Origin of the sequence: Duganella radicis (genome assembly GCF_009720825.1) — a bacterium.
In the GTDB taxonomy this organism is placed as follows: Bacteria; Pseudomonadota; Gammaproteobacteria; order Burkholderiales; family Burkholderiaceae_D; genus Rugamonas; species Rugamonas radicis.
The window spans coordinates 55,918-111,658 of the sequence record NZ_WNKY01000013.1 but is presented as its reverse complement, the minus strand read 5'-3'; the positions used below and the strand labels follow the sequence as shown (position 1 = coordinate 111,658).

The window sequence follows — 55,741 nt, the reverse complement described above, 5'->3', positions numbered from 1 at the left end:
GACAGGTTCATGCTCTTGCCCAGCTGGATGATCGCAATCGCGATCGCCTCGTCATTGGCGTCGGTCGAAATATCCTTGATGAAGGAACGGTCGATCTTCAAGGTCTCCACCGGCAGCTGCTTCAGATACGCCAGCGAGGAATAGCCGGTGCCGAAATCGTCAATCGCCAGCGCCACGCCGATGGAGTGCAGGTCGTTGATGAAGACCATGGCGTCGCCGGTGTTCATGATCACCGACTCGGTCACTTCCAGCTGCAAGCGCTGCGGCTCCAGTCCCGTATCGCGCAGGATGTCCGCCACCATGTTGACGATGGAGCCGCGCTCGAATTGTTTGGCCGAGAGGTTGACCGCGATCTTCGGCACGTGCAGGCCGGCCTCCTGCCAGCGCACCATCTGGCGGCAGGCCTCGTGCAGCACCCACTTGCCCAGTTGGTTGATGAAGCCCGTGTCCTCGGCCAGCGGGATGAAGCGGATCGGCGGAATCAGGCCCAGTTCCGGATGGTTCCAGCGCACCAGCGCTTCCACGCCGATCAGGCGACCGGTATCGATTTCGACTTGCGGCTGGTAGTTGAGGAAGATCTCCTCTTTTTCGATCGAGCGGCGCAGGAAGGTTTCCAGCCGCAGGCGCTCGACGCCCTCGCCCGTCATCGACGGCGCGTAGAAGCTGAAGCCATTGCGGCCGCGCGCCTTGGCCTGGTACATGGCCACGTCGGCGTTACGGATCAGCATATTCAGGTCGGAGGCGTCGTCCGGGAACAGCGAGATGCCGACGCTGCACGTGACGAACAATTCGTGGCCGGCCACCATGAACGGTTCTTCAAACATCTGCACCAGTTTTTCCGCGACCTGGCTGGCGCCGTACTGGTTCTCGATATCTTCCAGCAGCACGATGAATTCGTCGCCGCCCAGACGCGCCAGCGTGTCGCCCTCGCGCAGGCGGTCTTGCAGCGCCTTGGCCACTTGCTTGAGCAGCTCGTCGCCGATGTGATGGCCCAGCGTGTCGTTGACGTTCTTGAAGCGATCCAGGTCGATGAACAGCAGCGCCAATTGTTCGCCATCGCGCGAGGCGCGCTGCAAGGCGTGCTGCAAGCGGTCGTGGAACAGCAGGCGGTTCGGCAGCGCGGTCAGCGGGTCGTGGTGGGCCAGGTGATCCAGCTTTTCCTGCGACTCCTTGGCCTTGGTGATGTCGCTGAACACGCCGACGTAATGCGTGGCCTCGCCGCCCGGATCGCGCACCGCGCTCACGGTCAGGAATTCCAGATACAGCTCGCCGTTCTTGCGCTTGTTCCACAACTCGCCGCGCCAGAAGCCTTTTTCCAGCTGTTCCTGCCACATCTCTTCGTAGAAAGCGGCGTCGTGACGGCCGGAGCGCGTCAGCGTGCGGTCCTTGCCGATGGCTTCCGCCTCGGTGTAGCCGGTGATCAGGGTGAAAGCCGGATTGACGGCCACGATGATGCCCTGCGCATCCAGCACCACCACGCCGTCGGCGATGTGCTCGATCACGGTGGCCGACAGGCGTAGCTTCTCTTCCGCCTCCTTGCGCGCGGTGATGTCGGCAAACACCCAGATGCTGCCTTCGTTGGCGCGGTTGCTGTCCAGCGCATAGCCGCTGACCATGCACCAGAACAGGCGGCCGTCCTTGCGGCGGTACTGGCGCTCTTCACTGAAGTAGTCGCCCTGCGACAGCGACGGATACTGGCGCGCGCCCGACGATTCATAGTCGAAAGCGTTCAGGAACATCATCGAGGTCGACGCGCCGGTCATCTCGCCCGGCTCGTAGCCGAACAATTCCTCGCAGCGGCGGTTGACCGAGACGATCGCGCGGTGGCGCACGAACATCACGCCGAACATCACGTTATCCAGGATCGCGCTTTGCTCGGCCAGCAGCGCCTCGATGCGCATTTCATTATGCTTGCGCTGACTGATGTCGGAGATGATGCCGTCCACCCACGGCGCATCGCGGTCGCCGTCCGGCAGTTGCGGCTGGCCGTTCTCCTGCACCCAGCGCTCGGCGCCGGAAGCATCGAGGATGCGGTATTCGATTTCGTAAGGCTGGCCGTCGCGGATGGACTGGCCGATCACGCGGCGCTGCTTCTTGCGGTCTTCCGGCGCGATCAGGTTGGTCCAGGAATGCGTGGTGCTGCGCATGAATTGTGCGGCCGAGTAGCCGGAGATATCTTCGATCGCGTCGGACACGAAGTCAATCGGGCCATCGGGACGGAAGCGGAACACCGCGCCCGGCACCTGCGTGACGATGGTGCGGAAGCGCTCCTCGCGCTGGCCGATGTCCTCGAACAGGCGCTTGATCGCCACCCGCATCTGCTCCAGTTGCTGCGCCAGACGGCCCAGTTCATCGCTGCCGGTGACGTCGAGGCGGGTTTCGAAGTCGCCGTGCGACAGGCGGTCGGAGAAGCGCATCAGCTTGCGCAGCGGCTTGATCAGGCGCGAATTCAGGAACAGCACGATCAGCAGCAAGGACACCATCAGCTGCGCCGCCAGCACGAACACATAGGACAGCTGCTTTTCGCGCAGCTCCTGCTGGCTGCGGGCGTCGTCCATCTCGACCATGATGCGGCCGATGCGCTCGCCGCGCACCAGGATCTCGCGCTCGGCGCGATACACATTGCCGCTGGCCACGCGCGGCGAGCGCACGTGCATGAACTGGGTGTCGGCCTGGCCGACCACCTGCACTTGCAGCACCGAGCGGTCGCGCATCACCGATTCCACCAGCGAATGGGCCGATTCGGCATTCATATTCCACAGGGACTCCTGCATGCCCAGCGCCAGGATGTCGGCATTGCGCTGCAAGGATTCGTTCAGGGCCACGCGCGCCGATTGCTGCTCGTGCACGCCGATCAGCAGATAACTGCCGATGATGGCCGGGATCACCAGGCCGCCAAACACCACCACCAGCAAGGCGCCATAAATGGATAGACCGTACAGCGCGCTCAGGCGGGCGCGCATTCGCTTATAAAGAGCACTAGTCATGCACCAGCAGCGTAATAGTAAATTGGCATCATCGGTCTAAATTGTTACTTTCTAGGAATTATGCCCGGAAAAACTACTGGCGTAAGCAAAAATCCGCCAGCCGCGCTATGATCGCGACTCTTTTTCCCACACATAGGAATTCGCCATGACCACCTTCTCCATGTACTCCGCCTCCATTCCTGTGTTCAAGCAGATTCTGAACAGTCTGCACGCCATCCTGGAAAAGGCTGAAGCCCACGCCGCCGACAAGAAAATCGACCCGGCCGCGCTGCTGCAATGCCGCCTGTTCCCGGACATGCTGCCGTTCACGCGCCAGATCCAGATCGCCTGCGATTTCGCCAAGGGCGCGGCCGCACGCCTGGGCGGCCAGGAAGTGCCGTCGTATGAAGACAAGGAAGTGACTTTCGCCGAGCTGAAAGCGCGCATCGTCAAGACGCTGGACTACATCAACAGCGTGCCGCAGGCGCAGATCGAAGGCAGCGAAGGCCGCGCCATCACCACCGGCAGCGGCGAGAAGACCAAGCACTTCGTCGGCCAGACCTATCTGTTCCACTACGCGCTGCCGCACTTCTACTTCCACGCCACCACCGCTTACGACATCCTGCGCCATAACGGCCTGGAAATCGGCAAGAAGGACTTTATCGGTTCGTACTGATCAAGTATTCCGGCGCGGGTAGCCCTGCGCCAGGATGCGCTGCCAGACGACTTCCTTCTGTTCGGCAGTCATCGCCACCCAGTGCGCCACCTCGACGACGGTCCTGCCGCAGCCGCGGCAAATCTCGTCGAAGGTGGTCGAGCACACCGCCACGCAGGGCGTGTCGGGACGGATGGGCAGGTCGCTCATGGCTTCTCCATGAGTTTGTCCCAGCCGTCGTGGCCAAGCTGTTCCAGCTTTTCGATATTCTTGTCAAAAATTTCAGATGCGTCCGGGAATGCCTCGACCGCGCGGTCGATGCTGTCCTCGCGCAGCAGATGCAGGGTCGGATACGGCGAACGGTTGGTGTAGTTGCCGATGTCGTTCTTGTCCGTATCCGCGAACTGGTAGTCCGGGTGGAAACTGGCCACTTGCAGGAAGCCGTCCAGGCCCAGATCTTCCAGCGCGGCGTCGGCGACGTCGAGGAACTCGTTGTAGTCGAAGAAATCGGTCAGCACGTTGGGATGGATCAGCAGCGTGGTGTCGACCTTTTCCGGATCGGCATCGGCCAGATACTGTAGCTCTTCCATCAATTTTTCCAGCAGCTGTTCCGGCGTTTCCGCCTCGCTGACCACGTAACGCACCTGCTTCTTCACGTGCACCGCCTTGGCGAAGGGGCACAGGTTCAGGCCAATGACGGCCTTTTCCATCCAGTGAACGGTGTCGGCGATGACCACGTCGCGATCGATGGGACTACTCATATTGCAATTCCTCGGTAACAGCGCAAAGACAGGATTGTACGCAAATTTGCAGCGATCTCGCTCTTAATTACTGGGAACTGTTGCATATAAGAATTTGTCATAAGGGTGACATATTTCTTGACTCGGCCGGATGACCTTCGTACACTCCACGTTTAATTCATAGTCCACGCGATGTTTCTTGTCGCCAACCATGGAAAACTATGCAAGCACGAATTCCAAAATCTGCCGCATTGGCTGCCCTGTTAGCGCTACTAGCGCCGGTGCTGGCCCAGGCGCATGACGAGGCGCCGGGCCTGCCGACGGTCACCACCGCGCTGTCTCCCCTGCCGAAATCCCCCACCCTTGATGTCTCCTCCCTGAAAATCAACAAGCCGGCCAAACTGGTCGACGAAGAGGCTTTCCGCGAAAAAGACGTCTGGGGCCGCATTCGCAGCGGCTATGCCATTCCCGATGTGAATAACGACCTGGTCGCCAAGCACATCAACTGGTACGCCACCCGCCCGGACTACATCGCCCGCACCACCGCGCGCGCCTCGCTGTACCTGTTCCACGTGGTGTCCGAGCTGGAAAAGCGCGGCATGCCGACCGAACTGGCGCTGCTGCCTTTCATTGAATCCGCCTTCAACCCGAACGCCCTGTCCAGCGCCAACGCCGCTGGCATGTGGCAGTTCGTGCCGGGCACCGGCCGCGATTTCAACCTGAAGCAGGACGCCTTCAAGGACGAGCGCCGCGGCATCCTGGCCTCGACCGACGCCGCCCTGACCTATCTCCAGCGCCTGTACGATATGTTCGGCGACTGGCAGCTGGCCCTGGCCGCTTACAACTGGGGCGAAGGCTCGGTGCAGAAAGCCATCAAGCGCAATCAGGCCGCCGGCAAGCCGACCGACTTTGAAAGCCTGGCCGACCTGATGCCGGCCGAAACCCGCAATTACGTGCCCAAGCTGCAAGCGGTGAAGAATATCGTCGCCAATCCGCAGCAGTACAACCTGAGCCTGCCGGCCATCGACAATTCGCCGTACTTCACGGCGGTCGACAAGACCAGCGATATCGACCTGACCGTGGCCGCCCATCTGGCCGAGCTGTCGGTGGACGAGTTCAAGGCGCTGAATCCGCAATTCAAGCGCCCGGTGATCGTCGGCGGCGAGGACACCAAGATCCTGCTGCCGAAGGAAAACGCCGAGAAGTTCCACATCAATCTGGCCCAGTGGAGCAAGGAACTGTCGACCTGGAGCACGCACAAGATCACCAGTGCGCGCGAATCGATCCGCTCGCTGGCCTCGCGCTTCCACACCTCGCCCGAGGTGATCCGCCAGGCCAACAACATCCCGCAGAATTCGGTGCTGAAAGCCGGCTCCACCATTCTGGTGCCCAAGCTGTCGGCCTCGGTCAACACCAATATTGGCGCCGAGGTGGCCGACAACGCCACCGTAGCCTTCGAGGACGAACGCGCTGGCAAGTCGGCCGCCAAGGGCTACAAGCAGGCCAAGGCCGGCAAGTCGGAGAAATCCAGCCCGGTCGCTCTGGTCAAGGCGCGCGTGCCGCGTGACGCCGCCAAATCCAAAAACCACCGCAAGACCAATCACTGACAAAGGTTGCAGTCGCGGCGTAGTCGCCCTACAATCTTGGTCTTAAAAAAACACAACCCAACTGCCGTGCCAGCCAGCTCCCGGGAGCAAGCGAGTGCACGGCAGTCGCACTCGGAGTCCCTATGGCGTTCTTGCAAGGCAAAAAAATCCTCATCACTGGTTTGCTGTCGAACCGTTCCATCGCTTACGGCATCGCCCAAGCCTGCAAACGCGAAGGCGCCGAGCTGGCGTTCACCTACGTCGGCGACCGCTTCAAGGACCGCATCACCGAATTCGCCGCCGAATTCGGCAGCAACCTGGTGTTCGACTGCGACGTGTCGAGCGATGAGCAGATCGAGGCGCTGTTCGCCGACCTGGGCAAGAGCTGGTCGCAGCTGGACGGCCTGGTGCACGCGATCGGCTTTGCGCCGCGCGAAGCCATCGCCGGCGAATTCCTGGACGGCCTGACCCGCGAAAACTTCCGCGTGGCGCACGACATCTCGGCCTACAGCTTCCCGGCCCTGACCAAGGCCGCCCTGCCGCTGCTGAAGGAAGGCTCGTCGGTGCTGACCCTGTCCTACCTGGGCGCGGTCCGCGCCATCCCTTACTACAACACCATGGGCCTGGCCAAGGCCTCGCTGGAGGCGTCGGTGCGCTACCTGGCGGAAAACCTGGGCAAGAAAGGCATCCGCTCGAACGGCATCTCGGCCGGCCCGATCAAGACCCTGGCCGCGTCCGGCATCAAGGATTTCGGCAAGCTGCTGGGCTTTGCCGCCTCGCACGCGCCGCTGCGCCGCAACGTCACCATCGAAGAGGTCGGCAACACCGCCGCCTTCCTGCTGTCCGACCTGGCCTCGGGCATCACCGGTGAAATCACTTACGTCGACGGCGGTTTCTCGCACGTGATGGGCCTGAACGCGGAAGACTACCAGTAAGCCGCTGTCGCCCCGCAGCCCGCCAAAAGCCCTGCTTGCAGGGCTTTTTTCTTGTCCGGAGGACTTGAAAAAGCTTATACTTTAGAGAACTAAAAATAACATCAAACTAGGGCAGCAAGTGAACAGAACCTCCTCCGTCGATCAACTGATCGCGCCGGACCCGGCACGCATGCGCAAAGTGCTTTTCATCCTCAGCGAGCTGGAGGATGAGGACGTGGAATGGATCGCCAACAACGGCGACCGCCTGCGCTATCCGGTGGGCGCGGAAATCATCGCCTTCAACAGCCACGTCGACAGCGTGTATTTCGTGCTGGACGGCACCTTCTCCGTGTTGAGCGGCAACGACGAACAGATCGTCGAGCTGAGCAATGGTGAAATCATCGGCGAAATGTCGCTGGTCGATCCGGCCCGCACCACCGCCTCGGTGCGCGCCAACGAGGGCGCGGCCGCGCTGCGCCTGTCGCACGCCCGCCTGCGCGAGAAACTGGACGCCGACGCGCCGTTCGCGGCCCGCTTCTACCGCGCGCTGTCGGTCTTCATGTCGGCGCGCATGCGCCAGACCACGCGCCGCTTCGGCTACGGCGCGCTGAGCGAGCCGGTCGAGCCGCAGGCCGAGGAAATCAGCGAGGAAATGTTGGCCAAGGCACATCGCGCCAGCCTGCGTTTCGAGCGCCTGTTGAAACGAATGGCCAGCTGATCTGTACAAGAGTGTTAAATTAGGGCATAATACCGGCCTTGCGCTGAAATCCCTGTGTCAGTCGATAGCAAATCGCTACCAAAGATTCAGCCAGTTGATAGTTAAGCAGCTACGCAAGCCTCACAGCGCATCGTTCGGATGCCCTTATAAAGCCCTCCCGCCTCTGGTGTCGTTGATCTGACACCGTCCCGGCGCAAAGCTTTTGTGCCGAAATTTCTTTCGATTCTGATTGAATCATTTCGTTTTGGTAGGCGTTGCTATTTCGCGTTCCGCTCCGGCGTGGACGCTGCATTTTTACGAAAGAAAAGCATGACATTTGAAGCACTAGGTCTCAACACGTCCATCCTCAAAGCCCTGACCGACGCCGGCTACACCAAGCCGACCCCGGTGCAGGAGCAGGCAGTGCCGGCCGCCATCGCCGGCAAGGACTTGTTGGTATCCTCGCAAACCGGTTCCGGCAAGACCGCGGCCTTTATGCTGCCGTCGCTGCACCGCCTGGCGGCCATCGAGCCTGCCGCCGCCGGCAAGACCCCGAATCAAGAAATGCAAGCCGCCCGCGCGCGCGGCGAACGTCCACGTTTCAAGCCTGCCCAGCCGAAAATGCTGGTGCTGACCCCGACCCGCGAGCTGGCCCTGCAAGTCACCACCAACACCGACAAGTACAGCGTCAACCTGCGCCGCATCAAGGCCGTGTCGATCCTGGGCGGCATGCCGTATCCAAAGCAGATGCAACTGCTGACCAAGAATCCTGAAATCCTGGTCGCCACCCCGGGCCGCCTGATCGACCACATGGAATCGGGCAAGATCGACTTCTCGCAACTGGAAATCCTGGTGCTGGACGAAGCCGACCGCATGCTGGACATGGGCTTCATCGACGACATCGAAAAGATCGTTGCCGCGACCCCGGAAGGCCGCCAGACCATGCTGTTCTCGGCCACGCTGGACGGCGTGGTGGGCAACATGGCGCGCCGCATCACCAAGGAGCCGCAGATCATCCAGATCATGAGCGCGGCCAACAAGCACGAGAACATCACCCAGCGCGTGCACTTCGTCGACGACCTGTCGCACAAGAACCGCCTGCTGGACCACCTGCTGCGCGACGAGACCATGGCCCAGGCCGTGGTGTTCACCGCCACCAAGCGTGACGCCGACACCATCGCCGACCGCCTGAACATCGCCGGCTTCTCGGCCGCCGCGCTGCACGGCGACATGCACCAGGGCGCCCGCAACCGCACCTTGGAAAGCCTGCGCCGCGGCCACGTCAAAGTGCTGGTGGCAACCGACGTCGCCGCCCGCGGCATCGATGTGCCGACCATCACCCACGTGTTCAACTACGACCTGCCGAAGTTCCCAGAGGACTACGTGCACCGCATCGGCCGCACCGGCCGCGCCGGCCGCAACGGCCTGGCGATCTCGCTGGTGAACCACGCCGAAGGCATGCACGTGAAACGCATCGAGCGCTTCACCAAGCAAATGATTCCGGTGAACGTGATTGAAGGTTTCGAGCCGAAGAAAACCAGCTTCCCGCCACGCTCCTCGCGTCCGGGCGGCTGGAAGCCGGGCGACAACCGCAGCGGCGGCAAGCCAGGCCAGCGCTCGTTCAGCAAGCCGGGCGCCCCGCGCCGCGACGGCGTCACCGGCTCGAACGAAGGCTACAAAGGCCCGGGCTTCAAAGCCAATAATCCGTACAATAGCGACCGTCCACGTCGCAGCTACGGCGACCGTTAATCCGGTCAGCGCATGAGCAAACGGCCGCCAGAGCAATCTGGCGGCCGTTTTGCTTTGGGCCTAGCGCTGCGCGCGGGTGGACAGCGCCACGATGGCCGCGCCGGCGGCGACGATCAGCGCGTCTTCGATCAAGCCGCTGCGGGTCTGGCCCATGCTGGCCATGGCGCGCTTGCGGCCGGCCAGGGTGAGATAGGCCAGCGGCACGGCGGTAGCCACCGCAACCGCGGCGCCGGCCGGTTCGCGGCCCTGCGGCGCCAGCGCCGCACCGGCGATGCCGGCGCTCATCACGCGCGCCAGCAGGCCAAGGAAGACGGTGCGGTCGGGCGCGCTCTTCATCTTGTCGCCGACCAGCTCGCCGGCGCCCATCGCCATGGCGCCGAGCTTGAACAGCGGCTTGTCCAGCAGGACCAGCTTGCCGCTGGTCTCGCGGCCGGCCGTGCGCGCCATCGCGATGGTGGCCATCGGCGTCATCGAACGCGCGCTGGCCACGGCGCCGATCAGAGCGGAAGACAGCAGAGTCATTTTTATCTCCGGTGAGCAAATGGATGACCTGACTTTACGGCCTATCGCTTATTGCCTCTGTTAGCCAAGCAACGTGCGCAAGTTTTACTTGCACTTGAATTGCGCTCGCAAGCCGTCCAGTTCGCCGGGCTTGAGCTTGGCGGCCGTGTCCTTGTCGACCACATTTTGCTCTTCGCGTAAGATCAGGAAGGCTCCATCAGGCTGCTCGACCAACACCAGATAACCGCAATACAGGCTGGTGTTCGCATATTCGCCGGAAAAATCCACAGCCGCATAGACGCCCGCCGGCGCCTGGGGCGGATTGCGGTACCAGGTAATTTTCTTGAAATCCCGCTGTATCAGCTTCCCCGCTTGAGCGTTGAAGTCCTGCGCCAGGAAGCTCCAGCGCGCGAAAGGCGTCTGCTGGTGCTGGGACGGCGTCAGTACCGCATACGCTTCCTGATAGCGGGCATCATCCTTGGCGGCGAAATATAGACGGCTCAAAGACTCCACGCGCTCGATCTGTGCACTGCTGGCACGCCACTGGCTGGAGACATCCTGCCCCATCCGGGCATTCAAGACCTTGAACTCCTCCATCAACTTATCGCAAGCCTGCTTGCTGGCCTGACATAGCGCTGTCATCTGGACAGAAACGCCGCCGCCCTGCTCCACCATCTCACGCCGCACCGCAGCGGGATGGGCTGCATGATCGGCTGGTGTGAACGACCAGATAGCATGCGCCGCCTTATCCTCGACAATGGTCCAGCCGCCTTGCACTGAAATCGCGACATCACTGCGCGCCTTGAGCGCCTCCAGCGCTGCGGATACTGTTGGATAACCTATGCCACCACCCTCTGCATGGGCGGCCATCGGCAACGCCATCAAGGCCAGAAATAAAATCCGCATCGCCCTGCCCTTATCAAATCGGAAACTAGCAGATTACTTGAGTATCTCTGCCGTGTCGACAATATCCACGCCTTGCAGCTGGCCCAGCCAGGCGTCGAACCACGGTTTGTGGGTGACGCCGACGATGGACAGCACGCGGGCGCCGGGGCGCTCGCGGAAAGTTTCGCGGATGTTGGCGACCATGCGCAGGTTGCGGATTTCCCAGCCGGCCACCCACATCTGCGGATAGCCTTGCGGCGACGCAGCGCGCAGGGCGGCACGCACGTTGCCGTCAGCGCGCATCAGCAGGTTGGCTGGCAGGTTGATATCGCGGTATAGCGGCAGCAGGTCGGCTTCCAGCGCCATCGCATCGCAGCGCTTGTCATGAGCTTGCAGCGCCGCACCGCCGGCTTTCCATGCCGCTTCGACCGAGGCGCCAAATGCCTTCTCGTCCGCCACAGCAATATTGTCGCCAGTATGATTGTCGACCTGGTGCACGCGTTGCAGGCCTAGCCGCGCGGCCAAGCGGGCCGCGATCAGGTAATTTTCATTATTGTTGTCGGCCATTTTAGCCAGCTTGCCGGCCGAGACGGCATCCAGCCCATCGCCCGCACGGCGCTCGGCCTCCGGCAGCTGCAACCATTGCACATAGGCCGAGGCCCGGTCGTTCGCCGCCAGCAGCAGCGCGGCAAGATGGCGGCGCTGTGCTGGCGCAGGCTGCGACGGCCAGCTTTTGAAGGTCTGGTGGACTTGGGCGATGGCGGCGCTGAGATCCAGCCCGGTGGCGGCCCTGGCTTCATCGGTTGGCGCGCAATAGTCGGCGCCATACTTGGCCGGCTGACGTGCGGCGAGATCGCACTCCTCCCCCGGCAGTGACTCGATGGTGATGATATCCGGCTTGAAGGTCTCCAGCCGCCTCAGCACCCCATCCAGCGCAGCGGGATTGAACGTCTTCGGCAACTCGCTCAAATGCACCGTACCCAACACCAGCACTTTCGACCGCGCCCCAGCCATATCCCGATCCAGCGCCGACAGATCGCCCTGCGCCTGCGCCACCAGCGGCAACGTCAATCCAAAAATCAAACGCCACTTACCCATTTCGCCTCCCCACATTGAAAGAACCACCAGTGTAAGAAAGCGCACGCCGCGCCTGAGCCAGTTTTAGACAGAATGCTAATTCAATGCTATAGAACGCAAAAAGTGAACCTTAACAGTTCGACATACAATATTGCGGTATGCCGAACGTCCTCCAGTCTATGACTGCACCAATAACAACATCTGAGCAAGATCAGGACATCACCGCGACGGTGCTGCGCGAGCGCTCGCGCTTGTGGAACTTTATCCGCCGCCGCGTGGCCGATCAGACCGACGCCGACGATATTCTGCAAGACGTGTTCTACGAGTTCACCCAGGCTTACCGCCTGCCCGATCCGATCGAGCAGGCCAGCGCCTGGCTGTTCCGCGTCGCCCGCAACCGCATCATCGACCGCTTCCGCAAGAAGAAGGAAGTGGCGCTGGAAGACCTCGCCCCAAACAACGACGAGGACGACGACTGCCGCCTCGATCTGATGCTGCCCTCGCCCGACGCCGGCCCCGAAGCCGCCTACACCCGCGCCATGCTGCTGGAAGAACTTCAGTGCGCGCTGGACGAACTCCCCGCCAACCAGCGCGAGGTCTTTATCGCCCACGAACTGGACGGCGTCAGCTTCAAGGAGATGGCCGAACAAACCGCCACCTCCATTAACACTTTATTGGCCCGCAAGCGCTACGCCGTGCTGTACCTGCGCCAGCGCCTGCAAGCCCTGTACGACGAATGAAAGGAGTACCCGCAAAATGCGTCACCACGATATGAGTTACAAGAAATTCAAGCTGATGAAGGGCATCTTCATCCTGGCCGCCGCCGGCGTGTTGGGCCTGGTTGTCATGGCCCTGTGGAACTGCCTGATCCCGGAAATCTTCCCCGGCGCCAATGCCGTGAATTATTGGCAAGCCCTCGGATTGCTGCTACTCTGCCGCATCCTGTTCGGCGGTTTCCGCGGCCATCACCGCGACTGGCACGAGAAGCGCGAGCACTGGCAGCGCTGGCAGGCCATGACACCCGAAGAGCGCCAGGCTTTCTTCAAGCACCGCGCCAACTTCTGCCGCCCCGCCGCACCACCTGAAACGAAAGAATAACGCATGCAAAAAACACCTGCGCCGCCATTCAGCGGCTATCAAAAACAAGTGGTGGCCATGCTGGCCTTCCTGCAATTTGCCGTGATCCTCGACTTCATGATCATGTCGCCGCTGGGCGCCGTCATCATGCCGGACCTGAAAATCGCGCCATCGCAGTTCGGCCTGGTGGTGTCGGCCTACGCCTTCAGCGCCGGCGTGTCCGGCCTGCTGACCGCCGGCTTCGCCGACCGCTACGACCGCAAGAAGTTGCTGCTGTTCTTTTACACCGGCTTCATCGTCGGCACCGTCTGGTGCGGCCTGGCGCAAAGCTTTGAATCGCTGCTGGCCGCGCGCGTGTTCACCGGCCTGTTCGGCGGCGTGATCGGCTCCATCGTGCTGGCCATTTCCACCGACCTGTTCCCGCCACAAATGCGCGGCCGCGTGATGGGCCTGATCCAGACCGCGTTTGCCGCCAGCCAGGTGCTGGGCATCCCGGCCGGCATCTATCTGTCCAACCAGTGGAACTGGCATGTGCCGTTCATGGCCATGGCCGCCTTCGGCTTGATTGGCGGCCTGCTGGTGGCGTGGAAACTGCAACCGGTCGACGCCCACCTCGGCCAGCCGCAGGAGCACAGCCCCTTCATGCACCTGTTCCACACGGTGACCGAGAAGCGCTACCTGCTGGCCTTCTGCGTGACCGCCCTGCTGACCACCGGCGGCTTCATGCTGATGCCGTTCAGCAGCGCCTACATCGTCAACAACATGGGCATCGACCTGCACCACCTGCCGACCGTGTACCTGGTCACCGGCATTTGCACCATCTTCATCGGCCCGCTGATCGGCCGCGCGGCCGACGCCATCGGCAAGTTCCGCGTGTTCCTGTTCGGCACCGGACTGTCGATCGCCATGGTACTGATCTACACCCACCTCGGCCATATTCCGCTGTGGATGCTGGTGCTGGTCAATTCGGTGATGTTCGTCGGCATCTTCTCGCGCATGATCCCGTTCCAGGCGATTTCCTCGACCGTGCCGAGCATGACCCAGCGCGGCTCGTACAACGCCATCAGCGCCTCGATCCAGCAACTGGCCGGCGGCGTGTCCTCGGTGGTGTCCGGCCACATCGTCACCCAGGCCGCCGATGGCCGCCTGTTGCACTTCGATACGGTCGGCTATGTGGTGGTGGGCACCTCGCTGGTGGCGACCGCCCTGCTGTGGCGCCTGCAACGCGGCCTCCCAAGCGCAGCGGCCCCGCGCCCGGCTTAAGGTAGAATCAATTTTATTGCCGTACGGCACTATTTCGAATTATAATAATTTCAGTAAGTCGTAACCCACCACCAACTTATCTGATTCGAAAAGGGAGAAGTGCATGAATTCCAGAAATATGGATGCCGCCTGCCTGCGCGCGCTGCGCCGCCGCGGCCATTCCGACACCAGTATCGCCGCCATGACGCCTGAGGAAGCGTTTTGCGAGTACTGTGCCTATCACGGGATCATGAACCTGTCGCCGTCCACGCTGGAAATGCTGGACAAGCTGCGCGGCGAAGCCGGCAAGTAAAAAAAAGCCATGTGGCTATGCGGCGGTCTTGACCGTCGCAGCGCACATGGCTTTTTTCATTGGATCAACGGTAGAACGGCTCGACCGTGCCTTTCAGCTTGATCAACATCGGATTGCCCTTGCGATCCAGCGCCTTGCCGGCCGGGACTTTGATCCAGCCTTCGCTGATGCAGTATTCATCCACATCGTTGCGCTCTTTGCCGTTGAACTTGATGCCGATGTCGTGTTCAAACACGGCCGCGACGTGGAATTTGCTGCGCGGATCGATCGACAGACGGTCCGGCAGTGGTGGGAGTTGAGTAGTATCGTTCATTCCGCCATTATAGCCCAGACCACACCTTGATACGATAATTGTTGCGCAATACTTGTTTACTCAAGTATTATTCAAGCATTACTCAACCAAGGATAGATCATGGACGACGCAACCCCCATCAGCCCCAGCCTCGAATTCACCCTGCGTCTGGCGCGCGCCCAAGCCACGCTGGTGCGCCGGCTCGACCAGGTGCTGGGCGGCTACCACGGCATCAGCTTCAGCGACTTCATGCTGCTGCACTACCTGAACCGCGCGCCGGGCGGCCGCCTGCGCCGCGTCGACCTGGCCGAACGCCAGGGCCTGACCGCGTCCGGCGTCACCCGCACCCTGCTGCCGCTGGAGAAAATCGGCCTGGTCGAGCGCCAGCAGGACCCGCGCGACGCCCGCGTGGCCTACGCCGCCATCACCGCCACCGGGCGCGAGATGCTGACCAACGCCACCACGGTGGCGGACCAGATCAGCAAGGACCTGCTGCGCAGCTGTCCGCCGGCGCAGTTCGATGATGTCAGCAAGGCGCTGGCGCTCATCGCCGGCATGAATGCTTCCAACTCTTAAAGCGAGGGCCACATGGCCGATCAACCGACGCCTGGCGCGGCGCTAAAGCGCGATCCCAATTTCCAGTGGCTGATGCGCGGCGGCGCCATCTCCGCGCTGGGCGATCAGCTGACCATGATCGCCCTGCCCTGGCTGGTGCTCAAGCTCACCGGTGATACGCTGGCCCTCGGGCTGGTGATCGCGCTGATGAGCATTCCACGCGCCGTGTTCATCCTGGTCGGCGGTGCGCTGGTGGACCGCTACTCGCCCAAGCGCGTGCTGATGCTCACCAAGCATGTCAACGCCGCGCTGCTTGCGCTGCTGACGCTGCTGGTGCTGAACGTGTCCACCACGCCGACCGTGGCGCTGAGCGAGACGCTGTCGCTGACCGTCGCCATCACGCCGCAACTGGCGCTGCATGTGATCTACGTGCTGGCGTTTGGCCTTGGATTGGCGCAGGCGTTCGCCATGCCGTCCGGGATGTCCATCATGCCGCTGGCCATCGCGCCTGAACACCTGCAAACGGCCAACGGCATGATGATGGGACTGCGCCAGGTCACCATGCTGGTCGGGCCGCTGCTGGCGGCGGGCCTGCTGGCGGTGAGCGGCGATGGCCACGACCTGCGCGGCCTCGCACTGGCCTTCGGCTTCGATGGCCTGAGCTATGTGTTCTCCGCGTGGACGCTGGCCAAAGTAGCGCTGCGCACCGCGCCCGCCACACACGGCGCAAGCGCGCCGCAATCGGTGCTGCGCTCCGTCGGTACCGGCCTGCGCATGGTATGGGACGACATGCCGATGCGCTTGTGCTTCATTTACTGGGGCACCGTGTCGCTGTTCATCGGCGGCGCGATGCAGGTGGCGATTCCGGTGCTGGCCAGCGAACTGCACGGCGCCTCCACGCTCGGCATCATCATGGGCGCACACGGCGCCGGCACGCTGCTCGGCATGGGCGTGGCCGCGAAAATGAGCCACCGTCTGCGCTTCGCCAGCTTCGGCGCGATGATTCTGTCGGCGGATGCCATCGCCGGCGTGCTGCTCGCCCCCCTGGGCATGGTGCACGCGGCGTGGCAGGCCTGCGCGCTGATGCTGGCACTCGGCCTGCTCACCGGCTACATCCAGATCAAAGTCTTCACCTGGATACAGCAGCGCGTGCCGCCGCACATGATGGGCCGCGCCATGAGCATCTTCATGTTCATCTTCATGGGACTGGCGCCGTTGTCGGCGGCGGCCACCGGATGGATACTGACGCAAATCCCGCTATCGCAATTGTTCCTTGGCGGTGGCATCATACTGGTGCTGTTCGCGGCGGGCGCCTATCTGTTCACGCCGATCCGCGGCATCGCCGCCAACGCATCATAAGGAAAACGCATGGAAACCAAGTGGCTGGAGGATTTTATCTCGCTGGTGGAGACCAATAATTTCAGCCGCTCTGCGGCGCTGCGCCACGTGACGCAGCCCGCCTTTTCGCGCCGCATCCAGTCGCTGGAAAACTGGCTGGGAACAGACCTGATCGATCGCACCTCCTACCCAACGCGCCTTACGCCAGCAGGGATTGTGTTCTACGAGCAGGCGCTGGAGATGCTCTCCAAAATCAATGGCGCGCGCGAGATGCTGCGCTCCAAGCGCGCCGCCGCGCAGACCAGCATCGACCTCGCCGTGCCGCACACCTTGTCGCTGACCTTTGTGCCGAAGTGGCTGACCAAACTGGAAGAGGATTTCGCGCCCATCCGCAGCCGCCTGATGGCGCTCAACGTGCACGACGCCGTGCTGCAACTGGTGGAAGGCGGCTGCGACCTGCTGCTGTGCTATCACCATCCGCGCCAGCCGGTGCAGCTGGACCCGGGACGTTACGACATGCTGGTGCTGGGCCACGAATCGCTGCGCGCGTATGCGCGCTGCGATAAAAACAAAGTGCCCGAGTTCACCCTGCCCGGGACCAAGCGCTCGCCGCTGCCCTTCCTCTCCTACACCAACAACGCCTATCTCGGACGCATGGTGGAGCTGATCCTCAGCGATGCGAAAACAGCGCTGCATCTGGAACCGCACTACGAAACCGACATGGCGGAAGGCTTGAAGATGATGGCGCTGGAAGGACGCGGCGTCGCCTTCCTGCCCGAATCCGCCGTCACGCGCGAACTCAAACAAAAGCAGCTTGCGCGCGCCGACAACGATAGCGCCGACTGGGAAATCGAAATGGAAATCCGCTTGTACCGCGAGCGTCCATCATCGCACCGGCGCGGAAAACCGATCGTTGAACGGCTGTGGGAATTCCTCGAATCGCAGCAGCAACACAGCGGCCGCAAACGCCGCGCCCCGGTATCGGAGAGATAACTATGCATTTTTTGCATAGCCGAATGCGCATACAGCATTGGCCGCTCTGAAGGCTCCAGGCCTATGATTCGTCCCACTTGAGCGCTGCCACGAGCAGCGTTCAGCCAACGAATATAAGGGAGCCTTGAGCATGACCACCGTACCAGCACAACACGCACTGCCCTCCTACCTTAACGCCGAAGATCTCGGTCCGTGGGGCGTCTACTTGCAGCAAATCGATCGCGTCACCCCGCACCTCGGTAGCCTGTCGCGCTGGGTCGAAACCCTCAAGCGCCCCAAGCGCATCCTGACCGTTGACGTGCCTATCGAGCGCGATGACGGCAGCATCGCTCACTACGAAGGCTATCGCGTACAGCACAACATGTCGCGCGGCCCGGGCAAAGGCGGCGTGCGCTTCCACCAGGACGTGACCTTGTCCGAAGTGATGGCACTGTCGGCATGGATGACCGTGAAGAACGCGGCCGTCAACGTGCCATACGGCGGCGCCAAAGGCGGCATCCGTGTCGATCCGAAGACCCTGTCACGTGGCGAGCTGCAACGCCTGACCCGCCGCTACACCAGCGAAATCAGCCTGATTATCGGCCCTAACAAAGACATCCCTGCACCGGACGTCAACACCAACGAACAAGTGATGGCGTGGATGATGGACTCCTACGCCATGATCGAAGGTAACCTGTCGACCGGCGTGGTGACCGGCAAGCCAATCTCGCTGGGCGGCTCGCTGGGCCGTCGTGAAGCGACCGGCCGCGGCGTGTTCGTGGTCGGCCGCGAAGCAGCGGCAAAGCGCGGCGTGGCGATTGCCGGCGCCCGCGTTACGGTGCAAGGCTTCGGCAACGTCGGCGGCGTGGCTGCGACCATGTTCGCGGAGGCCGGTTCGAAAGTGGTGGCCGTGCAGGATCACACCGCGACCGTGGTGCACCAGGGTGGCCTGGATATCGCCCGTCTGCACAAGCACGTGGCGGAAACCGGCGGTGTCGCAGGTTTCCCTGGCGCCGAAGCGGTGCTGGATCGCGACGCATTCTGGGACGTGGAATCCGACATCCTGATCCCGGCAGCACTGGAACAGCAGATTACTGCTGCTAACGCGCAGCGTATTCGCACCAAAATCATCCTGGAAGGCGCCAACGGCCCAACCACGCCGGAAGCGGACGACATCCTGACCGACAAGGATGTGCTGATCGTTCCTGACGTATTGGCCAACGCGGGCGGCGTAACCGTGTCATACTTCGAGTGGGTACAAGATTTCTCCAGCTTCTTCTGGACCGAGGATGAAATTAATGCTCGCTTAACTCGCATCATGCAGGATGCATTCAATGCTGTATGGACCGTTGCGCAGGACAAGAAAGTCACGCTGCGCACCGCGACCTTCATCCTTGCTTGCACCCGTGTGCTGCAAGCGCGTGAAGTGCGTGGCCTGTATCCATGATTCACTGAATCCCCAGCAGTTTGCGCCTGTACCTGCCCTTGGCTCGTACAGGCGTTTTTCGCATTTGTAAGGAACAGAATATGACCACAATAGAACAAAAAGCATTGGCCTATCATCGCGCTGGCAGCGCAGGCAAAATCGCCATTGAAATCACCAAAAGCGTCAGCACCCAGGAAGACCTGGCGCTGGCTTATTCGCCGGGCGTCGCCGCGCCGTGCGTGGAAATCAAGCGTGAGCCGGCCAAGGCTTACGAATACACCGCCAAGGGCAACCTGGTTGGCGTCATCACCAACGGCAGCGCGGTGCTCGGACTGGGCAACATCGGCGCACTGGCCGGCAAGCCTGTGATGGAAGGTAAAGTGGTGCTGTTCAAAAAATTCGCCGGCATCGACGCGTTTGACATCGAGATCGACGAGAGCGATCCGGACAAACTGGTGGACATCATCGCCGCCCTGCATCCGACCTTCGGCGGCATCAACCTGGAAGACATCAAGGCGCCCGAGTGCTTCTACATCGAGCGCAAGCTGCGCGAACGCCTGTCGATTCCGGTCTTCCACGACGACCAGCACGGCACCGCCATCGTGGTGGGCTCGGGCATGCTGAATGCAATCGAGATGACCGGCCGCGATATCGCCACCGTCAAAATCGTCTGCTCCGGCGCGGGTGCGGCGGCCATGGCCTGCCTGGAGCTGCTGGTGGATCTGGGGGCACAGCGCAAGAACATCTACGTCTGCGACAGCAAAGGCGTGCTGACCACCGCGCGCAATCTGGACGGCGAAAAAGCCGCGTGGGCGCAGGATACCGTGGCCACCACGCTGTCGGAAGTGATGGAAGGCGCGGACGTGTTCCTCGGCGTGTCCGGTCCGGGCGTGCTGTCGCAGATGGACATCCAGCGCATGAAAGCGCAGCCGATCGTGTTCACGCTGGCCAATCCTGAGCCGGAACTGCGTCCGGAACTGGTGCGCGAAGTGGCGCCGGACGCCATCATCGCCACCGGCCGTTCGGACTATCCGAACCAGATCAACAATGCGCTGTGCTTCCCTTATCTGTTCCGCGCGGCGCTGGACTCGGGTGCTGTGACGATCAACCAGGAAATGAAGCGCGCATGCGTGGTGGCTCTGGCTGACATGGCGCGCAGCGATGTACGCTTCAGCAAAGACTACATCGTACCGGGCCTGCTGGACCCGCGCCTGCTGAGCGGCGTGACGCCGAAGATCGCCACCGCAGCATGGCGCAGCGGCGTGGCGCGCAAACAGCTGGTGGAACTGGAATACGCCGACGATCTGAAAGACCTGGCGGAGTCGCTGCTGTAATCAAGCCTGCCGGTGCAAGCGTAGCAGCGCGAAGAAATCGGCAAAGTTCAGTGCCACATCCATCGAGTGGCACACATGAATTTCACGCGCGGCGATCTCTTCGCCGTAGCGTGAATCGTCACGGATGCGCCTCGCGCGGCGTTTGACGACAGGGCAAAACTCCATACCGAAAGCGGTCAGCGACACCATGGGGCTGTCGCCGAAAGTCAATGAGCCGCCAAGCTGCACGAACGGCGGCAGATGCTGGTACTGCTCATAAAGCCATTGCGCCGCCGGCGAAATCTCGCGGAACTCACTGGTCAACGCCGAGACGGAAATCTGGAACCGCTTGTACTCCGGCTCAGGAATCTGCCCACCGGCACTCCGGACTCCTCCAGCACATAGCGCGCCGCGGCGAGGTCGGTCGACAAATTGTACTCGTAGCCGCCTGCATCGGCCGCACCACCTATCCATACCAGCTTCATTTTCTCGGCAATGGCAGGATTGAGCCGCAAAGCCGCGGCGACATTCGTCAGCGGTCCACCACAGGTCACGATCAGCGGCAAAGGATCATCACGCATCGCCTCCGCAACAATCGAGCGCGCCGCCGCCGACTCGCCGCCCGCAAAACCTTCGGCGCCTACAACAACCGGCGGTGCGCTCGTCATCCCAGGGCGCCCGATCAACTCCTGCGCCAAGCGACAGCCAGCACCAGCCGTCTGCGCGGCATCAACACCAGCCATGCCGGCCAACTTCGCGTCCAGCGGCGACCCAGTCACCAACACCGTGCGCGCCTTCGGCGACAGCAGCTGATGCGCCAGCGCCACCAGTCCATCCGGATCACCGGCAAAATCATTATCGACAATCACCCGCACCGAAGCCCGCTGCGCAATCGCCGCTAACGGCCCGGCAAGTGCCACGGAAGCAGGAACCACAGCGGCAGTCAGGAAGGCACGTCGTCTCATATCGGCTCCGGATCGGGATAAATCAGCCCATTCTATCGGCCCAACCCGCGATCCAATTCCCGTATTTTGCGATACGTGGTATCAGTGCTCCGAAGACGCTAGTTCATCCTTCGCGGATATCAACCACCTCGCCATTGAGACGGCTGCAACGCGATCACCGCCATGCCAACCAGCGCCAGCACGGCACCAATGGCGTCGAAGCGGGTCAGCGCCACGCCATCGATGAAACGCAGCCATAACAGCGCGACGCAAATATAGGCGCCGCCATAAGCTGCGTAGGTGCGCCCGGCGGCGCTTGGATGTAGTGTCAGGAGCCAGGCAAACAGCGCCAGCGATGCCGCAGCCGGCAAAAGCAGCCACGCCGGCTTGCTCTGTTTGAGCACTAGCCAGGGCAGATAGCAGCCTACGATTTCCGCCAGCGCGGTCACAAAAAACAACGCCGCAATTCTAAAAAGTCTGTCATATAGTTTCTTGAGCTCTCGCCGAAATCAGGCGCACCGCTGTCGCTACGCCGTTTTCATGCACCATGGCCTCGGCTACCGCACCCGCTTTGGCCGACAACGCCGGCCGGTCAAGCACATAGCGGATGTGCGCCGCCAGCTGCTTCGCGGTGACGCTGCGGCGGCGCGTCAGTTTTCCGGCGATGCCGATGCGCCGCAGTTCATTCGCCCAGTGTTCCTGCTCGCTGATGTTGGCAACGACAATGGACGGCTTGCCCGCCAGCGTGGCCGATTGTGTGGTGCCGGCGCCACCATGATGCACCACTGCCGCGCAGCGCGGGAAAATAAGATGATGCGGCGCGGCCGCCACGTACATGATGCGATCGTCCGATTGCACGCCGCACTCTGCCCACCGCGATGCCTGTATCACCGCGCGGCAACCGGTAAGGCGTGCGGCTTCGGTCAGCAGGCGCAATGCGTCTCGCTGGTCCGCCACATCCGGCGGCATCCAGCTACCCATCGTCATGTAGACCGGCGCCTCGCCTGCGGACAGGAAGGACAGCAAGGCATCGGTCAGCTGTCCCTCCAGCTGCATGTTCGGCATGTCCAGGAAACCGCACACCTGCCAGGCATCCGGCCAATCCGGCTGGCGCTCGCAAATCTGCGGACTCACACCAACCAGCGTCAGGTACGGCGACAACCACACCTCGCTCATCACATCCTTCGCCGGCGTCATGCCCACCCGCGCACGCAGGCGATTGACGTAGGGGCTTAGCGTCCGATGCATCAGCCGGCGCGTCAGCCACCACAAAAAGCCATTGAACATACGCGGCCATCCAAGCGGATGACTGTATGCACTCGGTATCCCGGCATGCGACAGCAGCACGCTCACATACGGCTTGCCCGCATGTTCCGCCGCGATCTGCGTTGGATACATGAAGTAATGGCCGATCACCAGATCCGACTCCGCCGCCAGCTCGCGGGCAGCATCAAACATCGCCTCCTCCACCGGCCCAAAACAGCGACGCATGATCAGCGACATCTGCTTCAAAGGATCGCGCGCGTTGACGATGGCCCAGCCTATCTCCGCGCCCTGCTCCGGGGTAATCACCGGCGAAGCGACAATACGAATATTCACGCCGGAGGCCGACGTCACGCCGGCATAGGCATCGCTGTCGACGCAGGTGATCAGCAGCGTCACATCATGCCCGGCCAGTTGCAGGCCTTCGGCCAGCGCCAGGAACGGGCGGATATCGCCATGGCTGCCCCACGTTTGCATCCCTATCTTCATGCCTGCTTCCGCTTCGCGATCCAGTCGTTAATCACCCGCTCCAGCACCGACAACGGCAAGGCGCCGTGCGTCAGCACTTCGTTATGGAACTGCTTCAGATCGAACTTATCGCCCAGTTCCTGCCTCGCATGCTCGCGCAAGGCCAGGATCTTCAACATGCCGACCTTGTACGCCAACGCCTGTCCCGGCGCGACGAAATAGCGTTCAATCTCCGCCGTCACATCGCCTTCGGCCATGCCGGTATTGTCCATCATGTAGCTGATGGCTTGCTCACGCGTCCAGTGCTTGTAGTGGATGCCGGAATCGACCACCAGCCGCGTGGCGCGCATCATTTCATCGCGCAGACGGCCCAGATTATCCAGCGGGTCTTTCTCGAAGCCCAGCTCATACGCCAGCCGTTCCGCGTACAACGCCCAGCCCTCCTGATAAGCGGTGAACGGCACCACGCGGCGGAAGAACGGCACGCCTTCCAGCTCCTGCGCCAGTGTGATCTGGAAGTGATGGCCCGGTATGCCCTCGTGATAAGCCAGCGTGCGCATGGCGAATTTCGGCGTGTCGCCCGGATTGCGCATATTCGCGTAGAACACCCCCGGACGCGTGCCGTCAAATGCGCCCATCATGTAATAAGCGCCCGGCGCGGTCGCCTCCGAAGACGGCGGCACCTGCTCCACCTTCACCCCCAGCCTGGGACGCACATCGAACGCGCCGCCCAGCCCTTTGTTCACCTCATCCAATATGGCCTGATACTGCGCCAGCATGGCCCGCTTGCCTTCCGGCGTATTCGGATACTGCTGCTCCGGCGAGCGCGCCAGCAGCTGCACGCGGGCGCCGATGGTGCCGTCGTTGAGGCCCTGCGATTTGAGGATGGCATCCATCTCCGCGCTCACGCGCGCCACTTCGGCCAGCCCCAGTTCATGCACCTGCTGCGGCGTCATGTTGGTGGTGGTATGCATGCGCACCGCCCATGCATAGAAGGCGTCGCCATTCGGCAGGCTCCATGCGCCATTGTTTTCCTTGGCCTTGGGCGCCAGCGCGGTGAAATAGCTGATCAAGCCGCGATAGGCCGGATACACCTGATCCTTCACCGCTGCGGCAACGCCAGCCAGCAGTCGCGTGCGCGTTTCGGCATCCATCTCCGTCACAGGAATTTTGTCCAGCTTTGTCTTGAAGCTGACATACAAGGGATGCTGCTCTGGCGCCATGGCGATCATGCCGTCCATCTGCTTGAGTACCTTCTCCACCGTGAAGCGCGGCGGTATGACGCCGCGCGATTCGCGCAGGCGCAGGGCTTCGGTCAGTTGGGTGAACTTGACCGGAAACAGTTTAAGGCGCGCGATATAACTCTCCGCCTCGGCCTTGCTGGTCACCTGGTGCACTTGTACCATGAAGTCCGGCAGCGCGCTTTGCACGCCCTGCATCTGATTGACCGGGAAATCGTGATGGATATACGGCTCGCCCTCGGCCTGTATGCGCAGGAAGTACTCCAGCGTGTCGTAGGAAAGCTGGCCTTCGCGGTCCAGCTTCTCGCGGTCATACTGCTTGAGGGTGGCGAGGCTGTCCTTCATCAGGTTCAGCATCTTCTGCTCGTGCGCCGGCGAAGCGTCATCCAGCCTGGCGCTGTAGAAGTCCGCCCAGCCGGGCAGGATGCGCATCGACGACAGCATCTCAGGACTGTCGATCGCGAACAGCGCGAATACCCGGGTGTAGAACCAGTCCAGTTTCAGTGGCTTGAAATAAATCGAATGCGCGAATAACGCAGCCACCACCAGCACCACCGAAGCCAGCGCAATCGCCAGCCACTTGAACACTCGCTTCATGCCGCACTCCCCATCATCATAATTATTTTTCAATTATGTAATGAGCAACGTGCTGCTTGCAAGTGATTTAACGGCCGCGATTGACGTTGAAGGCCTGCAGACGGTTGTCGTCGCCGGACAGCAGCACGGCGTGGTCGGCGAACAGCATCTGCCGGAACACCGGCGCGGGGCCGAGCGCCGCGCGGCCGGGCAAAGTAAAGCGCAGCAGCGTTGGCGACTGCGCCGACAGCGGCTCCGAACCAACCGCATAATCGGCCAGCACCAGCACATCGCCCACCGGGTCGCCGGTCTTGAAGGCGCCGACCACGCTGCCGGCGATGGCGATGCCACCGCTGAAGGCATGTGCATCGATCTCGGAAGCGCGCGCATTGCCATTCCAGGCCGTGGACAAGGTCTCCTGCGTCAGGTCGGTACGGCCGCTGGGCAGCACCGGCGCGCCATTGCTGTCGACCGCCACGCCCATCACGCCACCGCTGCTGGTGGTCGTGGCTTTGCCGTTCCACAGCACGCCCATCTTGCCCGAGGTATTCAGCGCCACCGGATACGGCTGCGAACCACCAGTATTGATCGAACGGATGGTCGGCGCGCCTGCGCCCTTGGCCCACATGGCCAGCGCGGCGCCGCCGCCTTCCATCCAGCCTGCCAGCACCGCACCGCCGGCAGCCGCCACATGCGGATGCAGGGCCGAAGTGGAAATCATGAACGGCGGCGTAAGCTGCCTGCCGCTGAAATCGAATTTGCACAGCTTGAGCACATACTGCGTCTTGTCGGTGACCGGCAACAGCGAGAAGGTAGTGGCCAGCCAGAAGCCATTGCCGTCCACCGCGCCGCCGTTTTCGGCCGCCGCATATTCGGTGGTGGACGTCGCCGCCACCGGTGGGTACAGATCGGTGGCGCTGCCCAGCGGCCTGGCTTGCGCATCGAAGTGCAGCAGCGCCGTGCCCTTGGTGGCTTGCACCATGATGAAGCCATCCGGCGACAGCATCATCAGCCACTCGCCGGTATAGCCGGCGGCCAGCGAGAAGCCGTAGTCGGTGGAAGACAGCAGCTTGCCTTGCTTATCCAGTACGCTAAGCCGCGTGCCGGCATACGCCGGCTGGCCATTGACGGTCACAAAGGAATCGGAGCGAGAGCGCACCACGATGTGGTCGCCGACCACCAGCGCGTCAGTCATCCCGGCCAGCGAGCCAACGGTGACGGGATCGGAAACGGTGATGGAGGCGGCGGCCGTAGAGCCCGCGGCGGTTCCAGAGGAGGAGTTGGAACCGCCACCGCAAGCGCTCAGCACCAAAAGTACAAAGAGAAGAAAAACACGCATGCGACCAGTATAAGAATAAAAACAACTTCTCCCTACACTGCCCGCATGGCTTGGCGAGCCAGCGTGATGACCCGCCGGGCCTTTACTGCTGGCGGATCACCGCGCCGCCCTTCATCACGAACGACACCTTGGTCAATTCGGTGGCGTCGTCGGCGGCATTGCCCTTGACGGCGATGATATCGGCGTACTTGCCCACGCTGATCGAACCCACACGGTCCTTCCAGCCCAGCAGATCGGCCGCGCCAATGGTGGCCGACTGGATCGCCTGCATCGACGTCATGCCGTATTTGACCATGTAGTAAAACTGCTTGGCGTTGTCGCCATGCGGATAAACGCCGGCGTCGGTGCCGAAGGCCATCTTCACGCCACTACCGAACGCCTTGCGGAAGTTATCGCGTTGCAGTTGGCCGACCTTGCGCTCCTTCTCCAGCGATTCCGGCAGGATGCCGGCCTTCTCGCCTTCTTGCAGGATGAAGTCGTCGTCGTAGATATCCATCACCAGATAGGTGCCACGCTCCTTGGCCAGTTTGATGCCCTCGTCGTCAATCAGGCTGGCATGCTCGATCGAGTCGACACCGGCCACGATGGCGTCGCGGATCGCGCTGGCGCCGTGCGCGTGCGCGGCCACCTTGCGGCCCAGCTTATGCGCCTCGCCGACGATGGCCTGCATCTCTTCCAGCGTGTATTCCTGGGCGCCGGCTTCGTCGCCCTTGGACAGCACGCCGCCCGACGCGCAGATCTTGATCACATCGGCGCCATACTTGGCCATCTCGCGCACCTTGGCGCGCGCGGCCCACGGGCCGTCCGCCACGCCACGTGCGGCGAAGTTGGCGTCCGGCGGCAGCAGGTTGTCGTCGCAGTGGCCGCCCTTCATGCCGATCAGGTGACCGGCGGAGCGCATGCGCGGGCCGATGAAATCGCCGTCGTTGATCGCATCGCGCAGCGCCACATCGCCAAAACCGGTGCCGCTGGAGCCGACATCGCGCACGGTGGTGAAGCCCGCCTCCAGCGTCTTGCGCGCGGCGCGCACGCCATACAGCGCGGCGCGCACATCGGACACGCCCAGCGCGTTGTAGCCCGCCAGGTAAGGATCGGAAGTCAGGTGGGTGTGCATGTCGATCAGGCCAGGCAGCACGGTTTGCGACGACAGGTCGATCACTTGGGCGCCGGCCGGCACCTTGGTGCTGGCGTTCGGGCCGACGGCGCTAATGCGCTCGCCGGTGATGACGATGGCCTGATCCTTGAGCACCGTGCCGGCGACCACGTCGACCAGCTTGCCGGCGCGGATCACGGTGACTTGATCGGCGGCGTTGGCTTGCGCAACCACGCCCAGTACAGCTGCGGAGATCAGGAGGTGCTTCAGTTTCATGGACGGCGCCTTGCTTGAGGTTTAAAACAAAAAGCATAGCAGAGGCCCCGCCAAATGCGAAGCTACCCGGGCCAGGCGCAGGTGCGGAAACCTGCAAAGATATCGTCGCGTTCCGGCAGGTAGAAATTACGGAATCTGGCCGAGCCAAAACGCGACGGCGTGGCGAACGAAGCCCCGCGCAGCACCTGATGGGTATGGAACCACGGCTCGGAATATTCAAGATAACGGTCCGCCTTGAAGTCCGGGTAAGGCTCGAACGGCGACGCCGTCCACTCCCACAATTGCCCCCAGCGGAATGCCGGATGTCCCGACAAAGCCGCATACTCCCACTCGGCTTCGGTCGGCAGGCGGCGTCCGGCCCACGCGCAATAGGCCTGCGCTTCATACAAATTCACATGCCGTACCGGTTCCGCGCCGGCCAGGGTGCAAAGCCTCCCGAATCGCATGGTGCGCCATTGGCCGCCGTCGCGCTGCCAGTAGCGCGGCGCCGAGCGCTCCTGACGCATCAGCCAATCGGCGCCGGCCTGGCTCCAGAACTGGCGGTTTTCATAGCCGCCATCGGTGACGAAATCTGCATACTGGGCATTGGTCACCAGGGTGCTGTCCATGCGGAACGGCGCCACATGGAAGCCGTGCGACTGGCGCTCGTTGTCGAACGTGAAGCCGGCGCCGGCCTTGCTGCCCAGTTGCAGCGTGCCGCCGGGGAAGCCGATCTCGGACGGCGCAAATGCCCCCTGCACTTCGGCCGCCTGCGGCAACGGCGACGGCAAGCCGAGTGTCTGCAAGGTGTAGAGGAAGGCCTCGCCGTGCATGTCCTCGTGCGCCAGCGCCAGACGATAGGGATAGAGCGCCTCGTCGGTGTTGGCCTCGCGCGACAGTTTGTCGAGCACACGGTCCAGCACTTCGTGACAGTAAGTCTTCACGCCGCCGGGACTGGGCAGGTCCAGCGTCCAGCGGCTGCGGTGCGGCACGCGGGCCGAATCGAACCAGTCGTCGCCCTTGGTCAACAGGCAGTGGCCGTTGGCGTCGGCCGGATGGCTGGACGTCGCTTCGCGCAGGATGAACCATTCGGCGAACCACGCCGTATGCCCCAGCTCCCACAGCGGCGGATTGATGATGCGCAGTTGCGGCACGCGCGAAGACACGTCCATGCCAGCGGCGGCAAAACTTTCGAACAGCGACAACGTATAATCCCTCGCATGTCGAAGGGCCTCCGCCATCTGCTGCGAAGTGGCGTTCCTGAATGATGAAGTCATGCGAAGATTGTAACCACTTTCAAGCAAAACACCAGTGAGCAAAACACATATCTGGATCGTGAGTCCCGCCTCCGCGCGCAACAACAACGGCAACTGGCAGAGCGCCAGCCGCTGGGCGCGATTCCTGCGCACGCGCTATCGCGTCACCGTCAGCCAGCAATGGCCGGCCGAAGCGCATGTCCAAGCCGGTTCGGCGCCGCCCGACCTGCTGATCGCCCTGCATGCCCGCCGCTCGGCGCCTTCGCTCGATGCGTGGACGCGCGCGCATCCTGAACGCTCCTCCATCCTGCTGCTGACCGGCACCGACCTGTATCGCGACATCGACACCGACGCCAGCGCCCAGCGCTCGCTGCAACAGGCGAGCGCGCTGGTGGTGCTGCAAACCCACGGCCTGCAAGCCCTGCCCGCGCCGCTGCGTGCCAAGGCCCGCGTGATCTACCAGTCCGCCGCCACGCTGCGGCCTGCCACCGGGCCGCAGCGCCACGCGGACATTTGCATGATCGGCCATCTGCGGCCAGAGAAAGATCCGCTCACCTTCATGCGCGCGGCGGCGCTGGTGCAAGCGCCGTCGGCACGGCTGATCCACATCGGCGGTGCGCTGGAACCGGCGCTGGAGGCCGCCGCACAAGCCACCGCCGCACAGCAGCCGCGTTACCGGTGGCTGGGCGCCATGCCGCATGCGGCCACACGGCAGCGCCTCAAGCGCTGCCGCGCCATGGCGCTGACCTCGCACATGGAAGGCGGCGCCAACGTCATCATCGAAGCCGTGTGCGCCGGCGTGCCGGTGCTGGCCAGCGACATCGGCGGCAATCGCGGTATGCTGGGGGAAGACTACCAGGGCTACTTCCCTCCCGGCGACGCCGCCGCGCTGGCGCGGCTGATCGACCGCATCGCCGAAGACCAGGACTTCCACGCCACCCTGCGCGCCCAGTGCGACGCCCGCGCGCCGCTGTTCGCGCCGGCCGCCGAACAAGCGGCTTTGCTGGAGTTGGTGGATAATCTGCTGCATAAGACTTAACCAAGGATGCAAAACATGAGCAACGACGCAATCAAACTCACCTCGTTTTCCCACGGCGGCGGCTGCGGCTGCAAAATCGCCCCCGGCGTGCTGTCCGAGATTCTGAAAAACTCCAACGGCTTCCCGGTGCCGAAAGAACTGCTGGTCGGGATCGAGACCGCCGACGACGCTGCCGTCTACAAGCTGAATGACGAACAGGCGCTGATCGCCACCACCGATTTCTTCATGCCGATTGTGGACGATCCGTTCGACTTCGGCCGCATCGCCGCCACCAACGCCATCTCCGACGTGTATGCCATGGGCGGCACGCCCATCATGGCGCTGGCACTGGTCGGCATGCCGATCAACAAACTGCCGATTGAAACCATCGGCCAGATCATCAAGGGCGGCGAATCGATTTGCGCCGAAGCGGGCATCCCGATCGCTGGCGGCCACACCATCGATTCGGTGGAGCCTATCTACGGTCTGGTGGTGATGGGCCTTGTGCATCCATCGAAAGTGAAGCGCAACGCCGACGCCAGGGCCGGCGACGTGCTGGTGCTGGGCAAGCCGCTGGGCGTGGGCGTGCTATCGGCCGCGCTGAAGAAAGACAAGCTGGATGCGACAGGCTACCAGGCCATGATCGCCAACACCACCAAACTGAATAAACCAGGCAAGGCGTTGTCCGAGCTGGCGGGCGTGCACGCGCTGACCGACGTCACCGGCTTCGGCCTGCTGGGCCACTTGCTGGAACTGGCGCGCGGCGCCAAACTGGAAGCGCATCTGGACATGAGCAAAATCCCGCTGCTGCCGGGCGTCGAACAGCTGGCGCACGACGGCTACTTCACCGGCGCCTCCGGCCGCAACTGGGCCGCCTACGGCGCCGACGTCACGCTGGCGGAATCGATCACCCCGGCCCAGCACTCCCTGCTGACCGACCCGCAGACCTCCGGCGGACTGCTGGTCTCCTGCGACGCCAACAGCGTCGACGAAGTCCTGGCCCTGTTCCGCCGCGAAGGCTTCGGCGACGCCGCCGTCATCGGCCACATGGCCACCGGCCCGGCACGCGTCAATGTAGCCTAATGGCTCCGCGGCCCGACTCCTTGCCCACCTGAACTGCCGGAGGCCTGGTAAAACTGGTAAATAATGCTTAGGTAAATGGATTTTCAAGCCTGACACCTGTCGATAAAAAATCTGATACGTTACGGGTAACAACCGTGAGGTCATAAACAAGCGCAATCGCGGCGATTTGCTTGTCGATAGGATGATGTGGCTGAGGGGCCATCAGCAAGCCCCACACTTGCGCGCAGTCGGTATCAAAGCTGAGTTGACGGTCTGCGTACTCCATCATGGTAAATTTCAGCCAGAACTCAAGTTGGGCCGCTTGCCTGTGGCGCCTCTTTTGGCGCAAATTTTCAATACCGCGTCGAATTTCACCAATGGTCTGGACCGCGATATACATTTCACGCCGCGCCGTCAGGGCATAAAACTGTCTTACGCCGGGATTGCCTTGAGTCCCCTTGCGTAACTCGCTGAGAACGTTGGTATCGACCAGATACATGAACAACCTTATGGCCTGGGTACATTAAAGTCATCGTCGTGCCCAACGTTAGGCATGCTGGCCAATACCTCCTCAAATGATCGCCGCTCGGGACGCTTTAACGCTTCGCTCAGGATGTCGATTGCCTGCTCCTCAATGCTCCGTCCGTGCTCCTTGGCGCGTTTTGCCAAGCCACGCATGACAATATCATGCACATCTTTCAACAATAGATCGCTTGCCATGACTCTCTCCTTGATAGATTCAATCAGTCTAGCAGCGGTCCTCGCACGTTCAATTGAGATTTCACAGCAAGGCGGCACCATGCAAAAACGATAACCCCGCCAATTTCGCTTGACGGCTGCGGCGGGGATCGCTTACATTCTAGGAATGATCTCGCATCTGCACCTATCCGCTTTCCTGCTATCGCCTGCCAGCGCCCTATCGCTAGCAGCGCGTCTACTAGCACGCGTTTAATCCGCGTCTCTGTTGTACCCCTCGTGCCGGCCACAAGCCGCACCAGTCTTCAAAATCCAGGAAAGTTGTACCGATGCTCACCATGACTACGGCCATCCATGCTCCATCCCGCACCGGCGATTCGTTCGCGCTGCCGGCTGGCGCACGTGTGCTGTCGACGCTACTGCTAAAACTACCGATCGGTTGCCGCGCCTAGCGCCCCGTGGTAGCACGGCAGCCCCTCCGCCACAGTAGCGCCAGCACACCCACGCCGGCATCTAAAAATTCAGAATCCAGGAGCATTACCATGATGTTGCAGAACCCTTCGACCAAATACCGCGCCTTCCCCGCCGTCCAACTCACCGACCGTACCTGGCCGAACGCCGTCATCGCCAAACCGCCGATCTGGATGAGCACCGACCTGCGCGACGGTAACCAGGCGCTGATCGAGCCGATGAGCATCGAGAAAAAGCTGCGCATGTTCGACCTGCTCATCAAGATCGGCCTGAAGGAAATCGAAGTGGGCTTCCCATCGGCCTCGCAAACCGACTTCGATTTCGTGCGCAAGCTGATTGAAGAGAAGCGCATTCCGGACGACGTCACCATCATCGTGCTGACCCAGTCGCGCGATGAGCTGATCCGCCGCACCGTGGAATCCTGTGTCGGCGCCAAGCGCGCCATCGTCCACCTGTATAACTCGGTGGCGCCGGTGTTCCGCAAAGTGGTGTTCGGCATGTCGCGTGAAGAGATCACCAACATCGCCACCACCGGCGCCAGGCTGGTGAAGGAACTGACCAAGCAGCATCCGGACACCGACTGGGGCTACGAGTACACCCCGGAATCCTTCTCCACCACGGAGCTGGACTTCTCCAAGCATATCTGCGACGCCGTCATCGCCATCTTTGAGCCGACCCCGAACAAGAAGATGATCATCAATCTGCCATCGACCGTGGAATGCAGCACTCCTAACGTCTACGCCGACCAGATCGAATGGATGTCGCGCAAGCTGACCCGCCGCGATTCGCTGATCATCTCGGTCCACCCGCACAACGATCGCGGCACCGCCGTCGCCTCGGCCGAACTGGCCGTGATGGCCGGCGCCGACCGTGTGGAAGGCTGCTTGTTCGGCAATGGCGAACGCACCGGCAACGTCGATCTGGTGACCCTCGCACTGAACCTGTACACGCAAGGCGTACACCCAGGCCTGGACTTCTCCGACATCGACGAAGTGCGCAAAGTGGTTGAAGAATGCAATCAGCTGCCAGTGCATCCACGTCACCCATACGTGGGCGACCTGGTATTCACCGCCTTCTCCGGCTCGCACCAGGACGCGATCAAGAAAGGCTTCGCCAAGCAGGAAGCCGGCGCGATCTGGGAGATCCCTTACCTGCCGATCGATCCGCAAGACCTGGGCCGCAGCTACGACGCCGTCATCCGCGTCAACAGCCAGTCGGGCAAGGGCGGCATGTCCTACCTGCTCGAACAGGATTACGGCCTGGTGCTGCCACGCCGCCTGCAAATTGAGTTCAGCCGCGCGGTGCAGCAAGTGGCCGACCAGACCGGCCTTGAAATCACTGCCGAAGGCATCTACAACATCTTCAGCAAAGAGTACTTCGAGCAGAACGCGCCGTACGCCTACCAGTCGCACAAAATGGTGGAAGACACCAGCAGCGACGAGCCGGTGCAGATCGATATCGCCCTGATGCATCGCGGCGCGCCATTGGCGCTGCAAGGCGGCGGCAACGGTCCGATCGACGCCTTCGTCGACGCACTGGGCCTGGACATCAAACTGATGGACTACCACGAGCACTCGATCGGCTCGGGCGCCAACGCCAAGGCGGCCTGCTATGTTGAACTGCGCCTGGCCAACGGCCCGACCTTGTTCGGCGCGGCCACCGACAGCAACATCCTGACCGCGTCGTTCAAGGCCGTGCTGAGCGCCATCAATCGCCAGCTGGCGCGCACTGACACGGCCCAGGCACAAGGCAAAGTAGCAGCTTAAAAGCCAACCCTGCGGACGGGATATTCGTCCCGTCCGCACAACATCCCTCGGAAGTCCCATCCCGCAGTGCAGCATTAATCGCTATACTGGTTTGACGTTTGTCCAAAACGGAACCCGTATGAAATTCTCAAATCTAAAAATAGGCGCCCGCCTCGGCCTGGGCTTCGGCGTAGTATTGCTCCTGATGGCCGTGTTGATCGCCATCGGCCTGCAAAGGCTCGGCAGCATCGACAACCTCAATCGCACCATCATCGACGAGGACTGGGTGAAAGCCGAAGCGGCGGCCACCGTCAGCACCACCACCCGCGCCAACTCCGCGCTCACGCTGGAACTGTTCACCACCGAGACGCCCGCGCGCACCGAGCAGATTCGCGCCGAGATGGACGCCAACAAAAAGACCATCACCAACGCGCTCGATACCTTGGACAAGCTGCTCGTCACCAGCGAAGGCAAGGCCCTGCTGGCGCGCATCCGTGCCGAGCGCCAGGCCTACGTCGGCTCCTTCTCGCAAGTCGGCAAGATGCTGGCGGACGGCCAACGCGACCCTGCCCTCGCCCATCTGCGCGCCGACATGCTGCCCAAGCTCACCAGACTGCAAGCCAGCGTGCGCGAATTGAACGAGATGCAGAAAACCGCCGTCAATCAGAACGGCGAATTGGTCAAGCAGGATATCTCGATGGCGCGCCAGACCATGGCCTGGCTGGGCGTGGTGGCGCTGGGACTGGGGCTGGCGTTCGCGTGGCGCGTCACGCACTCCATCACCGCGCCGATCGGCACCGCGCTGCAAGTGGCGCGCGCCGTCGCCGCCGGCGATCTGACCCGCAACATCGACAGCAAGCACCGTGACGAGATGGGCCAGCTGCTGCAAGCGCTGGGGCAGATGAACAACAGCCTCGCCAACATCGTCGGCCGGGTGCGCAGCGGCACCGGCGCGATCAACACGGCGTCGGCGGAAATCGCCAGCGGGAATATGGACCTGTCTTCGCGCACCGAACAACAAGCCAGCTCGCTGGAAGAAACCGCGGCGTCGATGGAGGAACTCACCAGCACCGTCAAGCAGAACGCCGCCAATGCGCATCAGGCCAACGTGCTGGCGCAATCGGCCGCCGAAGTGGCACAGCGCGGCGGCGCGGTGGTGGCGCAAGTGGTGGATACCATGAACGCCATCAACGACTCATCGCGCAAGATTGTCGATATCATTACCGTCATCGACGGCATCGCCTTCCAGACCAATATTCTGGCGCTGAACGCGGCGGTGGAAGCGGCGCGCGCCGGTGAACAGGGACGCGGCTTCGCCGTGGTGGCCACCGAGGTGCGCACGCTGGCGCAGCGCTCGGCCGCCGCCGCCAGGGAGATCAAGGCCCTGATCGACGATTCGGTCGACAAGGTGGCGGCCGGCGCGCAGCTGGTCGATCTGGCCGGCAGCACCATGAACGAGGTGCAGGACAGCGTGCGCCGCGTGACGCAGATCGTCGGCGAAATCACGCAAGCCAATCACGAACAGACCAGCGGCATTGAGCAAATCAATATCGCCATCAGTCAGATGGACCAGGTCACGCAGCAGAACGCGGCGCTGGTGGAGCAAGCCGCCGCCGCTACCGCCACCATGCAGGACCAGGCCGGGGAGTTGAATCAGGTGGTCAGCCAGTTCCGTCTCAGCGCCTGAACGCCCGGACGCGCCGGCAGCCGCGCGTCACGCCTTGCTGGCGCCGGACATTTTTGCATGGCCTCTCCGCAGCCGGAGCCACATATGCGCTAACGCGCCAGGCGGATGCCGGTGAATTGCCAGCGCGCGCTGGCCGGGAAAAAGTTGCGGTAACTGGCGCGCGCATGGCCTTCCGGCGTGGCACTCGACGAGCCACGCAGCACGTACTGGTTCAACATGAACTTGCCGTTGTACTCGCCCAGCGCGCCCTCCGCCGCCGCGAAGCCGGGATACGGCGAGTAGCTGCTGCTGGTCCACTGCCAGCAGTGGCCGAACATCTGCCGCAGCCCCGCCGCATCTCCGGCGCCGGCCGGATGCAGCGAGCCGGTTTCGATGGCCGCCTGCGCGTGGATGGCGGCGTACTCCCATTCCGCTTCGGTCGGCAGGCGCGCGCCCGCCCAGTGGGCGTATGCATCCGCCTCGTACAGCGAGATATGCGTGACCGGCCGGTTCAGGTCCAGCGGCTGGCCACCATGCAGCGTAAATTCCTGCCACGTGCCCTTCTCATCCTGATACCAATAAATCGGCGCGCGCAGGTTCTGCACGCGCACCCAATCCCAGCCCTCGGCCAGCCACAGCGCCGCATTGGCGTAACCACCGGCGTTGATGAAGGCCAGATACTCGCCATTCGTTACCAACCGCGAAGCCAGTGCAAACGGCGCCACATACTGCTTGTGGCGCGGCAGTTCGTTATCGAAGCAGAAGCCATCGCCCCGATGGCCGATGCCGGTCAGTCCGCCCTCCAGCGCCAGCCACTCCAGCGGAGCGGCGGCGGCGGCCGGCGCCAACGGCACATCAAGATAGGCAGGCCGCAGCAGGCTTTGCGCCAGCAAGTGCTTGACGTCGGTGAGCATCAACTCCTGGTGCTGCTGCTCGTGCTGCATGCCCAGCGTGACCAGCGCCGCCAGTTCCGCATCCGGCACGCCGGCCAGCAGCCGCGCCATGCGTGCATCGACGTTGGCGCGATACGCGCGCACCTCCGCCATCGAAGGCCGCGTCAACAAACCACGCTGCGCGCGCGGATGTTTTTCGCCAATGCCGTTGTAGTAGGAGTTGAACAAAATCCGGAACGCCGGATGGAACGGCGCAAAACCCTGTTCCATGCGTTCCAGGATAAACGTCTCGAAGAACCAAGTGGTATGCGCCAGATGCCATTTGATCGGACTTGCATCCGGCATCGATTGCGCACCGCAGTCCTCGTCGGACAGCGGCTCGCTCAGCATCAGCGTGTGTTTGCGTACGGCCTTGTAGCGGTCATGTAATGGATTCATCATCCTCAAATAACCCGGGCGTGAATGACGGCGAACCAGTTATCGTCATCGGTCCACACGCGCGTGGTGGCAAAGCCAGCCCGCTCCAGCAGATTGACGAAGGACTGGCGCGTGTACTTGTAGCTGTCTTCAGTGTGTATGCGTTCGCCGCGCGCGAAATCGCGTTCGCCGCCGCGCCAGTTCACCGTCAACGGGCAGCGCGCTTCCAGATGCATCTCGATGCGGCTATGCTCGAAGTCGAAGAACGCCACATGCTTCCACTGCTCGACATCGAAATCCGCCCCCGCAAGGTGGTTCAGGTGGCGCAGCATGTTCAGATTAAAGGCACCTGTCACGCCCAGCGCGTCGTCATACGCCGCGTCCAGTACCGCATGATCCTTGATCAGGTCCACGCCGATCAGCAGTCCGCCGTCCGGCCCCGCGTTGGCGCGCAGCCCGCGCAGGAAGTCCACCGCCTGCGTTGGCGAGAAATTGCCGATCGAGGAACCGGGATAAAAGAAAACGCGGCGCCCGGCATGCACACTGTCCGGCAGCGCAAAGCCGTTGGAAAAATCCAGTCCCAGCGCGGTCATCTCGATGTGCGGGAAACGCTGCTGCAATTGCGCCACGGCGCCGAGCAGGAAGTCGCGCGAAATATCGACCGGCACGTACTGCGCCGGTTGCAACAAGGGGAACAGCGACGCCGCCTTGGCGCAATTGCCCGCCCCCAGATCGATCAGCGTGGCGCCGGAGCCGATGACATGCGCCATGTCGCCGCCATAGGCCTTGAAGATGGCGGCCTCGGTGCGGGTGGGATAATACTCGGGCAGCTCGCAGATCGCTTCAAACAATTTGGAGCCGAGGGCGTCGTACAGGAATTTGGGCGAGGTATGCGCCTTGGCGGCCAGCAGGCCGGCGCTGATTTCGGCGACCACCTCGGCGCTGCCATGGGCGGGCCTCTGCTGCGGCGGCGTGCTGCTGTCAAGAGGCGACACAACACGAATCGCCGGGGAGCGGGACATATGCATAAGATGCTCTGCCTTTATTCAGAGGACCGTCGGTAGAGGTGATTTTTGCTATGATAGCTGAATATCCAAGTTTGCAGCGCTGTACTAAAAGTTCCGTGCGTCTTTTCACACTCAAGGGCAATCAACAATGAAAATCTCCCTCAAATCCGTTCTCGCCGCCGGCATGATGCTGGCCGCTTCCTGGTCCCACGCCCAATCGGCCGACCACGTGTTCCGCGTGTCCGCCATCCCGGACGAAGCGCCGACCGAATTGCAGCGCAAGTTCAAGCCGCTGGGCGAATATCTGGAGAAGAAGATCGGCATGAAGGTCGAGTTCACCCCGGTGACCGACTACGCCGCCTCGGTGGAGGCCCTGATCAACAAAAAGGTGGACATGGTCTGGTTCGGCGGCTTCACCTTCGTGCAGGCCAACGACCGCAGCAAGGGCCAGATCACGCCGCTGGTGCAGCGCGCCGAAGACGAAAAATTCCGCTCGGTGTTCGTCACCACCAACAAGGGCATCAACAGCCTGAATGACCTCAAGGGCAAGACCCTGAGCTTCGGCTCCGAGAGCTCCACCTCGGGCCACCTGATGCCGCGCTACTACCTGCTGCAAGCGAAGATCAATCCGGACACCGATCTGAAACGCATCGCCTTCTCCGGCGCGCACGACGCCACCGTGGCCGCCGTTGCGGGCGGCAAGGTCGATGCCGGCGCGCTGAACATCTCGGTGTGGGAAAAGCTGGTGGAAGCCAAGAAGGTCGATCCAGCCGTGGTGCGCGTGTTCTACACCACGCCCGGCTACTACGACTACAACTGGTCGGTGCGCAGCGACATGAACGCGGATCTGAAGAAAAAGCTGACCGACGCCTTCCTCGCGCTGGACATCAACAAGCCGGAAGACAAGGCCATCATGGACCTGCAACGCACCGTCAAGTTCATCCTGACCAAGGCCGACAACTACAAGAACATCGAAGCCGCAGCCAAGAACGCCGGCCTGCTGAAGTAATCCCGTAATGCCGACTTACCAACTGCAAAACCTCACCGTGCGCCACCTCGGCGCGCGGTCGTCGGCCGCGCTGCAAGCGATTAACCTGACCGTGGAACAGGGCGAGCAACTGGCCCTGATCGGCCCTTCGGGCGCCGGCAAGACTACCTTGCTGGCGACCCTGTCCCTGTCGCACCAACCGGCCGAAGGCAGCTTCCACGCTTTCGATACCGATCCGTGGACGCTGGGCGAAGCGGCGCGTCACCGCCTGCGCGCGCAGTTGTTCCTGGCGCCGCAAACGCCACCACTGCCGCCGCGCCAGCGCGTGGTGACGGCGGTGCTGGCCGCGCGCCTGCCGCAATGGAGTGTGTGGCGCGCGCTGGCCTCGCTGTTCAAGCCCGCCGACCCCGAAGCCGCGTGGCAGGCGCTGTCACGCTTCCATCTCGGTGACAAACTGTATTCCCGCGTCGACCGCCTGTCCGGCGGTGAACGCCAGCGCTGCGGACTGGCGCGCCTGCTGCTGTCGCCAGCCAGGGCGCTGCTGGTGGACGAGCCGCTGTCGGCGCTCGATCCGGCGCTGTCCGAACTCACTCTCACCACACTGCGCGAAGAAGCCACGGCGCGCAAGGCCACGCTGATTTGCAGCCTGCACCAGGTGGACCTGGCGCTGAGCCACTTCCCGCGCATCGTCGCCCTGCGCGACGGCCGCATCGAATTCGACCTGCCGCGCGAGCAGGTCACGCCGCAGATGATCGCCGCCCTGTATCAGGGCGAACAACCCGCCGCCAGCAAGCCGCAGCATGACGACGCCATGGCGGTCAGGCTGGGCGTGGGCGCTTGCCTGTAATGGCGGCGCAGCTTCCTCCCCCCGGCGGCGGCGACGCGCCCGACGCCCGTACCACGCAAGGCGCCCCAGGTGTGAGCGACGCACGCGGTGCATCCGGCGGGTACGCCGCCGCCATTCGCCGCGATCCCGCCCTGCGCGGCCGCCTGCTGGCGTGCGCGGTCGCGCTGCTGATCCTGTGGCCCACGCTGGTGATCACCGAATTCAAACCGTGGATACTGTTCGACCAACAAAGCCTGGCCGCCACCGGCCGCTTCCTGGCCGACTTCCTCACGCCCGCGCACAGCGCCGAGTTCCTGGAGATGCTGCTGCGCGAAACCTGGAACACCGTGGCCATCGCCACCGCAGGCCTGACGCTGGCCCTGCTGGGGGCCATCCCCGCCACGCTGATCATCAACGAACAACTGTCGATCTCCGCGCTCGGCACCGGCCGCATGCGGCCCATCGCGCGCATGCTGCGGCAAGCGGTGCGCTGGCTGCTGGTACTGCTGCGCTCCGTGCCGGAACTGGTGTGGGCGCTGCTGTTCGTACGCATCGTCGGCCTCGGGCCGACCGCCGGCGTGCTGGCGATCGCCCTCACCTACTGCGGCATGCTGGGCAAGGTCTACGCCGAAATCCTCGAATCGTCAGACGCCCACGCCAGCGACACCCTGCTGGCCAACGGCAGCGGGCGGCTGGCCGCGCTGCTGTACGGCGTGCTGCCGGAAGCCGCGTCGGAGCTGATGTCCTACACCGTCTACCGCTGGGAGTGCGCGATCCGCGGCTCGGTGGTGATGGGCTTTGTCGGCGCCGGCGGCCTGGGCCAGCGCATGGATGAATCGCTGAAAGCCCTCAACGGCGCGGAAGTCGCATCGATGCTACTGGTGTTCGTGGCACTGGTGGCCTTGGCCGACCAGTTCTCCAAAGTCCTGCGGAGGCGCCTCGGATGAACCCTATGCCCAAGCCACCGCGCCGCGACTGGACCATCATCGTACTGATGGCCATGCTGGCCGCGCTGATTGTCGCCAGCTTCGCCGCGTTGCCATTGAAGTGGCGCGAATTCTTCACTGTGGAAGCCATCAACAGCAGCCTCGAACTGCTGGCCGGCTTTGCGCCGCCGGAGACCGGCCTGCCCTTCCTCACCAAGACCTTCCAGGCCACGCTGGAAACGCTGGCCATGTCCGGCCTCGGCACCCTGCTGGCCGTGATCCTCGGCCTGGCCTTCTCGCTGCCGGCGTCGGGCCGTTTCGGCGCCGCGCCGCGCGCCGCCGTGCGCGCGCTGCTCAACGTGCTGCGCTCGATTCCTGAACTGGTGTGGGCCTCCATCATGCTGATCGCCGCCGGCCTTGGCCCGCTGGGCGGCACGCTGGCGCTGGCCGCGCACACCGCCGGTGTGCTGGGCCGCCTGTTTGCCGATTCGCTGGAAAACGCCGCGCCGCTGCCGGAACAAACCCTGCGCACCAACGGGGCCAGCGCCGGCGCGGCCTTCTTCTACGCCACACTGCCGCAAACCCTGCCGCAGATGATGTCCTACACCCTGTACCGCTGGGAGAACAACATCCGCGCCGCCGCCATCCTGGGCGTGGTGGGCGCCGGCGGCCTGGGTCAGATGTTGAAGTACCACCTGTCGCTATTCCAGATGCCGCTGGCCGCCACCGTCATCATCGCCATGCTGCTGCTGGTGGCGCTGGTCGATGGCATCAGCTTTGCCATGCGCCGCGCGCTGACACGTTAAGGGCGATAATGCTTGAACTACGCAACCTCTCCAAATCCTATGGCGGCCGTGCCGTGCTGGACCACTTGTCATGGAACTTCAAGGCCGGTGAATTCGTCGCCATCATGGGCGACTCCGGCGTCGGCAAATCGACGCTGCTCAACCTGATCGCCGGCCTCGATACGCCGGATGCCGCGCCGGGCGAATCGCCCATCATCGTCGACGGCATCCCCATGTCCGGCCTCGACGACGATGCCGCCACCAAACTGCGGCGCGCGCGCATGGGCTTCATCTTCCAGGCCTTCCACGTGCTGCCGCACCTGACGCTGCTGCAAAACATCGCCCTGCCGCTGCTGCTGAATGGTTTGTCCACGACACGCGCGGAAGAAATGCTGGAAGCGGTCGGCCTCGGCGGACGTGGCCATGACTTCCCCCATCAGATTTCCGGAGGGCAAATGCAACGCGTGGCCATCGCCCGCGCGCTGGTGCACCGCCCGGCCTTGGTGCTGGCCGATGAACCAACTGGTAACTTAGATCCTGATACCGCCGACGCCATCCTGACACTGTTGCAGCGCGAAATTAAAGCGACCGGCGCCTGTGCCATCATGGTGACACATTCGCAACTTGCTGCCAAAAAGACAGACAAAATCCTACATTTATCCGGCAACCGGTTACAAGAAACAACAATCGTCAAGCCGTTTGAGCAATAACTAACATAATTTATTTGTCAAACCCTGCACTTTTTTTTTAACCGTAGTATTATTGAAATTAACTTGCATGGTTATCAAGAATGTTGAGTCGCGTACCACATTCGGACCAGAAAGATGTGGGCGCTAGCCTTGCCGGGAAACGTACTTTAATTAACGTTTAGAGCAAAGGAGGAGCAAACCATGAACGTACGGCAAAAGAAGCTGGAACTGATCGAAGCCATGAATCGTGCGCGGGCGCTGGAGCCATCCAGTTTTGTCCCAAACAAGCTTCTTGACACTTTGATCGAAAAGATGAACTTGAAGAACGATGCAGAGTTGTGTCGGGTGTTGGAAGTTCAACCGCCGATCATCAGCAAGATCCGCCACCGGAAGTTGGCAGTTGGTGCGACGATCCTGCTGCGTATGCACGAAAAATCAGATATCAGCATCCGCGAGCTGAAAGATCTGTCCACCGCGTCTATGCATTGATCGGCCTAGCTCATCATGCCATGCCAGGCGCCGGCATGCGGTATCCGGCGCCCTTTAAGCAGCGCCTTTAGCGACCAGCCCAAACCCCGCTGATCCCGCTAATCCTCTTAGCATTTCTCGTATTTCCAATTCCTTGACTTGCCCTCGGCGATCCACTCGACGGCTTGCTCGCGCCTGCGCGTGCGGGTGGCTTCGGTCTTCGCTTCGGTCAGCCACTCGGCGTAGTCGCGCTGCTTGCTCGGGCTGAAGGCGTCGAAGTGCTGGCGCGCGGCCGGCACCGCGTCCAGCGCGGCGTTCAGGTCATCGGGAATCTCCAGCGCGCGCGGCGTGGCCGGCTTGACGCGGGCCGGGGCGGCGACGCCGTCGTCATTCAGCTTCATGGCCTGCTTGATGTACCCGGCCAGCACCTTCTTCGACGGCAGATCCTTGATCGACGTGATGCGGCCGAAGTGGCCCATGGCCTCGCGCTTGACGTCATCGTCCGCCATCAGCAGTTCCGCCTTCCAGAAGCCGAAGGCGCAATGCGCCTTGAAGGACGCCATGCTGCACATCATGCCCTTGTACATAAAGTGCGGGAAGCTCCACTTCATGGTCTCCTCCACCTCGGGACAGGCGGCGTGCACCACCGCGCGCAGGTGTTCGAGAATGGGCTGCGCGAAGTCGGCGGACTTGGCGATGTAGGCGTCGACGCGCGGATCGGTGCTGGGCATAGGGCTCTCTTCAAAAATATTCCGGCTGATTCGCCGCCAGCTCGGCCTCGAACTTGCTGGCTTTGTCGAACAGCGCGAAGCCAGGCGCCAGGCGGCGGCCTGTGTCCCAGCAGCGCCAGGCACGCGGGCTATCGTACTGCATCAGAAGCATCTCGCCCAGATCCTTGTAGACTCCACCCAACACCGGACTGGCCTGCAAAGCCTCGATGGAAAGCTGGGTGGCCTCCTTCACCTGCTTCATGCGGGCGCGCCGGCCAGCCTCGAATACCTTGAGCACATACGCCTTGCGCGGCGCCTGCGGACGCAAGGCGGCCAGCGTTTTCACGGCCTCCGCGTCATCCTTGTCGGGATTGAGGGCGGTGAACAGCAGCTTCACGGACGGCGATGCCTGCACGGCCTGCTTCAGCTGCGGCGTCATCGACAGCGGCGTGCCATTACTGAGCGTGCATTCCAGCTTGCTCAGCACCGTGTCGAGCAGCTGCTCCGGGCTGGTATCGTCGCCGATGTCACACGGGTATTGCTTGCGTAGCGCCGCCAGCTGCTGCGGCGTCATCGCCGCCAGGCTATTCAGCACGCCGTCGATGCCGTTTCCGCCCTGCTCCAACGCATACGGCTTGAGGTCATAAGGGCGCGGCGCCACGGTCTGCACCGCGCTGACGTCCAGGCTCACGCTGCGGCCGCCGCTGACAAAGAAAGTGATCTGCTGCGGGATCGTGCCGCCCTTGGCCAGCATATCGAGCAATTGCGGATGGCCACCCTCGGCGTAGCGCAGGAAGCGCGCGAACTGCGCGGCGTCGGCCGCCGCGACCTTGGTGCCGGCTTCGCTCCAACTGGCCAGCTTGACGCCGCCGATGGAGAAGCTCCGCAGACCAGTGCCATCCTTTTCCTCGACCACGCCCGGCGCGCCGGCCAGCAGCGACAGTTCGTTTTCCTGCGCCGGCATTGGCAGCGCGGGCGCATCGGCTTTGGCCGCGCCCAGCGCGCCCTGCAAAACGCGCCGGTTATGCATTTCCACCACCCGGAAGCCCACCACGTCGTACAGCGAGTAGTCGACATACTCCTTGCTCGCGGTGTTGATGGCGTAGCGCCGCCGCGTTTTAAAATCATAGATCATGCGCCCCTTGGGCGTATCGATCGCCAGGTAACTACCGGCCAGCGTCACATCCATTTGCGTGGCGCTTTCCTGGACGACGGCGCTGACATGCAGGCTGATATCCGCCATTGCCGGCGGTGCCGCCAGCGTCAGCAATGCCGGAAGAATGAGAGTAGCGAGGCGCATGGGAAGTCTCCCCAAAAAATCCATCATAGATGAAAGCCCGCGCGCGCTTGTAACATTTCGTAGCACGATACACATGGCCCATATACGAAACGCCGGAATCTGGCATATGCTGCAAGCTATGCATACTCTTCCTATCGTTCGCTGCGTGGCGGCCTTGCTGCTGCTGGCCGGTTGCGCCGCCACGCCCACGCCACCGGCGCCGCCGGCGGACCCGGTGACCCTCAGCCGCGCGCTGGACCGCGTCAGTTGGGGCGTCAACCTGACGACCTATCGGCAGGCCGAGAAGATCGGCTATGACGCCTGGCTGGAACAACAGCTGCGTCCCGGTCCGGCCGTGCTGCCGGCCGCCGCCCAGGCCCAGATCGATGCCATGACCATCTCGCAAAAGCCCTTGCCGCAGCTGGTGCAGGAACTGGAACAGCAGCGCCGCGATTACGACAAGGCCATGGTCGACGACGACGCCAAAAAAGCCGCGCAACGCGCCTACCAGCAGGAGCTGAACCGCCTGGCGAAAGAAGCAGCCACCCGCTCGCTGCTGCGCGACCTGTACTCGCCCAACCAGTTGCAAGAACAGATGACCTGGTTCTGGATGAATCACTTCAGCGTCCATCAAGGCAAGAGCAATCTGCGGGTGCTGGTGAGCGACTACGAAGAACAGGCCATCCGCCCGCGCGCGCTGGGCAAGTTCCGTGATCTGCTGGCGGCCACGCTGCGCCATCCGGCCATGATCCGCTACCTGGACAACGAACAGAATGCCGCCAACCGTATCAACGAAAACTACGCGCGCGAAATCATGGAGCTGCACACGCTGGGCGTGGACGGCGGCTACTCGCAGAACGACGTGCAGCAGCTGGCGCGCATCCTCACCGGCGTTGGCGTCAACCTCACCGACAAGACGCCCAACGTCCGCAAGGACAAGCAGGACCAGTACCTGCGCCACGGCCTGTTCGAGTTCAACCCCAACCGCCACGACTACGGCGACAAGGTGTTCCTCGGCCAGCCGGTGAAAGGCCGCGGCCTGGCCGAGGTGGATGAAGCGCTGGACCGCCTGTGCCGCCATCCCGCCACCGCGCGCTACGTCAGCCGCAAGCTGGCGGTCTACTTCGTGGCCGACGAACCGCCGCCGCAGCTGGTGGAACGCATGGCCGCGCGCTTCCAGTCCAGCGACGGCGATATCGCCGCCGTGCTGCGCCTGATGTTCACCTCTCCCGAGTTCACGCAATCGCTGGGCCATAAATTCAAGGACCCGGTGCACTACGTGGTGTCCGCCGTGCGCCTGACCTACGACGATAAAGTCATCCTCAACACCGGCCCGATGCTGAACTGGCTCAATCGCATGGCCGAACCGCTGTACGGCCGCCAGACGCCGGACGGCTACCCGCTCACCGAATCCGGCTGGGCCAGTCCGGGCCAGATGACCACCCGCTTCGAAATCGCCAAAGCCATCGGCGGCGGCGCGGCAGGCCTGTTCAAGAGCGAGGGCGCGCAGCCGCTGGAAAAGCCGGCCTTCCCGCAGCTGCAAAACGCGCTGTACTACCAGTCGCTGAAAACCGCGCTGGCGCCGGCCACGCAGCAGGCGCTGGAACAAGCCACCTCGCCGCAGGAATGGAACACCTTGTTCCTGTCGTCGCCGGAAATGATGCACCGCTAGGAGAAGCACCATGAAACGCCGCACCCTGCTCAAATCACTGGCCGCGTTGCCGGCGGCCGCCTGCGCCGGCCAGCTGTGGGCCGCCCCGGCCAGCAAAACGCGCCTGCTGTTCGTCTTCATGCGCGGCGGCTACGATGCGGCCAGCCTGCTGGTGCCCATCTCCAGCCAGTACTACTACGAGGTACGGCCCAACATCGCCATCGCCAAAAGCACGGCGCTGCCGCTGGATGCCAACTGGGGCCTGCACCCCGCCCTGCGCGACACCATTCATCCGCTGTTCACGGCTGGCGAAGCGGCCTTCGTGCCGTTTGCCGGCACCGAAGACCTGTCGCGCAGTCACTTTGAAACGCAGGACAGCATCGAACTCGGACAGGCATTGGACCGCAAGCGCGACTACCGCTCCGGCTTCCTCAACCGCCTTGCGGCCACGCTGAACGCAGACCGCGCCAGCGCCATCTCCTTCACCGACCAGCTGCCGCTGATCATGCAAGGCGGCCTGCAAGTGCCCAACACCGCGCTGCGCAACGTCGCCAAGCCGGCGGTCGACGCGCGCCAGGCCAGGATGATCGCCGCCATGTACCAGGGCACCGCGCTGGCGCAGCCGGTGCGCGATGGCTTCACCGTGCGCGAAGACGTCATGAAGGACATGATCGGCGAGATGGATGCCGCCAACCGCAACGCCATCACCGCCAAGGGCTTCGAGCTGGAAGCGCGCCGCATCGCCCGCGTGATGAAGGAGCGCTACAACATCGGCTTCGTCGACGTCGGCGGCTGGGACACCCACGTCGGCCAGGGTAACGCCAGCGGCTACCTCGCCAACCGGCTGGAAGAACTGGGCAAGGGCCTGGCCGGCTTCGCGCAGGAGATGGGGCCGGACTGGAAGGATACGGTGGTGATCGTGGTGAGTGAATTCGGCCGCACCTTCCGCGAGAACGGCAATCGCGGCACCGACCATGGCCACGGCAGCGTGTACTGGGTGCTGGGCGGCGGCATCAACGGCGGCAAGGTGCGCGGCGAGCAGGTGCGGCTGGAGCAGCCCACGCTGTTCCAGAACCGCGACTACCCGGTGCTGAACGAATACCGCGCCCTGTTCGGCGGCCTGCTGGCGCGCATGTACGGGCTGAATGCCGGACAAGTGGAAAAAATCTTCGGCACGCCGGGACGCGACCTCGGGCTGGTTTAGCGCCGGCCGGCGCCGTGCTGGTGCAACCAGGTGGTGGCGTCGTCCACCGCCAGCGCCGGCGTGTACAAGAACCCCTGGAAGGCGCCGCAGCCAGAGTCACTCAGGAACACCGCCTGCTCCGCGCTTTCCACCCCTTCCGCGATCACGTTCAGGCGCAGGTCCTGCGCCAACTTGATCACCATCTTGACCACGGCATTGGCATCGTCGCTGCTCGGCACGTCACGCAGGAAACTCTTGTCCAGCTTGATGGTGCTGACCGGCAGCGCGCGCAGATAGCTGAGCGAGGAATAGCCGGTGCCAAAATCGTCCAGCGCCACCATGATGCCGCGCGCGCGCAAGTGCTCGATGATCTGGCTGCCGCTGCGTTCCAGCTCGATGGCGTCGCGCTCGGTCAACTCCACCTCCACCGCTTCCGCCGGCAGCTGGAACGCGCCGAGCACGGTATCGAGCTGAGTCAGGTAATCGGCGCTTTGCAACTCCCTGGCGCAGGTGTTGATGCAGATGCGCACGCCGCTGATGCCGGCATCCAGCCAGCACCGCAATTGCGCGCAGGCGCGCCAGATCACGCCTTTGCCCAGCTCTGGCAGCAGTCCCAGCTCGCCGGCCAGGCTGATCACGTACTCCACCGGCTGCTGGCCAAGGAAGCCCGGCAGGCGCAGCAGCGCCTCCACGGCAATCACGCGGCCATCGGCCGCCAGGATGGGCTGGTACTCCATCCAGTAGCTGCCGTTGTGCAGCACGCGCCGTAGTTCATTGTGGTCGGCGTTCTTGCGGTGCGCCACCTCGTCCAGCTCCTCGGTGTAGTAGTGGAAGCGGTTGCGCCCGGCGTTTTTGGCGTGGTACAGCGCCAGATCCGCCTTCTTGAGCAGGGTGTCGGGCGTGGTGGCGTCCACCGGGCAGACGGCGATGCCGATGCTGGCGCTGATCTTGACCTCGCGGCCGTTGATCACGAAAGGCAGGGCCAATTCATGCAGCAGCTTTTCCGCCAGCACGCCGCCGCTGGACGGCGACGGCACATGCAGTTGCAGCAGCGCGAACTCGTCGCCGCCGAGGCGCGCCACGTAGTCGCTCTCGCGGCTGACGGCGCGGATGCGGCGCGCCGCCTGTTGCAGCAGCTGATCGCCGGCCTGGTGGCCCAGCGCGTCGTTGACCTCCTTGAACTGGTCCAGGTCGACCATCAGCAACAGCAGCAGCTGGCCGCTGCGCTCGGCCAGCGACACCATCTCCGAGCGGCGCGCGTCGAAGGCGGCGCGGTTGGCCAGCCCGGTCAGCACATCGATGGTGGCGAGGCGGCGCATCTCATCCTGCGCCAATTTGCGCTCGGTGATGTCGCGCAGCATTTTCAGATAGCCGATGATCTCGCCGCCGGCGTCGCGGATGGGCGTGAGCACGCCGTCGGCCCAGAAGTGCGACTGGTCCTTGCGCCTGTGCCAGCGGTAATCGGCGGCGCGATCGTACTGGCCGGCCTGCGCCATTTCCAGCCGGTGCTCGCCATCGCTTTCATCGCTGACGGTAAACAGTCCGCCCACGTCCTGGCCGATGATCTCTTCCGGCGTATAACCGAAGATCAGCTCGGCGCCGATGTTCCAGCTGTTGATCTTGCCATCCGCATCCATGGTGAAAATAGCGAAATCCCGCACATTCAGATAAATCTGCCGCAGCAGGATATCCGGGGCAAGACCGGGGGTGATTAAGTTGGTCAAAGGTGGAGTCATGGCGGTGCCCGCTTGGTCTAAACTGGTTAGACCGGACCTGCGCCGCTGAGTTCACCCGGCAGCCAGCAGACGCTGCCGCATGCGTTGCAGCGCGCGCATGAACAACTCGGGCTCGTCGGCCGCGCGCGCCAGCACCAGCGCGCCCTGGATGCCGCCCACCACATCCTCGGCCAGCGCGGCCGCGCCGGCGGCGTCGTGGCCGCCGCGCCGCAGGGCGGACGCCAGCGCCTGCACCCACTCGGCAAAATACGCTTGCACCTTGACGGCAAAACGGTCGCGCTCATGGCCCAGCGCGAACACACCCACCAGGCACACCTTGCGGCCGGAAAGGAAATAGCGGCCGACGGCGGTGAACATGTCGGCCACGCCCTGGCTGACGTCGGCCGCGTCGCGCAGCGGCTGGAACACCTGCCGGCGGAACCAGTCGTCGATCTCGGACAGCACGGCGTCCGCCATCTCCTCCTTCCCCCCGGGGAAAAAGTTATACATGCTGCCCTTGCCCAGGCCCGTCCCCTCGCTGATGCGCGCCAGGCTGGCGCCTTCAAAACCGTAGGTACGGAACACTTCGGCCAACAGCGGCACGACGTCGCGCCGCTCTCCCATTACTCGTGGCATGTTTCAGAAACCAAAATCGCTTAATCCCGGATGGTCAGCCGGGCGCGGGGCGTTGATATCCCAGTGGAACTTGCGGTCGGCGGCGGCGATCGGGTGTTCATTGATGCTGGCCAGGCGGCGCTGCATCAGGCCGTCTTGCGCGAACTCCCAGTTCTCGTTGCCGTAGGCGCGGTACCACTGGCCGGAATCGTCATGGTATTCGTAGGCGAAGCGGACTGCAATGCGGTTGCCGTCGTGCGCCCACAATTCCTTGATCAGGCGGTACTCCAACTCGCGCGTCCATTTGCGCTTGAGCAGGCCGATGATGTCGGCGCGGCCGGTGACGAATTCGCCGCGATTGCGCCAGTAGCAATCCTCGGTGTAGGCCAGCGCCACCTGTTCTGGGTTGCGGCTGTTCCAGCCATCTTCGGCGGCGCGGACTTTCCGGGCGGCGGTTTCAAGGGTGAACGGCGGCAGTGGGGGACGGCTCATGATGATTTCCTTTTTTAAGTTGTACCAAACGGTACAATCACTTTAAACCGCTGGCGGCGCGGATGCAAGCAAAATTTTTTAATCGCGGATGAGCCGGACCGTGCCGGTGACGCCGCCGTCGTCCAGGTCCAACCCGACCAAGCCGGCCTCCTCCAGCAAAGTGAGCTGGCGGCGCAGTACACTCATCGGCAGGCCAGCCCGCTTGCTCAGCCTGGCCAGCGAGCACGGCTTGTCCGGCCACTCGGCTTCGATCCTGGCCAGCGCCTCCAGCAAGGCGGCCAGGGCGGCCATCACCTCATCATCCATGGGGACACATCACTTAGTTGAAAATGCAATATACTCGCAGAAAATATTACCGGACCGCAACATGAACAAAAAGCCCGAAACCGGCCACATCGAACCTTACACCCATCCGGCCGCCGGCTGGGGAGCATTGAAACAGGTGGCCATCAACCTGGTGCGCGAGCGCGTCGCCGGCGGCAATTACAAGACCCTGCTCAAGCAAAACCAGCCGGATGGTTTCGACTGCCCGGGCTGCGCCTGGCCGGACCGCGAGCACGCGTCCACCTTTGAGTTCTGCGAGAACGGCGTCAAGGCGGTGGCGGCCGAGGCCACCAGCAAGCGCGTGACGCCGGCCTTCTTTGCCGCCCACACCGTCACCGAACTGCTGGAGCAATCGGACTACGAACTGGAACAGCACGGCCGCCTGACCGATCCCATGGTCTACGACGCCGCCAGCGACAAATACCAGGCGATCGAGTGGGACCAGGCCTTCGCGCTGATGGCGCGCCATCTGCAGGCCCTGCCCTCGCCCGACGCGGCCACCTTCTACACCTCCGGCCGCACCGGCAACGAGGCGGCCTTCCTGTTCCAGCTGTTCGTGCGCATGTACGGCACCAACAATTTCCCGGACTGCTCGAATATGTGCCACGAGCCGACCAGCCGCGGCCTGCCGGGCACGGTGGGCATCGGCAAGGGCACGGTCACGCTGGAGGATTTCGAGCACGCCGACACCCTGCTGATCTTCGGCCAGAACCCGGCCACCAACCATCCGCGCATGATGGGCGAATTGCGCGATTGCGCGCGCCGCGGCGCCACCATTGTCTCGATCAATCCGCTGCGCGAGCGCGGCCTGGAACGCTTCACCTCCCCGGCGCACGCGCTGGAAATGCTGACCGGATCGACCACGCATATCGCCTCGCTGTTCATCCAGCCCAAGCTGGCCGGCGACTTCGCCCTGATCAAGGCCATGGCCAAGCGGCTGGTGGAGCGCGACGACGAAGCGCTGGCGGCCGGCCAGGCCGGCCTGCTGGACCGCGAATTCATCGAACGCCACACCAGCGGCTACCCCGCGTTTGAAGCCGACCTGCGCGCCGAGAGCTGGGACGTGCTGCTACAGGAATCCGGTGTGCCGCGCGAACAGATCGAGCAGTTGACCGACATCTACATCAAGGGCAGGAACGTCATCAGCACCTGGGGCATGGGCCTGACCCAGCACAAGGGCGCGCTCAAGACCATCCAGATGCTGTCCAACCTGATGATGATGCGCGGCCAGATCGGCCGCAAGGGCGCGGGCCTGTGCCCGGTGCGCGGCCACTCCAACGTGCAGGGCGACCGCACCATGGGCATCGAGGAAAAGCCGACCAAGGCCTTCCTCGACCGCCTGCAAAAAGTATTCAATTTCGAACCGCCGCGCGAACATGGGCTGGACACGGTGGACAGCATCCAGGCCATGCTGGATGGCCGCGTCAAAGTGTTCATCGGCATGGGCGGGAATTTTGCGATGGCCACGCCGGACACCGCCCTCACCTTCGAGGCGCTGCGCCAATGCGCGCTGACCGTGCACGTCGCCACCAAGCTGAATCGCAGCCATCTGGTGCTGGGCAAGGAGGCACTGATCCTGCCAACGCTGGGCCGCACCGAGATCGACCTGCAAAACGGCGTGCCGCAAGGCGTGACGGTGGAAGACTCGATGAGCATGGTGCACCTGTCGTTCGGCATGAACAAGCCGGCCTCGGACAAGCTGCTGTCGGAAACCGCGATCGTGGCGAAGCTGGCGCACGCCACGCTGGGCAGCGGCAAGGTGGACTGGCTGGCGCTCGGCGCCGACTACGCCGCCATCCGCGAGCTGATTGAAAAAGTGTTCGACGACTTCCACGACTTCAATGCGCGCGTCGCGCATCCGGGCGGCTTCCACCTGCGCGTGGCCTCGCGCGAGCGCGAATGGCGCACCGCCAGCGGCCGCGCCCAGTTCGTGCCGCACGCGGTGGATCTGGACACGCCGATCCACCGCGCCCGCGCCCTGCATGGCGAGCGCCTGATGGTGCTGATGACCGCCCGTTCGCACGATCAGTACAACACCACCATCTACGGCCTGGACGACCGCTATCGCGGCGTATTCGGCCTGCGCCGCGTGGTCTTCATCAACCAGGATGACCTGGCGATGCTGGGCCTGAGGAATGGCGAATACGTGGACCTGGTGAGCGTGTGGGACGACAACGTCACGCGCCGCGCCGAGCGTTTCCTGCTGGTGGAATACGACATCCCGCGCGGCTGCCTGGGCGCCTACTTCCCCGAGACCAACGGCCTGGTGCCGCTGCACAGCACCGCCGACGGCGCCGGCACGCCGACCTCCAAGTCTATTCCGGTGCTGCTGGAGCGTTCGGCTCAGGCGGATACGTAATACGCAAGCCGTCGACGCGTGCGAAGGGCGTCAGTTTATGCGGACGCCGCTGGCGCGCGTCGATGATATCGTCGACCAGCACGCCACGCACCAGCAAGGCATCCGCCACCAGCGAGCGGTGACAACGCCACGGCACCGCCTCCGCGCACATCAGCGCGCAGCATTTGGTCTGGCCCAGCGCCACCACCTGCTCGACATTTTCCGCAAATTCCCCGGTCTGCATGTAATCGGCGTAGCCGCGAAATGACAGATTGCGCCAACCGCCATTGGGCGAATCCTTGTGCGCGCGCCGCAAGCCGCCCAGACCGCGCAGGTAGCGATATTCAATCCCCGCCTCAGCCAGCGAGGCCGAAAGCTGATCTTGCCCGAACTGCGGGTTATGGCGCGACTTCGGCACCGTCCGGATATCGATCAGACAGGCGATACCATTCTGCCGCAGCAGCCCGATGAAATCCTCGATGCCGCGGTTCGAATGGCCAATGGTGCAGACAAGTTCCATGCCCCATTCTGGCATGGACGCGGACCGGGCAGCGCACGAACCCTAGGTGTACTCGACGCAGCCGTCCTGGCGGCAGAAGCTCACCAGTTTCAACCCCGCTTCGGTGGCGATGTCGATGGCGAGGGTGCTGGGGGCGGAGATGGTGGCCAGCATGGGGATGTTCATGCGCGCGGCCTTGCGTACCAGTTCATAACTGGCGCGGCTGGACATGAAGACGAAGCCGTTTTGCATGTCGACGCCATCCAGCGCCAGATGGCCGATCAGTTTATCCAGTGCGTTGTGCCGGCCGACGTCTTCACAAACGCGCAGCACGTCGCCATCCGCGCCGCACCATGCCGCCGCGTGCACGCCGCCGGTGGCGCGTTGCAAGGCCTGATGCTGTCCCAGTTCGGCGGCGGCGCGGGCAATCGCCGGTTGCAGCGCCGTCCGCAAGGGCGCGGCTTCGATGCGTGGCGGCTGCAAATCCAGCAGTTCAAGACTCTCGATGCCGCACACGCCGCAGCCGCTGCGCCCCGCCATCGAGCGGCGCTGCTGCTTGAGCTGCACGAAGTCTTCGGTGGCGATGGTGATGTCGATTTCGAAGCTGCGCGCATGTTCGCGCACTTCGATGTCGAATACGTCCGCCGGCTTGGCCACCAACCCCTCGGTCAGCGCGAAGCCCATGGCAAACGGTTGCAGGTCACGCGGAGTGACCATCATGACGGCATGCGAGATGCCATTGAATACCAGCGCGACCGGCGCTTCCTCGATCACGCGGTCGGTGGTGCCAGCGGCGTCCGCACCGCGATGGCGCGTCACCGGGCGTTGCTGATAACCCGCCTTGTCCGACTCCAGCTCCAACTTCATCACAGCCCCGCAGAATAAGCACAACGGCTTATTCTACACGGGGCGGTGCGGAGGCGTTCAAGCCGCTTGCAGTTCGCCTACGCCGTAGTGACGGGCGTAGCGCGCATCCAGATTCGCCAGAGGCATCAGCAGGAACAGGTCGGCGCTTTCGAAATCAGGGTCCCAGGCCGGTTCGCCGCAGATCCAGGCGCCCGAGCGCATATAACCCTTCAACAGCGCCGGCACTTGCGGCTTCTGCGCCGCTTCCAGTTTCGAGAACGGGAACGGCAGGTGCGGCGTTACGCGGTATTCGATCGGCGCCAGGTTTTTGGCAGCCAGTTGCTGATACACCGCGACGGCATTGTGTCCACCATCCGCCAGCGAGATGCTGGCGCAGCCGACCAGGAACTCGGCGTTCTCGCGGCGCATGTACTCGGCCAGGCCGGACCACAGCAGCATGATCACGCTGCCGCCGCGATAGTCAGGGTGAATGCAGGCGCGGCCCGCTTCCACGATGCGGCCGCGGATGTTGTTCAGGCGGCCCAGATCGAACTCGCCTTCGGAATACAGGCGGCCCAGTTTGCGGGCGCGGGTGGCGTTCAGCAGGCGGTAGGTGCCAACCACCATCAGGGTATCGGCATCGCGCACGATCAGGTGATCGCAATGCTCGTCGAATTCGTCGCTGTCCAGGCCGTCGGCGCGTTCCAGCGCGCTCAAACCCATGGATTCGATAAAGACCTTGTAGCGCAGGCGCTGGACTTCGCGCAGTTCTTCCGGCGTGCTTGCCATACTGAGAACCAGCTTGCCGGACGTTGCTCGGACGTCGGCTTGTATGATCGAGGTTTGCATGCTTCATCCCTTTATTGTGGAAGACAAAGCAAGCGTAACCAGCGAATACTTCAAGAAAATGACAGTGAAATGTCATTTTCATGACATGTTGTTTTTTTTAATGCCCGGCCGCCGGCGCTACCCGGGTAAAGCTGGCGTCTTCATATTGGAGCGAGGCGATGCTGCCGTCGCTGGCCATGCCGAACACGAATTTGTCCCAGCCGCCCAGCCCTGTGCCCAGACGGGCGCGGAAGGTATCGTAGTGCCACTGTTCGAGGCGGCCCACCATCTCCGGCGATGAGCCCATGCGCAGCACCAGCCCTTCGCCCTCCAGCGTCACGCTGACATCGCCCCATGCCTGGTGGCGGTAGGTGCCGACATAATCGCCCAGCGGGTGGCTCGGTTTGGTGCCGGCGATGCGTTTGGCCTCCTCGGCCTCCTGTTTGGCGCGTTTTTCCTTTTTCAGGCCACCGTACAGGGCCAGCGCCTCGCCGTTCCAGTCGCGCGCCGGCGCGCCGGAGTACATGTCCAGCACTTTCCACATCAGCGCATGGCGGAATTCCGCGTGATCGAGGTTGCCGAACACGTAAACGCCCACTTTCGCATCCGGCAGCAGACCGACGATGGCGGTACGCCCGTTGGTGCTACCGGTGTGCATGGCGACGAACTGGCCGCGATAATCCTGCAAGAACCATCCCAGGCCGTAGGAGGTGAAGTGCGAGTTGGTCAGCGCGGTGGTCGGGTAGCCGAATTGCTCGCGCTGGATGGCCACCTGTGGCGTAAATAGTTCCTTGAAACCGGCCTCGCTCACCAGCTGCTTGCCGCCCGCCTTGCCATCGGCCAGCAGGAAGGCCAGCCATTTGCCGGCGTC

Annotated in this window: 56 protein-coding genes (2 of these 56 running past the window's edge); 27 read left to right on the top strand and 29 right to left on the bottom strand. The window is 63.1% G+C overall.

The genetic code is table 11. From position 1 onward, the window contains the following. Positions 1–2,987, bottom strand: the 5' portion of a protein-coding gene (locus tag GM676_RS14215) for a bifunctional diguanylate cyclase/phosphodiesterase (protein ID WP_155464299.1). It extends 133 nt beyond the left edge of the window; the window shows 2,987 of its 3,120 coding nt (coding positions 1–2,987); it begins with the start codon at positions 2,985–2,987; the stop codon falls past the left edge of the window. 145 nt (positions 2,988–3,132) lie between these two features. On the opposite strand from GM676_RS14215, the gene GM676_RS14210 reads away from it, so the two are divergent. Then, positions 3,133–3,642, top strand: a complete 510-nt coding sequence (locus tag GM676_RS14210; RefSeq protein WP_155464297.1) for a DUF1993 domain-containing protein — start codon at positions 3,133–3,135, stop codon at positions 3,640–3,642. Here GM676_RS14210 and GM676_RS14205 read toward each other — a convergent pair whose 3' ends face one another. Both GM676_RS14205 and GM676_RS14200 read right to left on the bottom strand, forming a co-directional pair. Then, a complete protein-coding gene (locus GM676_RS14205; RefSeq protein WP_155464295.1) occupies positions 3,643–3,831 on the bottom strand; it encodes a DUF1289 domain-containing protein in 189 nt (62 codons plus the stop codon). After that, on the bottom strand, positions 3,828–4,382 hold the full coding sequence (locus tag GM676_RS14200) for a DUF1415 domain-containing protein (protein ID WP_155464293.1): 555 nt from the start codon (positions 4,380–4,382) through the stop codon (positions 3,828–3,830). Before GM676_RS14200 ends, GM676_RS14205 begins: the two co-directional genes overlap by 4 nt. Positions 4,383–4,582: 200 nt before the next feature. Here GM676_RS14200 and GM676_RS14195 point away from each other — a divergent pair, with 200 nt between their 5' ends. The 4 genes from GM676_RS14195 (at position 4,583) to GM676_RS14180 (ending at position 9,307) form a co-directional block, all read left to right on the top strand. Continuing rightward, positions 4,583–5,968 (top strand): transglycosylase SLT domain-containing protein, encoded by a 1,386-nt coding sequence (locus tag GM676_RS14195; protein ID WP_155464291.1) that lies wholly within the window; start codon positions 4,583–4,585, stop codon positions 5,966–5,968. 122 nt (positions 5,969–6,090) lie between these two features. After that, positions 6,091–6,882 (top strand): enoyl-ACP reductase FabI, encoded by a 792-nt coding sequence (gene fabI, locus GM676_RS14190; protein ID WP_155464289.1) that lies wholly within the window; start codon positions 6,091–6,093, stop codon positions 6,880–6,882. Between the two features lie 118 nt (positions 6,883–7,000). After that, positions 7,001–7,579 (top strand): cyclic nucleotide-binding domain-containing protein, encoded by a 579-nt coding sequence (locus tag GM676_RS14185; RefSeq protein ID WP_155464287.1) that lies wholly within the window; start codon positions 7,001–7,003, stop codon positions 7,577–7,579. A 309-nt stretch (positions 7,580–7,888) separates the two neighbouring features. After that, a complete protein-coding gene (locus tag GM676_RS14180) occupies positions 7,889–9,307 on the top strand; it encodes a DEAD/DEAH box helicase (RefSeq protein WP_155464285.1) in 1,419 nt (472 codons plus the stop codon). Between the two features lie 60 nt (positions 9,308–9,367). Here the strand turns inward: GM676_RS14180 and GM676_RS14175 are convergent, their stop codons facing one another. From GM676_RS14175 to GM676_RS14165, 3 genes are all read right to left on the bottom strand, one after another. Continuing rightward, the gene (locus GM676_RS14175) at positions 9,368–9,829 is read right to left on the bottom strand and encodes a hypothetical protein (protein WP_155464283.1); all 462 of its coding nucleotides are present in this window, start codon (positions 9,827–9,829) and stop codon (positions 9,368–9,370) included. A gap of 84 nt (positions 9,830–9,913) precedes the next feature. Beyond that, positions 9,914–10,714 (bottom strand): DUF4019 domain-containing protein, encoded by an 801-nt coding sequence (locus tag GM676_RS14170; RefSeq protein WP_155464281.1) that lies wholly within the window; start codon positions 10,712–10,714, stop codon positions 9,914–9,916. Positions 10,715–10,747: 33 nt separating this feature from the next. After that, on the bottom strand, positions 10,748–11,791 hold the full coding sequence (locus tag GM676_RS14165; protein ID WP_155464279.1) for a DUF5694 domain-containing protein: 1,044 nt from the start codon (positions 11,789–11,791) through the stop codon (positions 10,748–10,750). A gap of 158 nt (positions 11,792–11,949) precedes the next feature. On the opposite strand from GM676_RS14165, the gene GM676_RS14160 reads away from it, so the two are divergent. The 4 genes from GM676_RS14160 (at position 11,950) to GM676_RS14145 (ending at position 14,402) form a co-directional block, all read left to right on the top strand. After that, positions 11,950–12,510 carry an RNA polymerase sigma factor gene (locus GM676_RS14160; protein ID WP_155464277.1) on the top strand — a complete coding sequence of 187 codons (561 nt, stop codon included), beginning with the start codon at positions 11,950–11,952 and terminating at the stop codon, positions 12,508–12,510. 31 nt (positions 12,511–12,541) lie between these two features. After that, the gene (locus GM676_RS14155; protein ID WP_155464344.1) at positions 12,542–12,868 is read left to right on the top strand and encodes a hypothetical protein; all 327 of its coding nucleotides are present in this window, start codon (positions 12,542–12,544) and stop codon (positions 12,866–12,868) included. A 3-nt stretch (positions 12,869–12,871) separates the two neighbouring features. Then, positions 12,872–14,110, top strand: a complete 1,239-nt coding sequence (locus GM676_RS14150) for an MFS transporter (protein ID WP_155464275.1) — start codon at positions 12,872–12,874, stop codon at positions 14,108–14,110. A 103-nt stretch (positions 14,111–14,213) separates the two neighbouring features. Further along, positions 14,214–14,402 carry a hypothetical protein gene (locus GM676_RS14145; protein WP_155464273.1) on the top strand — a complete coding sequence of 63 codons (189 nt, stop codon included), beginning with the start codon at positions 14,214–14,216 and terminating at the stop codon, positions 14,400–14,402. A gap of 64 nt (positions 14,403–14,466) precedes the next feature. Here the strand turns inward: GM676_RS14145 and GM676_RS14140 are convergent, their stop codons facing one another. After that, entirely contained in the window at positions 14,467–14,715 is a 249-nt protein-coding gene (locus GM676_RS14140; RefSeq protein ID WP_155464271.1) for a DUF3297 family protein, read from the bottom strand. Between the two features lie 99 nt (positions 14,716–14,814). Between GM676_RS14140 and GM676_RS14135 the strand changes: the two genes are divergently transcribed. The 5 genes from GM676_RS14135 to GM676_RS14115 all read left to right on the top strand — a co-directional run bounded on the left by GM676_RS14135 (position 14,815) and on the right by GM676_RS14115 (position 20,319). Further along, entirely contained in the window at positions 14,815–15,270 is a 456-nt protein-coding gene (locus tag GM676_RS14135) for a MarR family winged helix-turn-helix transcriptional regulator (protein WP_155464269.1), read from the top strand. A 12-nt stretch (positions 15,271–15,282) separates the two neighbouring features. Then, the gene (locus GM676_RS14130) at positions 15,283–16,608 is read left to right on the top strand and encodes an MFS transporter (protein WP_155464267.1); all 1,326 of its coding nucleotides are present in this window, start codon (positions 15,283–15,285) and stop codon (positions 16,606–16,608) included. Between the two features lie 9 nt (positions 16,609–16,617). Further along, complete coding sequence (locus GM676_RS14125) at positions 16,618–17,580, top strand: LysR substrate-binding domain-containing protein (protein WP_155464265.1); 963 nt, start codon at positions 16,618–16,620, stop codon at positions 17,578–17,580. 130 nt (positions 17,581–17,710) lie between these two features. Continuing rightward, on the top strand, positions 17,711–19,006 hold the full coding sequence (locus tag GM676_RS14120; RefSeq protein WP_155464263.1) for a Glu/Leu/Phe/Val family dehydrogenase: 1,296 nt from the start codon (positions 17,711–17,713) through the stop codon (positions 19,004–19,006). Between the two features lie 80 nt (positions 19,007–19,086). Continuing rightward, positions 19,087–20,319 carry a malic enzyme-like NAD(P)-binding protein gene (locus tag GM676_RS14115; protein ID WP_155464261.1) on the top strand — a complete coding sequence of 411 codons (1,233 nt, stop codon included), beginning with the start codon at positions 19,087–19,089 and terminating at the stop codon, positions 20,317–20,319. Here the strand turns inward: GM676_RS14115 and GM676_RS31845 are convergent, their stop codons facing one another. The 8 genes from GM676_RS31845 to senA all read right to left on the bottom strand — a co-directional run bounded on the left by GM676_RS31845 (position 20,320) and on the right by senA (position 28,754). Continuing rightward, a complete protein-coding gene (locus GM676_RS31845; RefSeq protein WP_211923230.1) occupies positions 20,320–20,622 on the bottom strand; it encodes a hypothetical protein in 303 nt (100 codons plus the stop codon). Beyond that, positions 20,619–21,263 carry a nucleoside hydrolase gene (locus tag GM676_RS14110; protein ID WP_211923229.1) on the bottom strand — a complete coding sequence of 215 codons (645 nt, stop codon included), beginning with the start codon at positions 21,261–21,263 and terminating at the stop codon, positions 20,619–20,621. Before GM676_RS14110 ends, GM676_RS31845 begins: the two co-directional genes overlap by 4 nt. 119 nt (positions 21,264–21,382) lie before the next feature. Continuing rightward, on the bottom strand, positions 21,383–21,709 hold the full coding sequence (locus tag GM676_RS14105; RefSeq protein ID WP_371866235.1) for a YnfA family protein: 327 nt from the start codon (positions 21,707–21,709) through the stop codon (positions 21,383–21,385). A 13-nt stretch (positions 21,710–21,722) separates the two neighbouring features. Then, positions 21,723–22,994 (bottom strand): glycosyltransferase, encoded by a 1,272-nt coding sequence (locus GM676_RS14100; protein ID WP_155464257.1) that lies wholly within the window; start codon positions 22,992–22,994, stop codon positions 21,723–21,725. Continuing rightward, positions 22,991–24,811, bottom strand: coding sequence for a DUF885 domain-containing protein (locus GM676_RS14095; protein ID WP_155464255.1), 1,821 nt, complete (start codon positions 24,809–24,811; stop codon positions 22,991–22,993). Before GM676_RS14095 ends, GM676_RS14100 begins: the two co-directional genes overlap by 4 nt. 67 nt (positions 24,812–24,878) lie before the next feature. After that, a complete protein-coding gene (locus GM676_RS14090; protein WP_229262681.1) occupies positions 24,879–25,985 on the bottom strand; it encodes a hypothetical protein in 1,107 nt (368 codons plus the stop codon). Positions 25,986–26,211: 226 nt separating this feature from the next. Further along, positions 26,212–27,498 (bottom strand): Xaa-Pro dipeptidase, encoded by a 1,287-nt coding sequence (locus GM676_RS14085; RefSeq protein WP_155464251.1) that lies wholly within the window; start codon positions 27,496–27,498, stop codon positions 26,212–26,214. A 62-nt stretch (positions 27,499–27,560) separates the two neighbouring features. Then, positions 27,561–28,754 (bottom strand): selenoneine synthase SenA, encoded by a 1,194-nt coding sequence (gene senA, locus GM676_RS14080; RefSeq protein WP_267875602.1) that lies wholly within the window; start codon positions 28,752–28,754, stop codon positions 27,561–27,563. Positions 28,755–28,788: 34 nt separating this feature from the next. Here senA and senB point away from each other — a divergent pair, with 34 nt between their 5' ends. Next, positions 28,789–29,772: a selenoneine biosynthesis selenosugar synthase SenB gene (gene senB, locus GM676_RS14075; RefSeq protein WP_371866230.1), complete on the top strand. Its 984-nt coding sequence runs from the start codon at positions 28,789–28,791 to the stop codon at positions 29,770–29,772. Positions 29,773–29,787: 15 nt separating this feature from the next. Further along, the gene (gene selD / locus GM676_RS14070) at positions 29,788–30,834 is read left to right on the top strand and encodes a selenide, water dikinase SelD (protein ID WP_155464249.1); all 1,047 of its coding nucleotides are present in this window, start codon (positions 29,788–29,790) and stop codon (positions 30,832–30,834) included. A 67-nt stretch (positions 30,835–30,901) separates the two neighbouring features. Here selD and GM676_RS14065 read toward each other — a convergent pair whose 3' ends face one another. Continuing rightward, complete coding sequence (locus GM676_RS14065; protein ID WP_155464247.1) at positions 30,902–31,312, bottom strand: type II toxin-antitoxin system VapC family toxin; 411 nt, start codon at positions 31,310–31,312, stop codon at positions 30,902–30,904. Positions 31,313–31,320: 8 nt separating this feature from the next. Further along, positions 31,321–31,533 (bottom strand): FitA-like ribbon-helix-helix domain-containing protein, encoded by a 213-nt coding sequence (locus tag GM676_RS14060; RefSeq protein ID WP_155464245.1) that lies wholly within the window; start codon positions 31,531–31,533, stop codon positions 31,321–31,323. Positions 31,534–32,051: 518 nt separating this feature from the next. Here GM676_RS14060 and leuA point away from each other — a divergent pair. Together leuA and GM676_RS14050 are read left to right on the top strand one after the other, a co-directional pair. Further along, positions 32,052–33,746: a 2-isopropylmalate synthase gene (gene leuA, locus GM676_RS14055; RefSeq protein WP_155464243.1), complete on the top strand. Its 1,695-nt coding sequence runs from the start codon at positions 32,052–32,054 to the stop codon at positions 33,744–33,746. A 118-nt stretch (positions 33,747–33,864) separates the two neighbouring features. After that, positions 33,865–35,412 (top strand): methyl-accepting chemotaxis protein, encoded by a 1,548-nt coding sequence (locus tag GM676_RS14050; protein WP_155464241.1) that lies wholly within the window; start codon positions 33,865–33,867, stop codon positions 35,410–35,412. An 89-nt stretch (positions 35,413–35,501) separates the two neighbouring features. On the opposite strand, the gene egtB is transcribed toward GM676_RS14050, so the two are convergent. Together egtB and egtD are read right to left on the bottom strand one after the other, a co-directional pair. Beyond that, on the bottom strand, positions 35,502–36,722 hold the full coding sequence (gene egtB / locus GM676_RS14045; protein WP_229262680.1) for an ergothioneine biosynthesis protein EgtB: 1,221 nt from the start codon (positions 36,720–36,722) through the stop codon (positions 35,502–35,504). Positions 36,723–36,727: 5 nt separating this feature from the next. Next, positions 36,728–37,636 carry an L-histidine N(alpha)-methyltransferase gene (gene egtD / locus GM676_RS14040; protein WP_371866234.1) on the bottom strand — a complete coding sequence of 303 codons (909 nt, stop codon included), beginning with the start codon at positions 37,634–37,636 and terminating at the stop codon, positions 36,728–36,730. A gap of 220 nt (positions 37,637–37,856) precedes the next feature. Between egtD and GM676_RS14035 the strand changes: the two genes are divergently transcribed. The 6 genes from GM676_RS14035 (at position 37,857) to GM676_RS14010 (ending at position 42,411) form a co-directional block, all read left to right on the top strand. Then, positions 37,857–38,717, top strand: coding sequence for a putative selenate ABC transporter substrate-binding protein (locus GM676_RS14035; protein ID WP_155464235.1), 861 nt, complete (start codon positions 37,857–37,859; stop codon positions 38,715–38,717). Positions 38,718–38,724: 7 nt separating this feature from the next. Next, on the top strand, positions 38,725–39,543 hold the full coding sequence (locus GM676_RS14030; RefSeq protein ID WP_155464233.1) for a phosphonate ABC transporter ATP-binding protein: 819 nt from the start codon (positions 38,725–38,727) through the stop codon (positions 39,541–39,543). Continuing rightward, positions 39,543–40,469 carry a PhnE/PtxC family ABC transporter permease gene (locus GM676_RS14025; protein WP_155464231.1) on the top strand — a complete coding sequence of 309 codons (927 nt, stop codon included), beginning with the start codon at positions 39,543–39,545 and terminating at the stop codon, positions 40,467–40,469. Before GM676_RS14030 ends, GM676_RS14025 begins: the two co-directional genes overlap by 1 nt. 5 nt (positions 40,470–40,474) lie before the next feature. After that, a complete protein-coding gene (phnE, locus tag GM676_RS14020) occupies positions 40,475–41,254 on the top strand; it encodes a phosphonate ABC transporter, permease protein PhnE (protein WP_229262679.1) in 780 nt (259 codons plus the stop codon). An 8-nt stretch (positions 41,255–41,262) separates the two neighbouring features. Then, the gene (locus tag GM676_RS14015) at positions 41,263–41,943 is read left to right on the top strand and encodes an ABC transporter ATP-binding protein (protein WP_155464227.1); all 681 of its coding nucleotides are present in this window, start codon (positions 41,263–41,265) and stop codon (positions 41,941–41,943) included. Positions 41,944–42,123: 180 nt separating this feature from the next. Beyond that, positions 42,124–42,411, top strand: a complete 288-nt coding sequence (locus tag GM676_RS14010; RefSeq protein ID WP_008447145.1) for a hypothetical protein — start codon at positions 42,124–42,126, stop codon at positions 42,409–42,411. A gap of 107 nt (positions 42,412–42,518) precedes the next feature. Here GM676_RS14010 and GM676_RS14005 read toward each other — a convergent pair whose 3' ends face one another. Further along, positions 42,519–43,121, bottom strand: coding sequence for a YdeI/OmpD-associated family protein (locus GM676_RS14005; protein WP_155464225.1), 603 nt, complete (start codon positions 43,119–43,121; stop codon positions 42,519–42,521). A gap of 10 nt (positions 43,122–43,131) precedes the next feature. Next, on the bottom strand, positions 43,132–44,400 hold the full coding sequence (locus GM676_RS14000; protein ID WP_155464223.1) for a hypothetical protein: 1,269 nt from the start codon (positions 44,398–44,400) through the stop codon (positions 43,132–43,134). Between the two features lie 118 nt (positions 44,401–44,518). Between GM676_RS14000 and GM676_RS13995 the strand changes: the two genes are divergently transcribed. Both GM676_RS13995 and GM676_RS13990 read left to right on the top strand, forming a co-directional pair. Next, positions 44,519–46,051 carry a DUF1800 domain-containing protein gene (locus GM676_RS13995; protein WP_155464221.1) on the top strand — a complete coding sequence of 511 codons (1,533 nt, stop codon included), beginning with the start codon at positions 44,519–44,521 and terminating at the stop codon, positions 46,049–46,051. Between the two features lie 10 nt (positions 46,052–46,061). Continuing rightward, positions 46,062–47,234, top strand: a complete 1,173-nt coding sequence (locus tag GM676_RS13990) for a DUF1501 domain-containing protein (protein WP_155464219.1) — start codon at positions 46,062–46,064, stop codon at positions 47,232–47,234. Here the strand turns inward: GM676_RS13990 and GM676_RS13985 are convergent. The 4 genes from GM676_RS13985 to GM676_RS13970 all read right to left on the bottom strand — a co-directional run bounded on the left by GM676_RS13985 (position 47,231) and on the right by GM676_RS13970 (position 50,341). Further along, positions 47,231–48,937 (bottom strand): putative bifunctional diguanylate cyclase/phosphodiesterase, encoded by a 1,707-nt coding sequence (locus GM676_RS13985; protein WP_170304295.1) that lies wholly within the window; start codon positions 48,935–48,937, stop codon positions 47,231–47,233. The two genes, GM676_RS13990 and GM676_RS13985, sit on opposite strands and share 4 nt — an antisense overlap. A 63-nt stretch (positions 48,938–49,000) precedes the next feature. After that, on the bottom strand, positions 49,001–49,564 hold the full coding sequence (locus GM676_RS13980; protein WP_155464215.1) for a TetR/AcrR family transcriptional regulator: 564 nt from the start codon (positions 49,562–49,564) through the stop codon (positions 49,001–49,003). A gap of 3 nt (positions 49,565–49,567) precedes the next feature. After that, a complete protein-coding gene (locus GM676_RS13975) occupies positions 49,568–50,035 on the bottom strand; it encodes a nuclear transport factor 2 family protein (RefSeq protein WP_155464213.1) in 468 nt (155 codons plus the stop codon). Between the two features lie 78 nt (positions 50,036–50,113). Then, positions 50,114–50,341 (bottom strand): helix-turn-helix domain-containing protein, encoded by a 228-nt coding sequence (locus tag GM676_RS13970; RefSeq protein WP_155464212.1) that lies wholly within the window; start codon positions 50,339–50,341, stop codon positions 50,114–50,116. Between the two features lie 61 nt (positions 50,342–50,402). On the opposite strand from GM676_RS13970, the gene GM676_RS13965 reads away from it, so the two are divergent. Further along, on the top strand, positions 50,403–52,718 hold the full coding sequence (locus tag GM676_RS13965; RefSeq protein WP_155464211.1) for an FdhF/YdeP family oxidoreductase: 2,316 nt from the start codon (positions 50,403–50,405) through the stop codon (positions 52,716–52,718). Here the strand turns inward: GM676_RS13965 and GM676_RS13960 are convergent. The 4 genes from GM676_RS13960 to GM676_RS13945 all read right to left on the bottom strand — a co-directional run. After that, complete coding sequence (locus GM676_RS13960) at positions 52,675–53,217, bottom strand: DUF488 domain-containing protein (RefSeq protein WP_211923228.1); 543 nt, start codon at positions 53,215–53,217, stop codon at positions 52,675–52,677. The two genes, GM676_RS13965 and GM676_RS13960, sit on opposite strands and share 44 nt — an antisense overlap. A gap of 42 nt (positions 53,218–53,259) precedes the next feature. Then, positions 53,260–54,063 (bottom strand): formate dehydrogenase accessory sulfurtransferase FdhD, encoded by an 804-nt coding sequence (fdhD, locus tag GM676_RS13955; protein WP_155464209.1) that lies wholly within the window; start codon positions 54,061–54,063, stop codon positions 53,260–53,262. Between the two features lie 57 nt (positions 54,064–54,120). Next, positions 54,121–54,891, bottom strand: a complete 771-nt coding sequence (locus GM676_RS13950) for a GNAT family N-acetyltransferase (RefSeq protein ID WP_155464208.1) — start codon at positions 54,889–54,891, stop codon at positions 54,121–54,123. Positions 54,892–54,988: 97 nt separating this feature from the next. Beyond that, positions 54,989–55,741, bottom strand: the 3' end of a protein-coding gene (locus tag GM676_RS13945; RefSeq protein WP_155464207.1) for a serine hydrolase. Its footprint extends 813 nt past the window's final position; 753 of the gene's 1,566 nt are visible here — the last part of the coding sequence; its start codon lies beyond the right edge, outside the window — the gene reads right to left on this strand; its stop codon occupies positions 54,989–54,991.

Excerpts from the sequence above, each read along its gene's own strand:
- GM676_RS14210 (WP_155464297.1), top strand. The coding sequence starts at position 3,133 with ATGACCACCTTCTCCATGTACTCCGCCTCCATTCCTGTGTTCAAGCAG.
- GM676_RS14205 (WP_155464295.1), bottom strand. The coding sequence starts at position 3,831 with ATGAGCGACCTGCCCATCCGTCCCGACACGCCCTGCGTGGCGGTGTGC.
- GM676_RS14200 (WP_155464293.1), bottom strand. The coding sequence starts at position 4,382 with ATGAGTAGTCCCATCGATCGCGACGTGGTCATCGCCGACACCGTTCAC.
- GM676_RS14195 (WP_155464291.1), top strand. The coding sequence starts at position 4,583 with ATGCAAGCACGAATTCCAAAATCTGCCGCATTGGCTGCCCTGTTAGCG.
- fabI (WP_155464289.1), top strand. The coding sequence starts at position 6,091 with ATGGCGTTCTTGCAAGGCAAAAAAATCCTCATCACTGGTTTGCTGTCG.
- GM676_RS14180 (WP_155464285.1), top strand. The coding sequence starts at position 7,889 with ATGACATTTGAAGCACTAGGTCTCAACACGTCCATCCTCAAAGCCCTG.
- GM676_RS14175 (WP_155464283.1), bottom strand. The coding sequence starts at position 9,829 with ATGACTCTGCTGTCTTCCGCTCTGATCGGCGCCGTGGCCAGCGCGCGT.
- GM676_RS14170 (WP_155464281.1), bottom strand. The coding sequence starts at position 10,714 with ATGCGGATTTTATTTCTGGCCTTGATGGCGTTGCCGATGGCCGCCCAT.
- GM676_RS14165 (WP_155464279.1), bottom strand. The coding sequence starts at position 11,791 with ATGGGTAAGTGGCGTTTGATTTTTGGATTGACGTTGCCGCTGGTGGCG.
- GM676_RS14160 (WP_155464277.1), top strand. The coding sequence starts at position 11,950 with ATGACTGCACCAATAACAACATCTGAGCAAGATCAGGACATCACCGCG.
- GM676_RS14155 (WP_155464344.1), top strand. The coding sequence starts at position 12,542 with ATGAGTTACAAGAAATTCAAGCTGATGAAGGGCATCTTCATCCTGGCC.
- GM676_RS14150 (WP_155464275.1), top strand. The coding sequence starts at position 12,872 with ATGCAAAAAACACCTGCGCCGCCATTCAGCGGCTATCAAAAACAAGTG.
- GM676_RS14145 (WP_155464273.1), top strand. The coding sequence starts at position 14,214 with ATGAATTCCAGAAATATGGATGCCGCCTGCCTGCGCGCGCTGCGCCGC.
- GM676_RS14140 (WP_155464271.1), bottom strand. The coding sequence starts at position 14,715 with ATGAACGATACTACTCAACTCCCACCACTGCCGGACCGTCTGTCGATC.
- GM676_RS14135 (WP_155464269.1), top strand. The coding sequence starts at position 14,815 with ATGGACGACGCAACCCCCATCAGCCCCAGCCTCGAATTCACCCTGCGT.
- GM676_RS14130 (WP_155464267.1), top strand. The coding sequence starts at position 15,283 with ATGGCCGATCAACCGACGCCTGGCGCGGCGCTAAAGCGCGATCCCAAT.
- GM676_RS14125 (WP_155464265.1), top strand. The coding sequence starts at position 16,618 with ATGGAAACCAAGTGGCTGGAGGATTTTATCTCGCTGGTGGAGACCAAT.
- GM676_RS14120 (WP_155464263.1), top strand. The coding sequence starts at position 17,711 with ATGACCACCGTACCAGCACAACACGCACTGCCCTCCTACCTTAACGCC.
- GM676_RS14115 (WP_155464261.1), top strand. The coding sequence starts at position 19,087 with ATGACCACAATAGAACAAAAAGCATTGGCCTATCATCGCGCTGGCAGC.
- GM676_RS14110 (WP_211923229.1), bottom strand. The coding sequence starts at position 21,263 with ATGAGACGACGTGCCTTCCTGACTGCCGCTGTGGTTCCTGCTTCCGTG.
- GM676_RS14100 (WP_155464257.1), bottom strand. The coding sequence starts at position 22,994 with ATGAAGATAGGGATGCAAACGTGGGGCAGCCATGGCGATATCCGCCCG.
- GM676_RS14095 (WP_155464255.1), bottom strand. The coding sequence starts at position 24,811 with ATGAAGCGAGTGTTCAAGTGGCTGGCGATTGCGCTGGCTTCGGTGGTG.
- GM676_RS14090 (WP_229262681.1), bottom strand. The coding sequence starts at position 25,985 with ATGACTGACGCGCTGGTGGTCGGCGACCACATCGTGGTGCGCTCTCGC.
- GM676_RS14085 (WP_155464251.1), bottom strand. The coding sequence starts at position 27,498 with ATGAAACTGAAGCACCTCCTGATCTCCGCAGCTGTACTGGGCGTGGTT.
- senA (WP_267875602.1), bottom strand. The coding sequence starts at position 28,754 with ATGACTTCATCATTCAGGAACGCCACTTCGCAGCAGATGGCGGAGGCC.
- selD (WP_155464249.1), top strand. The coding sequence starts at position 29,788 with ATGAGCAACGACGCAATCAAACTCACCTCGTTTTCCCACGGCGGCGGC.
- GM676_RS14065 (WP_155464247.1), bottom strand. The coding sequence starts at position 31,312 with ATGTATCTGGTCGATACCAACGTTCTCAGCGAGTTACGCAAGGGGACT.
- GM676_RS14060 (WP_155464245.1), bottom strand. The coding sequence starts at position 31,533 with ATGGCAAGCGATCTATTGTTGAAAGATGTGCATGATATTGTCATGCGT.
- leuA (WP_155464243.1), top strand. The coding sequence starts at position 32,052 with ATGATGTTGCAGAACCCTTCGACCAAATACCGCGCCTTCCCCGCCGTC.
- GM676_RS14050 (WP_155464241.1), top strand. The coding sequence starts at position 33,865 with ATGAAATTCTCAAATCTAAAAATAGGCGCCCGCCTCGGCCTGGGCTTC.
- egtB (WP_229262680.1), bottom strand. The coding sequence starts at position 36,722 with ATGAATCCATTACATGACCGCTACAAGGCCGTACGCAAACACACGCTG.
- GM676_RS14035 (WP_155464235.1), top strand. The coding sequence starts at position 37,857 with ATGAAAATCTCCCTCAAATCCGTTCTCGCCGCCGGCATGATGCTGGCC.
- GM676_RS14030 (WP_155464233.1), top strand. The coding sequence starts at position 38,725 with ATGCCGACTTACCAACTGCAAAACCTCACCGTGCGCCACCTCGGCGCG.
- GM676_RS14025 (WP_155464231.1), top strand. The coding sequence starts at position 39,543 with ATGGCGGCGCAGCTTCCTCCCCCCGGCGGCGGCGACGCGCCCGACGCC.
- phnE (WP_229262679.1), top strand. The coding sequence starts at position 40,475 with ATGCCCAAGCCACCGCGCCGCGACTGGACCATCATCGTACTGATGGCC.
- GM676_RS14015 (WP_155464227.1), top strand. The coding sequence starts at position 41,263 with ATGCTTGAACTACGCAACCTCTCCAAATCCTATGGCGGCCGTGCCGTG.
- GM676_RS14010 (WP_008447145.1), top strand. The coding sequence starts at position 42,124 with ATGAACGTACGGCAAAAGAAGCTGGAACTGATCGAAGCCATGAATCGT.
- GM676_RS14005 (WP_155464225.1), bottom strand. The coding sequence starts at position 43,121 with ATGCCCAGCACCGATCCGCGCGTCGACGCCTACATCGCCAAGTCCGCC.
- GM676_RS14000 (WP_155464223.1), bottom strand. The coding sequence starts at position 44,400 with ATGCGCCTCGCTACTCTCATTCTTCCGGCATTGCTGACGCTGGCGGCA.
- GM676_RS13995 (WP_155464221.1), top strand. The coding sequence starts at position 44,519 with ATGCATACTCTTCCTATCGTTCGCTGCGTGGCGGCCTTGCTGCTGCTG.
- GM676_RS13990 (WP_155464219.1), top strand. The coding sequence starts at position 46,062 with ATGAAACGCCGCACCCTGCTCAAATCACTGGCCGCGTTGCCGGCGGCC.
- GM676_RS13980 (WP_155464215.1), bottom strand. The coding sequence starts at position 49,564 with ATGCCACGAGTAATGGGAGAGCGGCGCGACGTCGTGCCGCTGTTGGCC.
- GM676_RS13975 (WP_155464213.1), bottom strand. The coding sequence starts at position 50,035 with ATGAGCCGTCCCCCACTGCCGCCGTTCACCCTTGAAACCGCCGCCCGG.
- GM676_RS13970 (WP_155464212.1), bottom strand. The coding sequence starts at position 50,341 with ATGGATGATGAGGTGATGGCCGCCCTGGCCGCCTTGCTGGAGGCGCTG.
- GM676_RS13965 (WP_155464211.1), top strand. The coding sequence starts at position 50,403 with ATGAACAAAAAGCCCGAAACCGGCCACATCGAACCTTACACCCATCCG.
- GM676_RS13960 (WP_211923228.1), bottom strand. The coding sequence starts at position 53,217 with ATGGAACTTGTCTGCACCATTGGCCATTCGAACCGCGGCATCGAGGAT.
- fdhD (WP_155464209.1), bottom strand. The coding sequence starts at position 54,063 with ATGAAGTTGGAGCTGGAGTCGGACAAGGCGGGTTATCAGCAACGCCCG.
- GM676_RS13950 (WP_155464208.1), bottom strand. The coding sequence starts at position 54,891 with ATGCAAACCTCGATCATACAAGCCGACGTCCGAGCAACGTCCGGCAAG.